The following is a 57,671-nucleotide window of genomic DNA, read 5'->3' on the forward strand; positions in this document are numbered from 1 at the left end:
AATCAATTCTTTATGCTCACTAGGTTCTGTAATCGCAAAGCCACCACTATTAGGCTGCGGATTCAAACCTTCATACCCTTCCCAAACAGGATAAGTGGCGATATCAATATTATCTTTTTCCAACCAACCCCAGTTCGTTCCAGAGGGTGCCATCGCCACATTGTCTTTACCAAATTCAGCTCCCCAGTTCATTAGCAAGCTACCTGGTTCCTCAGTTGGATAATTCCCTGGAATCGAAATCGTGTCTTCAATCATTTTGAAAAAACGTTTATAGTCGTCATTCCCAGAAATATTCACTTCATCTGTATCAGGATCAACAGCTTGTGTGCTAAATTGCGTCCATGCATCATAGGGTACATCAAGATCTAAGCCACGATATTCTACACCATTTCTTTCACCTGTTAAATCTTTTGCTAGTTCGACAACCTCTTCCCATGTCATGCCATCCTCTGGGTAATTCACACCAAATGTATCAAATACATCTTTATTATAGTGTAAAGCCCATGTTGGCCGGCTGTTCGGAATAGCATAAAGGCTACCTTCATCATTCGGGTCTTGTTTACGTGTATATTCAACAATCGAAGGCTCTAATCTTGAAATGTCAAATCCGACTTTATCAACGATTTCATCATGATTATACGCTAAACCAAGCTCATCCATAAATTGTATATGCGTGGCAATACCTAGAGTGACAACATCGGGTGATTTCCCCGCAGCAATGATATTTTCTAATGTTTCGGGGTGGTCAGTTCCCGCTTCTTGGACTTCAATCGTCACATTTGGAAACTCCTCTTTTAAAAGGTCTCCATAATCCTTCAAAAATTCCTCTTCTCCCCATTGGTGTGCCCAACGAATTGTCGCTTCTTGCTCTCTTATATTCGTCTCTTCGACTTTCTCTGTGTCATCACCTTTTTTGTTATCGTTATTGTCTCCATTTACAGATTCATTCGAATTACCACATGCTGCCACAAACGCTAACATACAACCAATGACAATGAATAATACTAGTAACTTACTTTTCTCTCTCAATTTGCTTTTCCCCCTTTTTTATTTTCAATATTCCCCAGCTCGCATAAGATAAAGCCAGCTCATCCCGATAAAATCGCGACAATATATTAAATCTGTTCATATGAATTTGTTGGGAAGATCACCTCCTAAAATACCAAGCATTTGCCCTATGTATATACCAAGAGCAACCTCTTTTCTTCAAAATAATAAAGTGTCTCTTTCTCTATATTCATAATTATGAATATATTTTTCACAAACAATAAATCTCCTAAACAAAAGTTTGCCTTTCCTCCTGTTCGAATGTCTTAATTACTTGATCATTAATATGCACAGGCACCATGATTTGTTGGACCTCTTTTTCATTTTTGAATTGTGATTGCAAAATTTTGACGGCGATTTCCCCCATTTGCTCCGAGTTTTGTTTCGCTGTCAAAATTGGGTAGAGATCCAATTCACGGTCCTGATCAAAAGAGGCAATAGAAAATTCTTCTGGAATTTGCTTATCGAGTCTTTTGGCCGCTTGATAAGCAATTTTGCCAGCATAAGCATTCATAGCAAATATACCGGATATATCAGGATTTGCTTGTAAAAATCCAACAGCTTTTTCTATTACATTCTCATGAAGGATGTCAGTAAACCAAGACGAACGATCAATGGGCATTTTCGCATCTTCGAGAGCTTGCACAAATCCTTTAATTCTGTCTTCCACAGTAATCGTTGCATAATTTGGTGTAGTAAACAAACTAATTTTTTGCTGATACTCGCAAAGTCTTTTAGTCAATTGATAGGCACCTGTGACATTATCAGAATAAACCGCGGATGTTTCAATTCCTTTGAGATAACGGTCTAGTAAAACCAATGGAAACCCGTCCAATGTAAGACGAAGGATCTCTTCGTTATATACCTGATTATCTACAGGAAAAATGATTAATCCTTTTACACCTATTTTCAACATCATCTTGATCGCATTTTTTTCGACATTACTATTATGATGTGATTGTTTCAGTATTAACCCATAAGCCATTGCATTAACAGCGGTTTCAACACTAGACAAAATTTGAGCGGAATACTGTTCAACAACCTCAGGCATAATCAAACCGATAAGCGGGGTGTCGGATTTGGACTCGCTGTATGTTTCCTTTCTTGCCCATTCGTCTCTAGATGGTTCAGCGACAAAGGTTCCTTTTCCAGGAATTCTATAGACTTTTCCATCTCCTGCAAGTTTGATAAGTGCATTTTTTGACGTAATACGGCTTACATTAAACTGTTTTGCTAATTCTGCCTCTGAAGGTAGCCGGTCATGCATTTTGTATATACCCTCTTCCATTTTTCCCGTTAAAAAATTGCTGATCTGGATATACAAAGGTGTTTTATTGCTAATTCAAATCCCCCCTCCCAAATCCTGGTATATCAGGTTGTATCTAGAAATACTGGATATATTCATAATATAAGCGCTTTCTCCATCTTAGTCAAGCGCTTTCATTGAAATAAAAATGAATTTACACAAGATATCTCGGAAGCAATCGGATAAACGGTTAATTCTTGATTTCCCATCCCCCATTTTTACTTTTGAAAATGTCTCATCAAACAAAAAAAGCCCTCTCAACTAAAGAGGACTTTATTGCACAAAAGTGGGATTTTATTTTCGAGTCTTAGATAAAATCGTCATAAATACCAATTGAATCAGCGTCATGATGTAGGAATACACTAGAATCATTCCGATCACAATCGTCGGAGACCACATTATATGGATGAAAAGACTTAAGCCCGAACAGATCACATACATGACGCTAATTGTTAACATTGTCGGTACTAATGATTTAGCTAAATAGGTACGACTTAATTTAAGCGCTCCAGGAATATGAACTTTGTCTAATACAATCGTAAACTCTAGATAAATAAAGATGATTCGCAAAACAATCAAGCTGCTTAACGCAGCAAAGCCACCTATCCCAGGAAAGAAAATAACGAGAAAAGCGGTTAAACTTATTTTAAGAAAATACAGGATTATCTCTAGAATAAGAAATTGCAACCAATTTTTCTTACTCGCTTTAATAAATTCAGAAAATGAATAACTTTCGCCTTCTACTACGGTATGTAAAGATTGAATATAACCTCCTTGGAGAAATGTCCTAATAACAATTAGGATCAATACAGCCGCGCCTGAAAAAAAGGTTGTTTCAGCAGGACCGTTGAAGAAGGATAATTGATTAGCGAATAAAGGAATATTCTCGATATGACTAACAGATGGGAAGCCCATCTCTAAAATTAGTTTGACCGAAAACATTGATTGTCCGTTAAAGCCGATAAAATAAAAGCCGATCGCGAACGCAATCAAATCATAAATAATTGGATAAACAAAGATGATGCCGTTTCGATGAATCTCTCGAATGCTGTTATATAGCCTCATGAATTCCCTCCGAATTTTTGCTCTGCCCTTCTATTGCAACAAGTTGATTATCTAGCGGGATTTCGACCCAGAATATTGAGCCTTTTTCCAGCTCACTTTCTACACCGATTTGTCCCCCATGCGCATGGACAAGCGCCTTCGATATACTAAGTCCAATCCCTGATCCACCATAATCGCGGGATCGTGATTTGTCGATGCGGTAAAACCTATTAAAGACCAAGTTTAATTCATCTTCTGAAATGCCGATTCCATTATCCTGGCAATAAAATACAAAGTGATCATCCAGAATTTCGATAGTCACCCAAACATCACCGCCTGGTGGCGTATACTTCAAAGCATTCGAAAGAAGATTTGTAATTACTTGGATCATTCGATCTGGATCTATGTAAGCCGTACAAGGCATACTTGGTGAATTAAAATGCATTTTGATTTTTCTTTGTTTGGCAATAAATAGAAAGCCTTCATATACCCCTCTTACCAAATCAGTAATATAGATTTTCCTAATCTTTAACTTAAACCTAGCTCCTTCTGCCTCTGATAATTGCTGAACATTACTAACCAATCTCGAAAATCTTTCCACTTCCTCATATATATCTTGTAAATTTTTATCTGTTTTCGGATAAACACCATCGACGATTGCTTCCAAACGGGCTAACACAGACGTAAGTGGTGTTCGTAATTCATGCGTTAAATCTTCCATCATTTGTTTACGCCAGTTCTCTACATTATTAAATTCTATTAACAGATTATTAATACTATCAATTAATTGCTTAGTTTCTGTTGTCCCAACCCTTGGGACGAATTCTTCTCGGTTCCCCTTTAATATTTTCTCAGCGTATCTCGCAGAAATCTTCATTGGTTCTGCATATCTTTTGGCAATGATTAGACTAATAATCAATGCAAGCAAGCTAGCAAAGATAAGAATATAAATTCGTCTGTGTGCCAATTCTTCTTCCAACCTTAGTATGGCCGGAGAGCTTAAATCTTCCTTCATATCATAATAAGCATGTAAATATCCAAGTGTTTTTCCATCCTTTACAATCGGCAATTCAACTACATAGGGATCATTATATCTTGAATAGTCTAGCTTATTTTTAAATAAAACATGTCCGGTATCTTCTTGTACAAATTCAACAGGTGTTGCATATTCCTGGGCCATTTGCTCAAATCGTTTCCTATTCGCTGAAGCTTCAAGCGGATCCTTTAAATCTGCTCGGAAAAAAAAGCTCATCTGATAAGCTTTTTCGGAAAAATATTTTTGCTTATACTCTGTTAAAAGACGATCAGTAGAAAACCATAAAGTATAATAGATGCCAATAAGACCAAGGAGAGATAGAATAAATAGAATCATAAAAATGGAAACTTCCGTCCTTTTAAAAAATGATTTCATGAAATTCAAACTTCCTTATCTAAGAAACTATTAAATGTGTAGCCTGCACCGATCTTTGTCACAATATACTTTGGTTTTTTGGGATCTTGCTCAATCTTTTTGCGTAAATTTTTGATATGTGCATCCATCGCTCTCCCATCACCAATATATCGATAACCTTGTACTATATAAGATAAATCTTGACGACTAAAAATTTTCCTTGGTTTCTTCACTAACGCATCTAATATTTTAAACTCAGTGGAAGTTAGCTTTACGGATTTTTGATTAACTAAAACTTCTTGCGTTTCAAAGTTAATCACCAAATCATTTTGATTCAAGCGCAAGATCGGATCCTCTTGTTTTTTCAGCATATCGATTCTCCGTAATAGAGCATTAATTCTGGCCAAAACCTCTTTAATTCGAAAAGGTTTAACGATATAATCATCTGCCCCAATGTTCAAGCCATTAATCATATCATCTTCACGAGATTTAGAAGAAATAATCATAATCGGGACTTGAGATGTTTCTCTAATTCTTCTGCATACATCTTCACCAGACATTTTGGGAATCATGAGATCTAACAAAATGACATCCACTTTAAATTTCTCCACAACTTGAAGCGCTTCCATTCCGTCGCTAGCAATATAAACATGCCAGCCTTCTTTTAGAAAATAAGACTGTAAAACTTCACGGATCGATTTTTCATCTTCAACAATGAGAATATCCATATCCATTTTTTCATCCATCCTTTTTTTGTTAGTCATAAGTTGGTAAGGGCAGCTTTATTCACAAAGAAAGTAATTCTGTCATGAACATAAGCGCAAGCATCCATTTTATAGATGAACGGTCAGGTCATGACATCTCACAAGTCATTGAACACTGAAACGGCTTTCATTCTGCCTAACACGATGGTTCTAAATGCAAATCTTCGAAGTTACTTAAACTTCAACCTATTCTATAAACTACCATCTGTTTACAATCTTGTCAATTTCATTTCAGAAAGAACAAAAGTGCAAGCGCCTTGAACTAGGAAGAAAGGCTAAATTCGCGCCCTCCTACGCACGATTTTTCTCCATTTTGACTTAATTTTTGGTCTGTAGAACTCTCTACGTACCACTTTTCTTCGTTTTGACTTGATTTTTGGTGCGTAGAACTCTCTACGTACCACTTTTCTTCGTTTTGACTTGATTTTTGGTGCGTAGAACTCTCTACGCACCACTTTTCTTCGTTTTTACCTGATTTCCCAAGCACTAAAAAAAACTCGCCCCAGTGCTGAGGGCGAGTTCCATCTTTCACTTATTCTACTAAACCTGTGCGTTCTACCCCTTCCACAAAATGGCGTTGGAAGATCAAAAAGATCAATAACGGCGGAAGGATGGCGAGAAAACTGGCTGCCATTTTGACAGCTCCCGCTTCATCGGCAGACATTTGTTGGGATTCCACAAAGCTTTCGATCACCCGATCTAGCGACAACATTTCACTAGCCAGTGGTAAATACTGTGAATCTACTAAAAACATTTTTGGTAAATAAGTATCGTTCCAGGTCCAAACAAAGGAGAATAGGAACACCACTAACAGTGCAGGCTTTGCTAATGGGAGCATTACTTTCAAAAAGAAGCGAAATGCGCTGGCACCATCAATTTTTGCTGCTTCTTCCAATTCCTTTGGTTGGGTGAGAAAGAATTGCCGGAAAATAATGACAAACAGAGAACCCTTTACTCCAAACCCTAAAATCGATGGGACAATTAGCGTAAGAAAGCTGTCATTGATTCCCAATTTTGTATAACCAATAATGGTTGGAAGCACCGTGACTTGCGGTGGAATAATGAAAGCAACAATCAATAAACCAAACACAATTTTTTTGAAAGGAAACTCTAAACGGGCCAATGCATAACCAGCTAGAGCACAAGTGATACAATGAAAAACAGCTGAACTCAATGCAACGATCATACTAATGGAGAAAGCTTGCCCATAATGCAGAGCCTTCCAAGCTTGTTTGATATGCCCCATATAAATTTCAGATGGGATCCACGTAATGGTCGGGTTAATTAAATCTCTTTCACTCATCACCATATTGACAATCATTTTTAAAATTGGGTTTAAATAAATATAAGAGGTTGCGATAAATATTGTATATAGAAAGGCTTTAAAGAGCAGCCCTTCGTTAATTTCCTTACCCAGAATGACATATTTGGCGGTCGTAAGCCCTCTTTGCAAATAATGTCCTTTCTTCGGCCTTTGATACTTTTTCATCGTGCCTGTATTTGCATTCATTTCCTCGCCTCCTTAACGACTTGCTGCTCTTTGTCTTTTATTAATACGGACGAAAATAAACATGACGATCATTAGGAATATAGCGATAATCAAGAAGTAAACCCACGCGAGCGCACTACTATATCCATAATTTCCAGTACCAATTAAGTCGATAATAGGATTAAATGGGAATGTGAACATATCGACAACCGTATAAATTAAATTTAGGAAAATAAAAGGTGCCATAGCGGGTAAGGTAATTTTCCAGAAAACCTCCCATGGATTCGCTCCATCAATTCGCGCCGATTCATAAGCGGAGTTACTGATCGTTTGCCGCCCCGCTAAGAAAATCAAAATTTGTACACCGGAGTACCATAACACAAGTACAAATCGATTCAGAATAGTTTTAACTGAATTCCCCCATGTACTGTTTCCTAGAAAAGCATCCAAATATTCCCCTAGTGCAAATTTCTCTAAAAATCCTAAGCTTCCCTCTCCTTGATTGACAAATTCAGTTAAGAGATACCCGGTTGTGAAAATAACCGGGAGGAAAAAGATTGTACGAAATAGGAAACGCCCATGCAGCTTCTGATTCAGCAATATAGCAATCAGCAAGGAGAAAATGATGATGATCGGTACCATTAAGACAATCTCCTGAAAAAAGGGAATCAGCTGATCATAAAACTCAGAGCTATTTAATAAGATTTCTCGATAATATTTGATACCGTTAAACTCATATTGCATCCCAGATGGAAGGATTTTCACTTGATGAAAACTCATATACAAGGAAAATCCTAATGGAAAGGCAAGGAAAATCAAAAATCCAAGCATCCAGGGGGCAATAAATAATGACCCTTCTAAATTACGTGCGACTTTTGCGTTTATCCTCCTTTTTTTCATGTTATCTGCCTCCTTCAAGGATGATAAAATCCTCTGCCTCTATCTTAATGTCATCCTTGCTATAAGGTTTCTTATTGTAATTGACCAAAGTTCTTTTTCCATTTTCGTAGCGTGTTTCGTACACACCCTTTGCGACCATTTGATGATCAACAATAAACTGGTCTTGCACATCCGCAAGTGCTTCGTTATAACTTTGGTACTGCACTGCAATTTCATTTTCCCATTGTTTATAATTTGAACTGTAATATCTTCTTAAGGAAATAGATTCCATTAACTTCTGTGACTCTTCATACGTCAGAATAAAGGAAGGAAGTGCCCCATATTCAATGCCTTGTAATAAACGGTGATTCATGTTCCCTCCCATATTTCCATCTTGAAAAGAGTAAGAGATTAATCCATGAAGCGCGATTTGCGCAAATGGAATTTTCTTGTCTACAAACAAATCATAGGAATAATCATCATCCATATCAGCTAGGTGTTGAACATTTTGCAGACCATAGAAATTCCCCGAAGCTAAATGGACGCCTCCAAGTTCTTCTGCGGTTTTATCAATAATTCCTTCTTGCAACTCCTTCGCTTCTCTACGATTAACAAAATACTTATTATTATAATCAGTTGAAAGCAAGGAGCCAATGCCATCTCCATACAAATAACCATCTACTTCTAATTCTTTCGCTTTCTCCATATCTTGCAAGATAGTTTTTTCCATAAACTTTGGACTCACTAAGAATTTCTCTCCTCTATAAGAGCGATTCTTAATCACAGTTGAGCTTAGGTCACGGATCGCATCGCGATTGGGACGGAAACCATCTTTATTAGTATTATTATACGTATAGGAACTAGCATCTAAATAAACGGTAAATCCTTTTGAATGAACAAAGTCAACAAACTTTTTCATGTCATCATTTCCACCTAGTTTTTTCGCAACAGGGAAATGACCACCGTTTTTGTCATATCCTCCTCTTTGCCAGCCATAGTAATGAATGGACATGTCTTCAACACCAGATGTATTTAACTCTTTGACAATTTGCCCTGCTTGTTCTGCTGTCGTTAGTGGAAGAAACGAATCTCGAATAAAGCCTTTTTTCGTTCCTCCTCCAATCAGTGATAACTGTAAAGAAACATTCTTTTTAGCTTCTAATCGGTCTAATCCCTTTTCCTCCATTAAATATTCGCGATATCTTTCTGCCATATCGACATAAGTCGGATCAGAGCCATCAATCAAATAATAACGGACAGATCGATCCTCTCTCTGCATTTCTTGTGAATACGTGAAGTAACCTTCTAATTTTTTTCGATTCGTAGGCTGGAAAAATTTAAATCTAAATAAATGTTCAGCCGTTGCCCAATTATATTGGGTCAGTGTTTCGGAAGGAGCAGATACAATATTCGCATATACATCCCCTTCTTCAATCAGTCCCAAAAATGTTTGGTTTTCTGATTTTATACCAAAGGTAGGCATTTTAATCGACTGCCTTGATGAAAAATCTGCCTTAGAAGAGAATGCCCAATCATCCCCATAGACTCTTTCTGAATACAAGTTATTCGTACTGGCCCGATCTTTCTGGAAGTCAATTAAAGCCCCTGGGCCATCTGGAAGTACGATATACCCATTTTCCTTTTTAGAAGTTTCTGCTCCTAAGAATGGGAATAATCTTAAAGAAACAAGTCGGCTTTTCGGATCCTTACTATCATCATCTTCCGCAAATTCCTTTTCATCACTGATCTCGTCTCCCAAGATTCTCGTTTCAACATAATCTTTTTCAAGCTTGACTTCTATGGGAATCACAAACCCGACATTCGGCATGTCATACGTAATTTCAAAGCCATTTTCTATTTTTTTAAAGTCGGCTGTGCCTCCTTGACTTTGAAAACTGGATTCTTTTACTACATCTTTTCGAACATCAAATTCCACATATGAGAACATAAAGGGAGATTGTAAATGCACTCCCCAAGAATCCGATGTGCCCCCTTCGTTCCACCCATCTGGATTTGGAAAAGATCTTAATTTTTTTCCGTTTTTTTTATTGTCAACGATAAAATGCCCAGTTTCAGGATCCGCCTTCAAAATTAGATTGTCATTCTCTGCTACCTGTTCAAACTTACTTTCATCAGGAGGAGGGGTCTTTTCCCCATTCCCTTGACCCTCTTCTTGTTGAACATCTTCTGCCTGATCATCCGTAGCATTTTCTTCTTGATCCTGATTTTCCTCAGTGGCATCTCCTTCCTCAGCAGCCTCCGTATGGTTCACCAAGACAGTGACTGTGCTGAAGACAGTGAGGAAAGCTAAAATAATGATGATTACAGCTTTTCTCTTCACATTGTCACCTCCTGATAAAGTGTGTAGATAAAGTCGATCGTTTCCGAAGATAAACCAACGATGATAAAAATCAACACCCATAACATCACCATTGAAAATAAGGATAATAAAATGTTGACAATCGCTTCACCAACAGAATAATTCTGTAACGCTTGTACCATCCAAAAGAACAATGCTCCACACCAGATCACCATAACTGCTGTGAAAAAGTTATAGATGGAACCCTCACTCAAGGTCATGATATTGGATAACAGTGCTAAAGGCAGCCCTAGTAAAAAGACGGGGATGAGTGAATAAGCACTTCCAACAAACACATCTAGAAAACGGGCTTGACCATAGCGAATAGTTCCGATGAGATAATGACAGATCACCCATGAAACCCATATGACAGTCCCAATGAGCAAAATAGACCCTGCATTCAAACTACCTGGAGGTACAGGTTGGAAGGTAAAGCTTGTAAAATAAACTCTGGTTAACGCAACCGCAATCACTAATACAAGGATGATTAAAGCACTGAGATAGTTTCCTTTTTTGCTATAGCGAATATCTGCCATTCCATCTAAAGGATGCTTAAGGATGAAAAAAGCATGCTTTAAATTCTGCAACACTTGAATATCCTTCCATGAGCCTAAAGAAATACGTTTTTTCTTTTTAACCTTTCTTTTTTTGATTCGATAACGGGCTCCAATGATAGATCCAACACCTATGACAATAAAAGCATTTGCAAAATAGGAGAAATTCTTTTGAAACCAATTTAATCTTATTTGCCAAAAAGAATCTGAATATCCTTCTTCATCCCCTGCAAGCTTATATAATTCCAATGCCTCATTAAAATCCTCACGAGAAAAGGCAGCGCGTGCAAGCCCAGCGTAGGCTGGAGAGAACAAAGCATTTTGCCCCATAATTTCCTTCCAGTATTCTTCGCTTTCTCCGTATTTCCCTTCTTGTGTCAAAATATAAGCCGTTTGTATATCACGCCCAAAATCAGTCGGCTGTAATACTTGTACCAAATTGAGCGCATCATCCAGAATAAAAATTTTATTTTCACTATTCGTAGCTAGCGCAACTGGACTTTTCGTCACCCCTACTTGTGGAGAGCCTGACATCACCGGTGCACCCCAGAAAAACAGTAACTCACCTTCTTGGTTAAATTGAGCAATAATCGCACTAGCTTTATCAATAACAGTTACAATTCCGTTTTTATCAACCGTTACATCTGTTATTTCCGTTTTCGGTTTCCCTTCTTCCTCGTCGCTCTGTGAAGTAGATCGATCTCGTAAGAAGTTCAAATTGATATTGTCACCAAAGGAGAAATCTCTCCATTGATTTTCACCACGAATATTAATTTTCTTGATTTGTTCTATTGCGTCTCGAGAGACTGTATAAATAAATCCATTATGATCAATGTCAATATTGCGAATTGGATTTGGCAATAATCGAACCTGTCTTCTCAATTGCTCTTCGGTGTAAAAGATATTACGAATTCGATCCATAAGAGAAACCTCAGTGACATTTGTTCCATAAAATCCAAAGAATTCACCGTCAGGATCTAATTGGATAACCCCTTGATACGTTCCTCGCGATACAATAAAAACAAAGCCACGACGATCGACAATCATATTTATCGGTTCATAGACAAATTTTTCATCAATATATTTCGAATCAGGCGGGCCAAATTCTTTTATGAGATTGCCTTCAGAGTCCAACCTCACCACCCTTTTATTGCCGGTATCGGCAATATAAATATCTCCTTTATCGTCAATGAAAATTCCTGATGGTTGATTCAGCGGACTATCAGGCAAAGTTATTTCACGAAGCAATTCGCCATCCTGATCCAAATGAACAACCCGATTATTGCCAGTATCGGCAATATAAATTTCATCATTGTCATCAATAAATATATCTTGAGGTTGTTTCAATGATGAATAAACACTTTCGCCACTTTCATCCGTCACATATATATCTGTAGCCAATACTTCACTTGGTTCATAGGCGGGCTGTGTAAAGATCGTTTGCCCAAAGCCATCTACACTAAAAGTATCGTAGGGAACTTCTGCACTGGCCGTCAATGTCGATGACAGAAATAAGATTGTAAGGCTGATAGAGGCGAATAAGGTCTGCCATATTCTCCGTATTCTCTTCATTACAGTACCTCCGTTTTTCTTGCCTTATTTAATTCCAGAATGCGCCATAGTTGCAATAACCTTCTTTTGGAAAAATAGAAAGATAATCAACTGTGGCAAAAACATAATCAATGCCCCGGCTGCTGCTGCCCCTTGTCTTGCAACCGTGTTTGCCAAATTAGCTGTCAAGGATTGCATATAATAAGGCAAGGTTTTCATCGATTCATCCTGCATAAACAATTGAGAAGTTTCCACATTTCCCCATGCACCTTGAAAGGATATAATCGCAATCGTTGCAATTGCTGGTGTCACAATTGGAATAACAATTTGCCAAAACATGCGAAGTTCAGAAGCCCCATCAATTTTAGCGGCCTCCATAATCTCATTCGGTACTTGATCCATAAATTGCTTCATCAAAAATACGCCAACCGGCATGGCAACCATTGGTAAGACATGGCCCCAATAGGAGTTCATGATCCCCAAACTCTGCACAACGACATAACGCGGAATTTGCAAAACCGTCGGGACGAACAAGAGAGACAACATAATCAACGAAAATACTATATTCACACCTGGAAACTTATGCTTTGATAGAGCATAGGCACATAGTGAGCTTGTAAACACCATTGCTGCAGTAGCAATTACTGTTACGATGACACTATTGAAAATATATCTTGATACTGGCACGAATGTACTCGTTGTCATCGACATTAACTCCACAAAATTTTGAAATGTGGGGTCTTGCACGATGAACGTAGGTGGAAAAAGGAACAACTCGTGCAAAGGCTTAAAAGCATGATTGAAAATATACACAATCGGCAGAAGCATGAAAACCGCTAATAATGTTAGAAAAAGCAATATGATAATCTGAGTCGCATCTAATCTTTTGATTTCTGCTCCAAAATTCTTCAAATTGATCCAAGTTTCCGAACCAAAGTTTTTGAAAAAAGTTTTCACCTTCACTTTATTCCCCCTCCTTTTCACCAAAGAGGTAAAAGAATACCCGACTTAATAAAAACATTAGTAATAACAATATGACAGATACAGCACTAGCGTAGCCTAGTTCAAAACGAATGAACCCATAATCTTCAATATGACTAATCATCACCTGACCGGCATAATTAGGTGTTGGATTCGATTCTGACAGCTGTACCCCTAATTCCCCTGATTGCAAAGTATGAACAATTGCCATAACTCCAGCAAATAGTAGTTGTGGTTTCAAGGAAGGAAGGGTGATATACCAAATTTCCTGCAAGCGGCTGGAAATCCCATCCATTTTTCCTGCATCATACAATTCTTGATCAACATTAAGTAAACCAGCTAATAGTGCTAGAAAACCAATCCCCATACTCGACCAGATTGATACGACAATCATAATGTTTAATAGCCAATTTTGGTCCTGTAGAAAAATAACCGGTTCTGTAAGAAAACCATATTTCAGCAAAAAGCTATTAATATACCCAGTCCGGTCACCCGAGAACATTACTTGCCATACAACCGTCATCGCCACTCCCGCTGCTAGAGAAGGGGCATACATCGCGAGCGCAAAAATCATTCGCAATGTATTCGGCAATTGAGAGATAAACCAAGCTAGTAAAAACCCAAGAATAAAGCCCACCGGTCCGACAAATAGCGAAAATGTAAATGTATTAGGCAAGACATTTTGTAAAAAGACAATGTCTTGAGAAAACAAGGTTTGGTAGTTTAACCACCCCGTCCATTCGGGAAATTCAATCGAGTTAAAGTACGTAAAACTCAGGCCCATCGCTGCGATCACCGGGATTACAATAAAAACAATAAATAGAATCATAAATGGGGCGATAAATAAATAAGAGAGACGAAATTTCCAGATATCAGCCATTAATTTTGTCATTCTATTTTTAAATTTAGAGGTGAGTGGGTTTGACGTCTGTTGCTTGGCATGCCCCATCCCCACATTCTTCGTTTGTACATCACTATTCAACTTGCTTCACTCCTTCCCATGGCTCTGTCACGTCAAGATAATCCAACGGGTGCAAAACGTCTCCATTTTCATCAATGATGTTAAATTCAATTTGCTTTCTTTTTAATTCACGATTGATTTCTTTTATCGCTTTCTCTAATTCAATTCTTGGATTTCCATTTTCCAAAACGGTCTGATTCCAAGAAAAATCCAATTGTCTTGTGGTCATATAACTTCCTGGTACATTCGGAAGGTCCCTGACCCATTTCCATTGCTCCAATATCGCGTCTAAATCATTTTTTCTCCATGGCATTTTGCTAAACGCTTCAATATTGGCAGAGTTCCATCTGAATGTTTCGCCTCTAAATTGCTCAAGATTGAGCCCATACTCTGTTTGAACTTCAGATGAGGTATACCATTTTACGAACTCCCATGCGAGATCCTGTTTTTCCTCGGGCGTATCATTGAACAGCATCATACTTGTTGTATCCATTCCTGTTCCTCCTGCCCAGCGGATAATCTCCCCTTCATCGTTTACATGCCCAGGAACCGGCGCAATTCCCCAGGAATCCAAAATTTCTGGTGCGGCCACGAGTAATTCCATGTATTGATTAAAGTCAGCGATTCCAATTGGCATAGTGCCCTTTCTAAATTGCTGATAGAAACTTTGCACTTGGTTGTCCAATCCATGTAAATTAAATAGATCTGTCCATTCTTTAAATCCTTGATATGCCACTGTTTGATCTAAACCAGTAGATAGCCCATCAGGAGTATAAAGTTCTGCTCCATTTTGATAGAGCATATAAGAAAAGTCTTTAGGGTCTGCAAAAAAGTTATATTGACTTTGCAGCAATGTAGGAATCATGTCATACACATCATCCCATGTTTCTGGAACCTCAAGACCAAGCTGTTCCAAGATGTCTTTGCGATAAAATAATACTTTAAAATTAATTGTTTCAGGAATTCCGTAATAACTTCCATCATAATAATATGGAAGCATGGCACCAGGAGCATATTGCTCTATTACTTCCTCTGCCCCAGGTAAAGTTGATATATCCTTTGCCGCTCCACGAAGGGCCATTTCAAATGGCATAGAGCTTGGAACACCTAAAGCGACATCCGGCATAATCCCTGCTGCTTTGGCTAGAACTAACAAATTTTGATCTTGAATCAAATTCACATTCACCTTTACACCGTGTTCAGGTGTAAAATATTGATTAGCTAATTGTTGTAACTCCTCTGCATAATCCCTTCCCCACATCATCCAAACATTGAGCTCTTCTGCTTTTTGCTCTCCCAATTGATGTTGATCAGAAAAAGAGTAGACCAAAGAATTAAACGTCCCTTGAACTTTCTCAATCGCATTAGCCGTCATACGTGGAAATTCGCCTTTTTCTGGTACTAGATAAAGTTTATCGATCTCCAATGGGCTATCCATTAACTCTTGTCTTTGCTGATCTACTTTCTCTTGCATCGTTCCAATGACCATTTGCTTATTAGGAATTTCATTAGGCTTTTCCAACAATTTAGCTAAATCTTGGACGGTGGATTCGAACGCTTGAGAAACATTATTCCTCCCCCCATTAATTTCGATTGTTGTCTTTGCCATTTCAGCTAGTTGGTCATGCATACCTTCTAACTGTTCAATTAAGCCTGGCATCTCTTTCTCTACATTCCAAACTCTGAATTCGTCGACAACCGCCTTCCCTTTTACCATTCTGCCTCCAGAGGCAAGGCGTAGTTCTTGTGAAACGGACTTAATCTGATCAGATACTTCTTCAATTTGAGAAATTATTGACATAAACGGTTCATATGTGGCCTCAAAGGTAAGTGTATGTTTGCCTTTTTCTAAGTAAATTTGATAGGCTGAATCCTTTTCATCTTGAAGAATCACTTCTTGCCATTTTGAAGCATAAGGAATTTTGAAATGTTCCATTTCTGAAAAAGGGATTTCCCCATCAATATAAATACTTCTAAAGGAGGCCAAGCTTTTTCGATAGTTTTGTAAACCACGGAAACCTAATTTATACACTCCCGTTTCCGGCACTTCAAATTCCCATGTAACGGCTTGTCCGCCATTTTTCCAACTATCTCCACCTAACGTATTAAATTTCACTTTTTTTAATGATTTAGGTGTTGTAAGAGGGTCTCTGTTGTATTGTACTTGAATCGATGTTGAGTTTTTTGATATAAATTCTTCTGCTTCCAGCTCAATAGGCTCATCTGTTTTAGCTTCACTTTTTGGATATTCCGCTTCCACCTTTTCATAAGTCGGATAGCTTGTGGGTGGCTGAATGGTAAAGGATTCTATAGCGGCAACTTCTCTTTGCGGCTGAATCCGGATAGTGTTTTTCCCCTTTTTCAAATGAAATTGAAGCGGTTTCACATTTGCGCCAGGATCACGAAAATAGTCTGTTTCCCAATCGGAAATTTCTTCTACCAAGGATCTTATTTGATTGTCTTCTTCATCATACTGTGGTTCTCTATCTTTATACTGTCTTCTAAATTCTATAGAACGTGCTTCTTTAAAAGGAATCGAATCATTAATTGAGATACTAAAAATCAGTGATTGTCGGCTTCCGCCACTTTCCTGAGACAGAGGGATGTAGTCCATAGCTATCTCATATAAACCTTCATTTTCTATATCGACTTCATACTCTATCCAACCAGCAGCTTCCTTCCATAAAACGATTTCATCTTTGCCAGCATACGAATCAATTGTAAACGAAGACTCTTCTGACTTTTTGGCAAAATCCTTCGCTTTTATGTCTATCTGATCTGTCCCTGATTGAATCCCTTCTTCATTCCAGCCTTCTAAAACATCATAATAAAAGGGTTCTACATATGCAGATAAGTCTACCTCAGCATTTTCTTCTGCCGCTGAAGCGACATTAGATGTTGGTAATAACGCACTAAAAATCATCATAACTACAACAAAGGAACAAGACCATTTGCTCGATACTTTAAATGGGTGTTTCATTGTATCCCTCCATTCAATCCGTCAATAATTCTCCACTATTCCGATCAAAAAATAATGCTTTCCCCATATCAACGGCGACTTTTACTTTATCCCCTTCATCGTATCTAAATCGTGGATGTGCTCTTACTGTAAACGATTCCTTTCCATAGGAATCTAAATGATAGTAATGGTCAGACCCGATAAATTCATTGAATTGCAAGAGTCCTTCGATGACAGCATTTGGATATGAGTCAAACAACTCTCGCTCAAATCCCATATGTTCTGGTCTAATTCCCATCACAACTTCATAATTGTGGAGTCGCTTGTTTCTCATCATATTCGCTTGCTCTTCGGTTAAATGTAGATTAAATGCACTTGTAAAAAATCGGACTTCATCGTCTACTTCTCGAATCGTTCCTTGGAATAAATTCATTGGTTGGTTCCCGATGAATTTTGCCACGAAAATATTTTGTGGTCGATTATAAATATTTTCAGGTGTATCTACTTGCTGGATCAAGCCATTATTCATTACCACAATTCGATCGCCCATTGTCATTGCTTCAATTTGGTCATGTGTGACATAAATGGTTGTAACACCCATTGTTTTATGAAGTCGAATAATCTCTGCTCTCATTTGCACACGTAATTTTGCATCAAGGTTGGACAATGGTTCATCCATTAAAAATGCTTGTGGCTGACGAACAATCGCCCTTCCTAAGGCAACCCTTTGTCTTTGTCCACCACTCAGTTCTCTAGGTTTTCGATCAAGAAAACTACCAATTTCCAAGACACGTGCAGCTTGTTTTACAGCATCCTCAATTTCAAACTTAGGGACTTTTTTAATTCGCAGGCCAAATGCGATATTTTCATAAACACTTAAATTTGGATATAACGCATAGTTCTGGAATACCATGGATATATCACGATCTTTCGGGGGTATATCATTGACAAGTGTATCGCCAATATAAACATCACCACTCGAAATATCCTCTAATCCCGCAATCATTCTAAGTGTTGTGGATTTTCCACAACCAGATGGACCTAGGAATACTAGAAACTCTTGGTCATCAATATCCAAATTAAAGTCTTTTACCGCAAATTCTTTGAATTTACCATATTGCTTCGAAACATCATTTAATAAAATCCTCGCCATTTAGATCCCCTCCTAAGTCAAAAAATACGAAATTTACTATATTTTAAATAAAATTATATTCTATATTTTGTGAATTTCGTGTGAAGATTCTTCATTTTCATTTTTCAAGGGAAAGCCCTTTCAATATATGTCGAAAATTCTTTAATTCTATCATTATTTCGTTCATTTTAGTATTATCCCTTCTCTTCATCGACCATTAGAAGATCGCTCTGGTTCTTTAAACAACTCTGAAGTCAGCTCAACCATAGCTTTATGGAATTTTATAGTGATAATTACCATTATTCATAGTTCTGGCATAATTATTTCCTCTTGACTTTTAGGTGGAAATTTAATGCAACGCTAATGATAGTTTAACAATAAAAAAGCCCAAATCCTCAACATTAAAATTGAGAATTTGGAGCCTTATCGTTACTTCCGGAAATGCACCTTTTTACGGAAATATTGATCTTATTATTCCATATATACATTACTTGCTTTTTTTGTATTCATATGGTTTTTCTGTCCAATCCAAAAATATGATAACTAAAGTAATTCCGATGGACAACCCTATGTTTTCTAACCAATGAAATTCAGAACTAAATAACCATTTTAACATCGTTAGTAATACAAAGAATATCACACCAAACTTTACATATTTTTTAATCAAAATTAACCCCCATAATAAATCAAGCATTTGCTAACACCTACAATCAAATGGCTATTTGTAGCACTCCCGCCAAGTCTTTGTTATTGCGATTAATTAGCCCTTTTGAGACCCTCAAAATACACTTCTAATATTCGCATTGCTTCATCGAGTGAATCACTGGAGCCTTGCTCGGCGATCCATAATGCACTTTCGTTCATTGCACCTGATAATGAATGTGTCAATGATTCTACTGACAGAGACAAAAAGCAACCGTTCTTTTGCATCTGTTCAAGTTGACTGTAAAGAAGTTTCATTGAGTGGTTGGCATCTAATTGACGCCAACTATTCCAACCGATAATCGCGGGACCGTCAATAAGAATAATCTGTTTATGGTCAGGCTCAATGGCTGATGTTATAAATGCTCGACAGCCCAACGACAATTGTTCCCATTGATTTGAACTCGTACTTGCCTGCTGCACGATATTGTCAGCTATTTTCTTTTGAATAGATTCAATGATGGCGTAAAAGAGGCCTTTTTTATTCTTAAAGTGATGGTACAACGCTCCACGCGTTAGACCTGACTCGTTAACAATATCTTCTAGTGCCGATTTCGCGTATCCATGCTTTGCAAAATGGCGTTTTCCCGTACGGAGGAGCAATTGTATCGTTTCCTCTGTTTCAGATTTTGTCTTCTTCATGTGTTATCCACCAATCCTACTCATAAACTCTAGAGCATCTGGATCATTGACTTTTATCGATGATCGTAGTCCATGCTTTAATGTCCAATTGATTTTGTTCCCATACAGCATATGCATACTCTTTATCCATTCAATTGTCTCCTCTTTATACATTTTTGACAAGTCATTGAGGTGGTTTCCAACGGATCTTTGTACATACTTGGAATCATCGGTGATCAACGGCTCGAGCAAAGATAGATTCTTATACGGATCGCCACTTAACACGTCTATTCGCTTCGCCCAAGGTAAACGAGGGCGAGCTCCCTCACTAACGAGGCGACGTACATGTGAGTTCTCATCTACAGCCCATTCTTGAAATTTCTCTAATACTTGGCTTTCATAACGCAGTAAATAGGGGCGAATTGCAAATTCGGACGTATGACGCTTCGTAATTCTGTACAAGGCATCCATCGACACTTCAAATTCATTGAGCCCATACACCTCCACATAATGAGCGATTGGCATTAGAAAATACCCATTTGTAAACATTCCTTGTTCAGTCTCGTTTTCAGGCCCAAGAATTTGCTTCAAAATCCCTATCGCATCCACGTAAGGCAAAGCGAGCGCTTTGTGCAATTCTTTAGAAATGACCGCTACCCTGTCTTTCAACTCTAATCCTTCGACTGAGCCACTCACTCCTTCAATAAAGGAATCGCTAGGAAAATCTGAATAGAGAGGGGATATGTGATTCGCAAGAAATTGAGCTAATTCAGCATCAAAATAATTTTTTAAAGGAATGTAACTGCTCATGACACAATATCCGTGAAATGTTTTTGGTATTCAGCGGATGGCGGTATTACCTGAATAACATCGATAAGTATTCCGTTCGGGTCAGATGTAATGAAATGTCTTTGTCCGAATTCTTCATCCCGAAGGTCAAGCACGATAGGGAGGTGATGTTTACAAATTAAACGTTCGTAAAGAGAATCAACGTCTTTCACTTCAAGATTTAGGATCAGACCCGTGGTAATTTTCTGACGAGTATCTGTTGGAACCGTATCATGACTATGGTGAAGCACCGCTAGCTCAAATGAATCAATCCGCAAGCTCACATACCAATCAATTTCAAAAACTATTTCAAACTCGAAATGACGAACAAAAAAATCTGCAGTTCTAGAAACATCATCAGTAAGAATTACAGGATAAAACCCAGTCACTACCATTACACTACACTCCTTTTATATAGTTATTAAGTTGATTTTAACATACATACAGTATGTATGTAAAGATTGTAAACACATATGCATAGCCATTTTCTTTTCTTTCTCCATCCAGATTTAGGTTCTATCCGTTCTGTAGAATCCATCTCTATTTGACCTTTTTCACATAAAAGTTTAATTATAGCGTCGGGATTGGCTCTTATATATATTGTTCATGTAAAAAGTTCACCGTGAGTAGAAAGCGGTGGACGTCTTATTATTTAGCCAAGTTATTTCATATTTACAGGAGACACTCTTGATATTCCGATTAGCCCCCCTTTTTGTGAATTTCGTGTGAAGATATCTTATTTGGGTATGACAGTTCAATAATGCTAATAAAGCAAAACTAATAGAGGAAAAACACAATTGATTACGCTCTAGGCGACGCTTTCCAGGTTAGGATCTCAACTGCCATCTTCATGCCACCTCCCACTCCAATCACAAGTCTATGCATTCACCTCTATAGAACTTCACTAAACATTCTTGTTTTCCTTAAACACCGGGCACTTATCGCTAAAATTCATGTTGAATAATTTCCAAAAACCTCTTGACAATTCAACAATTAATGTCTACCATGTAAAGACAATTGTTTTTATAGAAAAGACAGCTAAGGAGTGAACAAATTTGAAAAAGAGTGTTTCTATCGGTCTATTTGGTTTAGGCACAGTTGGATCTGGAGTGATTCAATTGATTCATAACCACCAAGAAGAACTGTTCCATCAAGTCGGCTGTGATGTAAAGGTGAAAACTGTTTTGGTTCGTAATATAGAAAAGGATCGTGATATTCAAATTGGAGTTACAGAGTTAACGACAGATCCAAATAAAATTTTGCATGATCCTGAAATTGATATTATCATTGAAGTAATGGGCGGAGTCGAAGAAGCCCGTGAACATATTATCGAAGCTTTGAAGGCCAAAAAACATGTAGCAACAGCCAATAAAGACCTAATTGCTTTGTATGGTCCCGAACTCCAAGAAATAGCTACAGAGAATAATTGCGACCTGTTCTATGAAGCTAGTGTTGCAGGCGGTGTTCCCATTTTAAGAGGATTATCAGACGGACTTGTTTCAGACAGGATCCAGAAACTTATGGGAATTGTTAATGGAACAACAAACTATATCCTCACAAAAATGGATGAAGATGGCTTTTCTTATGAGCAAGCTTTAAAAGAAGCACAGGAGCTTGGTTTTGCTGAAGCTGATCCAACGGCAGATGTGGAAGGCTTAGATGCGGCGAGAAAAATGGCGATTTTAGCAAGGCTTGCTTTTTTCACCAATGTTGCACTTGATGATGTTGAAGTGGACGGGATTAGCCAAGTATCTGTAGAAGACTTAAATTACGGTAAAAAACTTGGGTTAACAATGAAATTAATCGGTCTTGCCCATTTTGAAAATCAACAATTGGAAGTAAGCGTACAACCAACATTCTTAGCTAAAAGCCATCCATTAGGTGCTGTTAAAAATGAATATAATGCGATCTATGTAAATGGTGAAGCAGTTGGGGAAACAATGTTTTATGGCCCAGGAGCAGGGAGCTTGCCGACTGCTACAGCGGTAATGTCTGATGTAGTTGCGATTATTAAAAACATGCGCCTCGGTGTGAATGGTCATAGCTTTGTCGGACCAAGATTTGAGGGTCAACTCAAAACATCTGATCAACGTTTTAGCCAATATTACTTCCGTCTACATTTAAAGGACGAAGTCGGTGCCTTTTCAAAAATCACCTCTTTATTCAATGAGCTTGGCATTAGCTTCGAACAAATTTTACAAACACCTTTAAGTAAGGATGAGCTTGCGGAAATTATTATTGTAACGCATACGGTTTCGCTAGAAAATTTCCAAACAGCTTTAATGAAGTTAAGAGATTTACCTGTAGTTGATGATGTAATTAGTTATTATCGTGTTGAAGGAGATGGAAAGTAATGAAATGGCCGGGATTATTAGCAAGATATAAAGAATACTTACCAGTTACAGATGAAACGCCGGCGCTTACCCTGCAAGAGGGGAACACTCCCCTTGTTCATCTAGAAAACTTATCTAAAGAGCTTGGAATTGAATTACACGCGAAGATTGAAGGAGCAAATCCTACAGGCTCTTTTAAAGACCGAGGAATGGTCATGGCCGTAGCTAAAGCTGTGGAAGCAGGTAGTAAGTCAATCATCTGTGCCTCAACTGGAAATACTTCTGCGGCTGCGGCTGCATATGCCGCAAAAGCGGGCATTAAAGCGATTATTGTCATTCCAAAAGGAAAAGTAGCGCTTGGGAAATTAGCACAAGCAATGATGTATGGAGCCGAAATTGTTGAGATTGAAGGAAACTTCGATGAAGCCTTAAATATGGTTCGTACAATTAGTGAATCTTCTCCGGTGACACTCGTAAACTCTGTGAACCCTTATCGATTAGAAGGCCAAAAAACGGCTGCATTTGAAGTTTGTGATCAATTGGGCCAAGCACCAGATATTTTGGCGATTCCTGTTGGAAATGCCGGTAATATTAGTGCTTATTGGAAAGGATTTAAAGAATATCACGAAATGAACCAAAGCGGTCTACCGAAAATGTATGGCTTTGAAGCAGAAGGTGCAGCCGCGATTGTTCAAGGAAAACCAATTGCTGAGCCTGAAACGGTGGCAACAGCAATTCGCATTGGAAACCCTGCTAGCTGGCAGCTTGCAGAAGCAGCCCGCGATGAATCCAAAGGTATGATCCAATCTGTGTCAGATGCTGAAATCCTGGATGCATTCAAATTACTTGCCAAAACGGAAGGTGTATTTGCAGAACCTGCTTCCTGTGCTTCGATTGCCGGCGTCTTACAACAGCATAATAAAGGCAATATTCCGCAAGGAGCTAAAATCGTTGCTGTCTTGACTGGTAATGGTTTAAAAGATCCACAAACAGCTATTGGTGAAATTAATATCGATACAACAGTGCTGCCAAATGATGAAGAACAAGTGCTAAACTATATAAAAGGTATTATGTCAAATGAATAAGTGTGTCATCTCTGTTCCGGCCAGCAGTGCGAATGTTGGTCCGGGCTTTGATTCAGTCGGAATTGCGGTGAATAAATATTTAACTTTGACCATTGAAGAGGCTGATCAGTGGGAATTTGAGCATCATTCAGTTCATTTACCACCTGTTACAGATCCGCATGAACATTTAATCTATCAATCTGCTTCACAAGCAGCTGAAGCCTATCATGCTTCTTTACCAGCTTGTAAAGTTCTGGTAGAAAGTGACATTCCACTGGCTCGCGGACTTGGAAGCAGCGCTTCTGCCATTGTGGCTGGGATTGAATTGGCTAACCAAAGATGCTGCCTCTCTTTATCTGACCAGGAAAAATTAGCTATTGCTACAGAGATCGAAGGTCATCCAGACAATGTGGCCGCATCTTTGTTAGGTGGATTCGTCATCGCCTCAAAACTACCAAATGGAGAGTTAGAATGGTTTCAAAAAATCGATGATCAGTTGGAATTTGTTGTTTCCATTCCCGAATTCGAATTAAAAACGGATGATGCCCGGCAGGTTTTACCAGAGCAATTCACTCGTAATGAAGCCGCTGCAGCTAGTTCCATTGCTAATATTGTTTTCGCCGCCTTCATTTCTGGTGATTATGAACGTGTCGGCAGACTGATGGAGCAAGATTTATTTCATGAGCCTTATCGATCCGAGCTTATTCCTAACTATGAGCAAATTCGCTTTGAAGCAAAATCAGCAGGTGCCTATGGTACAGTCATTAGTGGAGCCGGCCCAACTACTATCTCACTTGTTGAAAAAGGAAAAGGAGATAAAGTGGCCTCTCACTTAAAAAGTAAATTCCCTAAATATACAGTGGATTGCTTAAACATGACATCTGTCGGAGTACAGGTTCATCCCGCTTTCTCTTCCACAACGTAAAGATAAGAGCAGAAAGAACACTCAGATTGAGTGTTCTTTCTGCTTTTATCCTATGAAGGAATTATAGCCTTTTGGTAAGTTGATAATACTGTTTTTTCTCTTGATTAAATTGAGTTGTATATTGATTGAATTGATTTTCTTGTTGCTGCAGTTTTTTATAGAGTTGATTAATTTCTTTAATTTGGTCATCTAATTCTTTTTCGTTAAATTTTTGTTTTTCGATTTGTTGATATAATTTTCTATTTAATGTAATGACGGTATGATAATCTTCCGTATAGGTTAAGTATAGCTGATACCGCTCCTCATTAAGCTTTTCAATGGATGATATAGTCTTGGCTTGCTGAGCGTTCTTCACTTTCTGGCTAATTGGCTGGATGGTTGCCATAATCGTATAAGCCTTACTAAAGTTTTCTTTACTTTCCTCTAAATATTGCTGTTGTTTTTCAACCGAATGAAGCGCAGCGTTTACCACATTTTTTATTTTCTCATCATGATCCACTTGATAAGACATCAATTGATCGTAAAATTTTATTTCATCTATACCCGCAGTGCTTAATTCTTGTTGATTATTCGCAAATATCTTTTCAAGTTGAGCCGATTCCTCCAATGCTTGCGTGATTTCATCGATTCGCTTCTGGTCTTTATATTGATTGAATAAGGATCCGATAAAAAATGTCGCAACCAACACTAATCCGATTGCACCTATTCTTTTAAACCACTTCATTGTTTTTTGATCCCCTTTATCTCGAATTAACTGGCAGTAAGGTCCTCATTCAAGAATTTGAGGAAAAGAAAAATGATAAATGGGGGATCCACTGCCAGTAAATCCCCGATCCGCTCAACTAACATTCAGTGAGGGAAGGAAAACCCCCACTGAATGAAGTTTCTCTTTATGGCTAATTAATGGAGTAGCAACGACCATTACATTGAAATGTATAAGGCGCTTGATCGTTGGTTAACACCCTGGTTTGATAGTGATTTTTTTGTAGATATTGAAGAATTTGTGGAAGATGCTGAATTGTTTCAGGTTTATCGTGTAGTAAAATGATGGGCGCCTCTCCTGCCTTGCTTACATTAGCTGTTGCTTGAATCACTTTGTTAACAAAACGTTTATCCTTTAATGCCCAGTCCTCACTATCTATGTTCCAATCCCAAATTTTAAATCCCTGTTGCTCTAAATGAACCCTCATATCCATCGTTAAATAAGGAATACTACCATATGGTAAGCGAATTAAACTAGAATGGATACCTGTCAAATCTTCAAGGATTTTTTGGCTCTCTAACATTTCCTTTAAAGGAGCTTTGGGAGACTGATAGATTTGCTCTGCTTCATGGGTAATGCCGTGCATTCCTACGGCAAAGTCTTCATCCACCATCCTTTGCACAGCAGCTGGATAACTCTTCATCTCCGGACCTAACATGAAAAAAGTCGCTTTCATCTGATATTGATTTAAAAGATCAAGGAGCTGATCTGTATAAGGAGAAGGACCATCATCAAATGTTAAGTATACAATCTTAGCCTCACTGTCCTTATGCAATTGTTTCAGTGCCTCTACTTGTTGTTGCTTCTCTAGTTCAACTTCTTTTTTTATCCGGATTGATTCATTAAGTTTTGATGAGGAGAAATCATGTTTTTCCCCTGAAGTTTCTTGAATGGGTTGGGCCATTGTCATGGAAGGATTTGCCCCATGGCCCTCTGCTGATTTTACCTTGATTAACATCCCCCCTAGAAAAAGACAGAGTATAACTAGAGTGGTAAATATATAAAAGAAAAATTTCTTATTTTGTGGATATTTCGTTTCTTTCATGCCAGGACAAACCTTTCTAATCATCATATCTATTTGGTAAATTATGTAGGTAGTTGTTCCTTTATTTTTACAAGATATCTATTCGATGATTTCGCGACAAAAATCTACTATAATCTTCTTATTTATTGTATCAAATTATGTTACATAAAAGTTACATTCGTCGAATTTTGTTTATATGAAATTTACTGTCCCTTAATTAACTATAGTAAGAATATCCTATCATTGTGACGAGTTTTAAAAATGTGCAGACACAATAAAACATCCAGCTTCATGTTATCTTCATAACGGAGCTGGATGTTGGAATTAAACATATGCAACTTCTAGACTTTCGCCATTCACAATCGCTTGAACTTCTTCACCATCGAGGGTTTCCTTTTTTAATAACACTTCTACTAAATACTCATATTCATCTCTGTGAGCTTTTAGCATTAGCTCTGTATTCTCCAAAGCCTTGCTATATAATTCTTGCATTTTAGCATCTTTATCTTGTTGATCAAAGGTTAAAGTGAAACCATCCTCAAGCATACCTGTTTCAACCATATCTTCTAACAGTTTTTTCGCTTGTTGAACATCACCACTAACGCCTACACTATGTTCCCCCAAGTATAGTCGTTCAGCGACACCACCTGCCAGGATCATACTGACTTGGTCAAGTAATTCACTTGTGGTGGATAGATGCATTTCCTTTTGAATAGGTGCTACATAGCCTAGTGCTTGCCCTCGTGGAATAATTGTAGCTTTACGAACTGTGTTTGGTTTGGTTAAAGCTTGAATAAGCGCATGGCCTCCTTCATGAATGGCCACTCTCCGCTTTGTATCAGGGTCGTTTAATGCCCGTGAAGTGGAACCGAGGATCGTACGGTCAATCGCATAATCAAGATCAGCCATTCCAACTAATTCTCGCCCTTCCCTCACAGCTTTTCTACTAGCTGATTCAAATAATGAACTAATTTCAGCGCCTGAAAAGCCTGAGGTGCTATCTGCTAGGAGATCCAATGAAGCAACGACTTCTTCACTAAGCTGCTTTCCTTTCGTATGGATATCGATAATTTCCTTTCTCCCCTTCATATCAGGCAATGGCACATGGAAACTAAAGTCAATACGACCAGGACGTAAAAAGGCGTCATCTAGCATATCCTTGCGATTCGTCGCAGCAATGAATAAAATGCCTTCATTGGCATGTCCTCCATCAAGCTGAACAAGCAATTCTGTTAGTGTTTTTTCTGCTTCCTCTCCACCATGCTGTTTTCTTTTTCCAGCAAGAGCATCCACTTCATCAATGAAAATGACAGCGGATGTAGATTTGCGCGCATTTTCGAACAATCCCCTAATCCGCGATGCTCCAACTCCGACAAATAATTCTGTAAAAGCAGATCCACTTGCTGTAAAAAAGCTAGCTCCCAATTCATGAGCCATCGCTTGAGCGAGAAGCGTTTTTCCTGTTCCTGGAGGGCCATATAATAGAATTCCTTTTGGCGCCTTAATCCCTACTTTTTTGGAACGATCAGGTTCTTTGACGATCTCCAAAGTCTGATGGATCTCATCCTTCATTTCTTCAGGTAATCCTCCGATATCTTTCAGTGTAATGGAAGGAAGGGGCGTAGGTTTTGCTGTGCCATGCTTTATTTTCGTGCCAGCAAAACCACCTTTTTTCTGGATAAACAAACCAGCTCCAATCAATACAATCAATAAACCACCCAAAATCCAATTTCCCGCCCGAGAACCACTCGAATATTTATATTGCACATTATACTTCTCTACTAATTCTTCCACCTTCGGGCTATTCGGCCGAAAATGGGAAATGTATTTTCCTGCTGGTGTTTTTATATAAATGGTGCCATCTGCCATTTCCGTAAGTGAAACGACCTCACCATTTTGTGCTTGAATCACTTTTTCCATTGAGGAAAATGGAATAACATCCCCTTTATTTATCGAAAAAACGGACCAAAACGTAAGTCCTGCAATTAAAATTAAACCAATGACTAGAGGGATTAGCTTTGTTGTAAGTTTAGAATTTGATTTCAACCTTCCATCTCCTCCGAATTAAAATGTCTAGTCCCAGTATATCACGTTAAAAGATGGTCGTCATTGGCTACTATTGACAGTTTCTAATCAAGAAAAGCGCAAGGCGCCCGTTTAGCGACGTACAAACTTTTTAAGCTTCTGACGAGATAAAGGATACACGGCGAAGAATAAGCCGATGTTGACTTATCGTAGGAAGAAGCTGAACAGCTAAAAACGCGACGTCCTGTCGCTTCGTCTGCACTAGTACATCCTGTACGTCGCAACGCCGATGGACTCCCTCCTGCGAGCCTCGAGCCGATGGCGCCTGGAGCTAGACATCAACCGCAACGTAAGTAAGTTACACAAGCGGCAATTTTATAGTTTCCAGATAAAAAAAGATCCGACCGATAATATTTCGGCCGAATCTCAATTAATATGTGATTTTGATTAGCATCTTAAATAAAATAATGTTTAGCGCCAATCGATAAATCCTTGATCTACTCCACGAATCAACACTTCAGCAGTACCCATATTGGTTGCAAGTGGGACGCCATACACATCACAAAGACGCATCAGCGCTGAAACATCGGGTTCATGTGGTTGTGCAGTTAAGGGATCACGTAAAAAGATAATGACATCCATTTTGTTTTCAGCTATACAAGCCCCTATTTGTTGATCCCCACCAAGTGGCCCTGATTGAAATCGATTCACGGACAAACCTGTTGCTTCCATGATTTTTGAGCCTGTTGTCCCTGTCGCATATAATTCATGTTTTTCAAGAATCAGTTTATAGGCTGTTGTAAAACGGATCATATCTTCTTTCTTTTTATCATGTGCTATAAGTGCAATTCTCATTCTATTCCTCCTTGTCGCCTTGTAGTGTTTGGCTTTTTTCAAATTCTAATTGTTGCGAATTCCCATCATTTAACCACTTGTATTGATTCAATTGTAATTGAAAAAGCTTTAAAGGTCCTAAAAATAAGTCTGGATTGCGTTTGAATTTTTCCAATTTCATTTGATTTTCTTGAATTGTTGCTTCAATTTCTATTACACGATCTTCTAATATATTCAGTGGATCACGGAAGAAAAGTTGGACATCCCGTCCAATACTTTTCTCAAATAATTGAAATGAATAAAAGAATTTCGTTGCAATGGATTCACTAACCTCTTCATAATTTTCATTTTCAATGAAATTGCGATATGAATTGGCTAAAACCGTGTTGTTTTTAGTCAGTCCACCAAATAATTTTCCTGCGCCTTTTAATAAGATTTGAGAAGGTGTTCTGCGCAAAAGAATATTTTCATTCTCAATTTGAATCGGAATGGTCATCCGTTCGGCGTCTCGCTGCCAATCTGCGATGACTTGGAAATCGCAATTAAGCTCAAGTGGCTGCTCTTCTAGATATTCGTTGAAGCCTCTTTCCCATTCTTTTAAATGTGATTGTGATTCTTCTAACTTTTGCTTTGCATATTGAATCCAATCCTCTAGCGATGAAGCGTAAATTGGCATAATAGTGTCCTGAATATATTCATTTATCCGCTGATTCATTTTCTTATTTAATTCAAGATGAATGGTACGAAATTCCGTATCATCCTTAATGGAACCAGCCAATTCCCTGATCATATCAGGGATCGCCATTTTCATTTTTCCTTTAATTTTCTCTTCAATTGCTAAAAAGGCTTGGCGGATATCAGCCGCTTTTTCCTCTTCTATATCTTTCAATTGATTGGTTGAACCATGCAAACGATCACTGATGTCTTTCTCTCTTTCAATCAATTCAGTGATGTTTATCTTCAATACTTCCAACTGTTTGATAAAGTAGTCAATCCACTTTTTCCCATAAACAAACCACTGAGCCGAATCAGTTTTTTCTTGAGGATGTGCATCCCATTCTTCAAACTCTATTTCGTTCCTTCTTGCCCAGTTTTTTACATCATCTATTAAAACTTCAATGGCATCATTTACATTAATCTCAGTTCTAGTTTTTCGAAGTGTTGCTTGCGATCGATCAACGATACCTTGATTAATATTTCCAGGAAAATGATCGTTCCATGTTAGAATAGCGGAATATACAAAGCCGGCATCGGATGCTCTTTCCAATTTTAACCAAGCTTCCAAATATGTCGGCATCAATTTTTCTACATTCTGAAGGGAAAATGAACCACTCATCAACTTATGGTATGTTTCCTTAAATACAGCTGATAAATTCCCCCATCTATGTTCCTCTGACAGATCTAAGCTAAGCACTAATGTATTAAAATCATTTAACCAATCAAATAAGACATCCTGTTCTTCAAACCTATTCCATAATGATTGACTCAAATCATCAAAAAGTTTGAAATCGACCGAAGACGCTTTTTCAAGAACAGGAACAAAATATGGTGGTTCAAAACTGACATGCCCATTCTCCACATAAGACAGAAGCACATGAAACCATGCTATCTCTTTTGTTCTAATCGACTCATTGACAGCTAATTCAACAGCATTTGCCCAGTCCTCCTGTTCCTCAAAAAAGGCCCGCGCCAATTTTGTCACATTCGGATAATCTGGATTAAGCAAAACAGCATTTAAAATCATCTGCTTGGCCTCATCATGATTCCTTTGAAGAACATATAAACCAAATAACTGAAGCGCGATTTCTGTATTTAAAAGAAGCGAATCCGTCTTAATTGATTGGTAGATTTCTTCTGCGGTATCATGCAGCTCTAATTCAAAGTAGGCATCTGCCATGTTCTTCCGCGCCCATGGCTGCCATTCATTTTGGATGTTTTCCCATTTAAAAATTGCAGTTTCATAATCTTGGGCATGAAAATAGATTTCACCTTGCGCAAAGCGAACCTCTGTCAAATCCGCTTGGTTTTTCTTTTGTTCCTGAAAAAAATGTTCCCCTAATACCGTAACAGGAGACTCATGAGGCTTGTTTTGCAAAAATTGTTCAAAAAAACATTTTTGAATGAACATTTCTTCCCTATTCATCCTTATCACCGACTTTCTTTAAATAGATGAATCATGCTGCTTGTCTGCTGGGTAAATAAGTCCTATTTGTTTTCTAGCTTCTGCCATTATTCGTGCCGTGATCATCGAATGATCATGAGAGTTAATCTTAGATTCTAACTCTCCTTTTTGAATCAATTGAATAAATTCTTCAACCTCATAATACATGGAAGGCAAGGTAGACGCATGGCTAATCGTTTCTTCGCGTCCGTCACGATAGTGAATGCATACCTGTTGTGGGGTTGAGATTTCATCAATGATGATCGTTCCTTCTTCCCCTTGGATTTCCGAGGAGCGATAAGCATTGATGATTTTCGAATGTGTCACAACAGCTTCGAAATCATCGTATTGCAAAAGCAAGCTTCCAGATCCATCTACTCCTGATTCTAGCATTACAGCATTCGCTTTGACTGATTTAGGTTCTCCAAATAATACAACCATCGGATATAAACAATACACCCCTAGATCCATTAACGATCCATTTGAAAATATAGGATTAAAGGCGTTTAGAACACTCCCCTCCCTGTAACGATCATATCTTGAAGAATACTTACAAAAACTTGCATCATATCTTCTTATTTGACCAATTTTATGTATATTTTCCTGGATTGCTTGGAAATTCGGTAATAAAGTTGTTTTCAATGCCTCCATTAAAACAACCTGGTTTTTCCGGGCTGCTTCAATCAAAACTTCCAGTTCCGTCGGATTGGAAGTCATTGGCTTTTCACATAAAACATGCTTCCCTCGGTTTAAAAAGGACAAAGATTGTTTTGCGTGAAATGAATTCGGACTTGCAATATATACAGCATCAAGCGCATCACTTGCAGCCATTTCCTCTATATCTGTAAAAATGAATGAGATTCCATGCTTCTCTGCAAATTCTTTTGCCCGTTCCTCTGTTCGAGAATAAATGGCTGTTAATTGAAATCCTTCTGCTTGTAAAGCTGCTTCAACCATGGAATCTGTAATCCAATTTGTTCCAATAATACCAAACCGTACCATTGTCATGTCTCCTTCCTAATGATCCTTATCTATACTATATTGCATTTGTCGTATTCTTGCATTAATCCATGCCGAAATTTATCGAAAAAAACAAAGTTTGTAAAAAGACTCTTGAAACATTTTGTTTCTATGGTAAAATACTTTGTATATTTATTCAAAATATTTTTAAAGAGGAACTTCAAAAAGACGATGAAAAATCTCCCTGATATATACTCGTCCCTTTGACAGCTTTCTTTACATATCAACAGTGAAGACGAAGACGGCTTGAAGAAAAATTCCTTCAGAGAATCGATGGTTGGTGAAAATCGATGATTTTTTCTCAGAATAGCCCAGCACTTCTGAACTGGCAGTTGCCCGGTCTTAAACCGTTATCTTTCTCGAGGCTGTATGGAAGAGCGGAAGCGCCTGTTTACACAGGAGTTAGCTCTATGTTGTTCCATACAGTAAACGAGGGTGGCACCACGATCTTACGTCCCTCATAACAAGGCGCACGCGTCTGTTATGGGGACGTTTTCATTTTGGAAGATTAATAATACAAAGTAGGAGGAATAGAGAATATGTATAAAGTTTTAGTATCAGATACAATTAGTGACACAGGCTTAACCGCTCTATATGAACATTCTAATTTTACTGTGGATAAGAAACCTGGCCTTTCTCCCAAGGAACTAAAAGGGATTATTGGCGAGTATGATGCCCTAATTGTTCGCAGCCAAACCCAAGTGACAGAAGACATTCTAGAAAATGGCGATAGCCTACGAGTGATAGCCCGTGCAGGTGTCGGCGTTGATAATATCGATATCCAAGCAGCTACAAAAAAAGGAATTATCGTTATTAACGCTCCAGGGGCAAATACAATCTCTGCAGCTGAGCTGACAATGGCGATGATGCTATCTCTTGCGCGTAATATTCCTGCTGCCCATGCTTCTACAACTGAAGGAAAATGGGAAAGAAATAAGTTTAAAGGCGTTGAAATGTATGAAAAAACACTTGGTGTCATTGGCATGGGGAAAATTGGTACAGAAGTAGCCAACCGCGCTCTAAGCTTTGGCATGAATATTCTCGGATATGATCCTTATTTAACGGAAGATCGTGCACATCAAATGGGAATCACGAAAGCATCTTTAGATGAAATTGCACAAGAAGCCGATTTTATCACCGTCCACACCCCTTTAATTAAAGAAACAAAAGGCCTTATTAATGATGACTATTTAGCAAAAACAAAGCCGGGTGTTCGCATTATTAACTGTGCCCGTGGCGGAATTATTGATGAGAATGCCCTTGTTCGCGCACTGAATTCTGGTCAAGTTGCCGGGGCAGCGATTGATGTATTTGAAACAGAGCCAGCTTCAAATACCGAATTACTCCAGCATCCAAACGTAGTTGTCACACCGCATTTAGGCGCCTCTACAGTAGAAGCACAAGAAAAAGTGGCACATGAGGTAAGTGAAGAAATGATTGATATTTTTGAGACTCAATCGATTCGCCATGCGGTCAACATGCCACAGATATCTGGAGAAACGCAGAAGAAACTGCAACCTTACATTACATTGGCTGAGCAATTGGGCACATTAGCCATTCAACTATTAAAAGAAGCGCCAGATCAAGTAGATATATCATATGCAGGAGAACTGGCAGTGGAGAGTACAGATCTTTTAACACGTAATATTTTAAAAGGTATTTTAACCCATCACTTAGGTGATACCGTGAATCTAATCAATGCTCATCATCTATTAAAAGATCAAGGCGTTGCGTCCAATGTATTAAAAAATCCAAAAAGTAAAGGATTCGCTTCTTATATTGAAGTCACCCTTCACCGTGGAGAAAATAAAGCTAATATTGGTGCCACCATCTTAAATGGCTACGGATCTCGAATTGTTAAGATGAATGATTATCGAGTAGACGTTCGACCAGAACCAAATCTATTATATATTAAACATCTTGACATCCCAGGTATGATTGGTCGTGTTGGTTCCACACTTGGTGATTATGATATTAATATTGGCACTATGCAAGTGGGACGTGCTGATGTTGGCGGCCAAGCCATCATGGTTCTTACCCTTGATAAAAAAGCAGAAGGCGATGTGCTTGTTGGCCTGAAAGCTTTAAAAGGACTTGAAGATGCCCAGTATTTAGAACTCTCAATTGAAAAAGTAGCCGTTCCGAATTAATACATGAAGCAAATTCAAATTTGAGTAATCGTAGGAAAGAAGCTGGGACAATAGTGTTTTCACCAAAGAAAAAACGAACTAGTATGGTGTATTTACTCGCTTCGGAAATATACTTCGCTTTCCGCGGGCGAGTGGCAGGTCTCCTCGGGCTTCGCCTTCCGGGGTCTTGCCGAACTCTCACTTCCCGCAGGAGTCTACGTATATTTCCTCCGCTAAGGTAATACATTGTTCGTCTTTAGGGCTTAACATTTTAGTTATGTCCCAGCCTCTTTGTTATTCTGATTGCTTTAAAAATTGCAAGACGCCCGCAAATCGGCGACATGCAAATGATCTGATCCAAAGAAAGGCATCCTTTACTTTCTTTGAATCAGATCATCAACGCCTCGGCGTTATTTAAAGCGCGTAGCATCTCTCCTATGTGCTTCTTTTCTTTGCCTTTACCTTTAGCTCATTTCAGGTGCATAAAACCTTCTACGTACCAATTTTCTTTGACTCTAGCTCTTTTCGGGTGTGTAGCCTCCCTAACCTCTCTTTTGTATCGCGAATAAATTCTGATCTTAAGTTCAGGTTATTATTAATTCAACGTTGTTTCAGGTTAGTCTTATTAAAACCATTGAAATTGCATAGATACGATCGTCATCAAGTCTACAGCCAATTTATTTCTTAGCAAGTGATAGCACGAGTTCTTTCACACCTAGTACATTGTCGAGAATATAATCGGCTTGATATTCCTCAAATTGCTTTCTTGCCTTCTCCCCTGATAGACCGGTTAATACAGCGGCAAAGCGACAGCCCATTGTCCTGGCGGCTATTAAATCAGCTAAAGAATCCCCTACAATCAATGTCTCTTTTCCATTGTCAATTGGAAAAACGGTCTCAAGACACTCGGAAATCGATTTTTGTTTATTGGATAATGCCCACACATATGTAAATGGATGTGGCTTAGATAACCCTGCGTGTTTCTGACACACTTTTTCGGCTGTTAATACATCATCTGCTGTTACAATATTGTTTGGATCAAAATGCTCAAGCCAGCCTAAATGCTGAAAGGGCTCTACGGTTTCCAACTTCGGACGCCCGGTACCAATTCCAATCCGGATACCAGCTTCTTTAAGAGTTCCAAATAAATCTGCAATGGCCTCTGGTTCAGCCAATACCTTTTCGTCACTTAAAAAGCCTTTTTTCCCCAGTTGCACAGAAGGACGTCCTGTTGATTGAAGAACGTATGGATCGCCCACATACCATTCCTGCGAAATAAGCTCACAGGTTGACCACAATTCACCCTGCTCGCCAAAAACCGTATGACCAACTCCTAGTTTTTCCTGAGCAACCTGGTCCAAATGAGTAAATAAACCCGCTTTAGAAGCTTCGGTGCCTTGGAAATCATGGAGAAAACTATCAAAATCGAAAGAGTATTTGGTTTCAGCAAAGACATCTTTCATTTCTAATAAAATCTCACGATTGATCTCATGAGTTACCCAATGAGTGATTCGTTCTTTCTCTGTAGCTTTTAGTTGTTCTAATAGATGAATAATTTGATAAGCTGCAGTTAAGTAAATCATATCCCAGTTCGCATTTAACCCACATGATTTTAAAAACTTCAGCACTTGATCTTGAACAAAAACTCGAGCGCGCATTTCATCGATTTCATTATCGGTATATTGAGTTTTAAATTCGTTTGGACATAAACCTAAATAATGCTCACTACATAAAACCTCCCAAACGGTTAATGCCGATGCATCAAAATAACGTTCCTCACTTAACAAAACACCATCTACATCAAATAAGACTGTTTTAATCATATCGCCTCTCCTTAACACATACTTTCCCATTACTATTTTTTAATTTAATCTTCGTCTTTCGCATCCCAGTCTTCTGGAATCGGTTCTGCTAACCATTCTGCCAGCATTTCCTTATACCTTTCCATTTGCTCTAAATGGCTATCAAATTGATTTTTGTAAATTAAATATTGTTCTCCATCATGTAATGCCCGTATCTTTTGATTGAGAATTAATTTCTCAATTATATCTGGGCTAAGTTGTAAATAATCAGCTGTCTCTGCTATTGTCATATACAAAATAAACCGCACTCCCTATTAAAAAATATTCTATGGTGGATAAAGCGAGAGCCAGTCCCCTTATTGGAAACTGGCCATGCTAGCTTATTAATTTTTTTCGATAGGTGGAATTTCCTTGTTTAAGACCTCAAAGAATTTTTGCACTAAAAAATAAGTGGCTCCTAGATCTCCCAATCCATCGTAGGCTGATACAATATCCACACTGCAACGTAACGGTTCTACTTGTACAATTGTGATAACGATTTGATTACGACGTAACCCTCTTTTTTCGATAAGCATTTCACCACGATCGTAATCAAAATGGGTCACGTTCCAACCCGTCATTTTATTGTTGACAACGGATGTAATCGTTTCAGATAGTTTACGTTTTCCAATCTTATAATAACGTGTTTTCAACTTAGGATCTTTTGCCCTGTCACTAGTTTCCGTAGTGTTTCGCCAAATTCCGGTAATGACGCGCATCACTGACACAGTAATCCCCCCCTTATATTCTATTCAAATATATGTATACATAAGTCTATTATATGTCTTTTCCCCACTGTATGTCCATTATAGAGGATGTTCAAAAAGTCCGGTAAAAATGACGCTGCGAATTTCTTCGTTGGCTTGTTTCTCCGCTGCTCATGTATCTAAATGCATAGATCCGCTGCTCGGAACTTCGCCCCCTCGAACTTTCGACGTACAGGATGTACTAGTGTCGGTGTTGCTGACAGGACGTCAGCGCCTTTAGCCGACTTGATCCTTTTTATCTTCCTTTTTGAACACGCACTTATAGCAAAATAATTCTGTAAAAATCATTATCTCTATAAGAAATGGGTATTTATTCTTGGCATGAATAAATACCCATTTGTAACATCTATGTTTGGTAAGCTAACTTAGCTATTAATCAAAATAGATTTCTTTGCCCTTTTCGGCGGATTCGTAAATACCGCTAAGAATTTTTGTCATTTCGACTCCATCTTCCACTGGGCTAAGCGTTTCTTTTTCTCCTAAGCAAACATCGACAAAATGATCGATTTCCGCTTGGAAGGCTTGGCCAAAGTTGAATGTTTTGCTATCCACTTGTGGCTCAAGATTTAACATTGTATCATATTTCTCTGTCACAATAGCTAGGCTCGGTTCTACTTCCGCGCCACCTTTTGTACCATATAATTTAACGGAGATTTCATCTTGCTTCGCATGTAAGGTAAAGCTGACATCAACAAGTAAAGAAGCACCATTTTCAAAGCGAATCAATGCATTGGCCATATCTTCTACTGTGTTTTTATTTGGATCGTAATCAGCTGCTTTATAGAAAGATAGATTTTTGATATTCTTTCTATTCCCTAATTTATTATAGGTATTTCCAGAAATCGATTTTACTTTTGGACAACCCATTAAATACCAAAGAACGTCGATCACGTGGACACCAATGTCAATTAGAGGCCCGCCGCCAGATCGTTCGACATCTGAGAACCATCCTCCTGGATTTCCAAGTCGACGAATACATGTCGCTTTTGCATAGTAAATTTCCCCAAGATCATCTTCGTCAATAAAATTTTTCAAAACTTGTGTGTTACCAGCATAACGACGTACAAAGCCAACTTGTAGCTTTTTCCCAGTCTTCTTCACTGTTTCTGCCATTTCCTGAGCTTTTTCCATGCTTGTGGTCATTGGCTTTTCAACCATAACGTTTTTCCCACTATTAAGTGCTGCAATCGCAATGTCAGCATGGGAATTGTTCCATGTACAAATGCTAACTGCTTCAATCTCTTGATCATTCATCAGATCATGGTAATCGACATATGTTTTACTTGCTCCATATTTCTCTGCTTTTGCTTTTGCTCTTTCTTCATTCAAATCACAAATCGCATACAACTCTACCTTATCATTGTTAGCATATGCATTTAAATGGGCTTCAGAAATAGACCCCGCACCAATTACACCAATTTTCATTTTACTCATTATCTTTTCTCCTCCTATGCCTCTTCTAAAAACCGTCGAACATTGTCCATGCCGATTTTCGAGCCTTTTTTGCAATCTTCCATTCCTTCAAATTCAACAGAAATATAACCATCATAGCCAGATTCTTTAATGACCTTAGCTACTTCTCGCATATCAATATCCCCATGCCCAACAATGGCTCCCCTTAAATAATTGCCATTCGAGGTTTGAAACCAGCCTTCCCCAGGGGCCTGATAGGACGGACGCCAATAAAAATCTTTAAAGTGAACAAATGAAGCATATGGTAGGTTCTTCTTCACAGCTGCTACAGAATTTTCATCTACACACATAAAGTTGCCAACATCGACCGTTGTTTTGAAATTATCACGATTGACTGCTGTAATTAGACGTTGAACACGGTCACTTCCTTGCACGTAAAGCCCATGATTTTCAATACTCGTAGTAATTCCAAATGGTTTCGCATAATCCGCAATTTCTTGACATGCTTCCACTAAGATTGGTAAATCTTTTTCAAGTTGTACAATTGTCGCATCTTCTCCAGAACGCCAGGCAACATCATGACGCATTAGCTTCACGCCTAATTGATTAGCAATATCCACATGCTGCTTCACTCTTGCGACTTCTGCTTCAAACTCTTCACGACTTTCCGTGATGAAATTCGCCCCGATCAGATAATGTGATATTTCAATTCCTACATCATTTGCTTTGTCTTTGATTTGTTCAATGAGCTCAGGCTTGCTTAGTAAGTCTAAATCCCCCATAGGGACAATTTCAATATGCTCGCCACCTTGATCTGCAACCCATTGAATGGCTTCTAAAATGGTCATTTCTCCAGCATTCATTGCTTGAAATAAGCTGTATGAACTTAATCCGATTTTCATTGAAAACACCTCTTCTTGATCAGATCCAGCAAATAGAAGGATCGACTCTATTAAATATATACCGCTTTATCTTATGCTTAGACTATTATCTTTTAACTAAAACTGTTTCGCCTTTTTCCTGTGACTGATAAGCCGCTTTGACTACTTCTAATGTACGCAATCCATCTACCCCAGTAATGAATGGTGCTCTTCCTTCTTTCACACTTGCGATAAAGTCATTGACCAATCCATCATCCATATCTTCTGCATATGGGAGTTGAGTAATAGCGCTTGCTTCGTCATTATAATACAAAGCAAACTGCTTAAAGGCGTCGACTTCAAGATTACCTTTTGTTCCTACAAATTTAATAATCGCATCTCCCCATGTTGGGAATGTTTGTGGCCTTGACCAACTATGGTCAATGGACACAATGACTCCTGACTCCAGTTCTATACTGACGAGTCCACAATCTTCTACATCAATATCATGGAAGCGAGTGTCCATTTCCGCATAAATACTTTTTACTTCTTCTCCCATCATCCAGCGAATGATATCCATAATATGAACGATATGGTCGGTTGCAGCCCCACCCCCTGACAGTTCTTTTTCAATAAACCATCCACCTGGCATTTTTCCATGGTTCATGCCTGTAATGGCAACTACCTCTCCAATGGCGCCCTGTTGAATTACTTCTTTTGCCTGTTTAAAGCCTGGTGCAAAACGGACTGGATACGCAATTTCAAAAATGACGTCGGCTTCTTCACAAGCTGCAATCATTGCTTTTGCATCTGCCACCTCGGTGGCAATTGGTTTTTCACAAAGAATATGCTTTTTCGCGTTTGCAGCTTTGATCACGTGTTCTTTATGATTGGCATTCTCAGAACAAATGACAACCGCTTCAATATCTGTTTCCAAAAAGTCATCCAAGTTAGAGTAATAATCACAATTGAATTTTTCGCTCATTTTTTTCCCGCGCGCTTCATCCTTATCCCAAATACAAGCCAATTCTGCCTCAGGATGCTTAATAATATAATTGGCGTAGCTTCCGGCATGCATATGAGCGAAACTTATAATCCCAATTTTCATGTTAACGTCCCCCTTCCGCTAAAGTAACAGGTTGACCTGTTGCACTAGATTGAACAGCAGCTTCCGCTAGTTCAATGGCTTTCGCTGCATCTACTGCCGTTACGATTGGTTCAGCTTTCCCAGTAATACAATCCCTAAAATGCTCAAATTGGCGTTGATAAGGATCCTTATGCATCAAGCTTTTAGGCAATTGTACAGAAGGTTCTGATGAGCGCAGATCTAAGGTAACTGGAACGGTTGCATTGTGATCGTATGTAAGCATCCCTTTATCACCTGCTAATTCATAGGTTGCCTGAAATTGAGTTTCTGCCCATGATAGCTCTACATAAGCAATCGTTCCATCTGCCATCCTCACCGTAACAAACCCATACTCCAGTTGTTCACGTTTTATATGTTTGGCCATCACTCTTGTGACATCACCAAATGTCCACTGCAACCAATCAAATTCGTGTGAACCTAAATCTAAGAATAAGCCCCCACTTTGTTCCTCATCTGCATACCATTCTCTTCCTGAAGGAAAAGGTACGCCTCTTGTAAGGCGAATAACACCCGGTTGTCCAATTTTCCCATTTTTTACTTGCTCTCTAGCATTCGCATATTCCGGGAAGAAACGGAGTGTGTGACCTACTAGTAAGTGAACTTGATTTTCTTCACATGCTTGAATCATAGCAGTCGCTTCTTTACTCGTTAACGCCAATGGCTTTTCACAAATTACATGCTTCTTTGCCTGTGCCGCCTGTTTAACAAATTCACCATGTGTAGCGGTCGGTGTACACACATCAACAACATCTACATTTACTTGATTTAGCAACTCTTCCAGACTAGTAAATGGCTTCACATCATATTTTTCAGCAATTACTTGGAGTTTCTCTTGATTTCTAGCAACAATTCCAACCACTTCAACATCTGCTATTTCTTTCCATTTGTCTAAATGCCTTTGTCCCAGCTTCCCTATACCAACTACCGCAATTTTCATCATCATACCACCTCACCAGGGTTCTTTTTGATCATTTCTCTTTCTTTACCTGCTTTATATGAAAATAGCATTACTTAAATCCCTTTTTATCTCGTATGAATTGAGAGCTTTCCTTATCAATCCATATTGGCATTGCCATTATTTTCTTAGAACAGAATATCTAACGAATAGTAGAATGGAATAAATCATCCAATAAAATGGATGCTGCCCCAATAACCTCTGAATCATCGCCAAAAGAACTTGGCAGGATTGCAAATTCCTTCGTATGCGTTTCCAACGAATGGCTTAAAACAAATTCATTTAACCTTCGAATAAAATAAGGGATATTGTTAGCCAGTTCTCCACCTACGATGATTTTTTCCGGATTAAATAGGTTGATGATGCTTACAAGTCCTATTCCAAGGTAGAAAGCCACATCATCCAAGATCGATAGTGCCAATGGATCTTCTTGTAAAACAGCTTGTTGAAATTTTTCGATCGTGAGCTGCTCATTCTCTTTTAACCATTCCGACATTATCGATTTTCTTCCATGCCCAAGCTCCTCTTCAATTCGAGAGTGAATCGTCTGCCAGCTTACATAGTTTTCCAAGCAACCAATATTTCCGCATTCACAGACCGGCCCATTAAAATTGATTGTTGTATGCCCAAATTCTCCAGCACCACCAAGATGTCCTCGATAAATCGCATCATTGACCAGAATACTTGCCCCAACCCCATCACCAATCGTCACATAAATTAGATTTTTCGCCTGTTGATAATGACCATACCCTTTTTCTGCTAAAAGGCTTCCATTTGTATCGTTATCTATGTAGGTCGGGATGTGCAAAGCATCTTCAATTTTGTCTTTCAATGAAACGTTTAACATGTTTAATTTAGGATTATACACAACAACCCCTTTATCAGCATCTACAATTCCTTGAAAGGTAATCGATATCCCTAAACAATTCTCCTTTTGATCAAAGTCTTCTAAAAATTCTTGAAGAAGGTTAATCATAAAGTCACTAATATCTGAATAGGTCTCGTTTAGTAATGAATGGCTGATCTTTTTTTGAACATTGGCGTATAAATTGAATGCTGCAATCGTGATTTTTGATGCATTCACTGCCACGCCAATAAGAAAGCGGTCATTCGGATTTAATTGGACAAGAATGGGTTTTCTCCCACCACTCGAAACTCCTGTTCCACTTTCCATGACAAGCGAATCTTTCATTAAAGCATTAATACAAGAAGCCACCGTCGTTGGACTAATCTTAACGACTTTGGAGATTTCTGCACGGGAGATGGGACCTTGTTTCCGAATGATATCCAGAATAATCGATGTATTTAATTCTCGTATTAACTTGGCATCGCCTGTTCTTACCAATGTCATCTCCACTCTTTCCCTTTCTCCAACAACTTTATTAAGTCTAGAATAGCATACACGATAGGCGGTTTCAATGTTTTATTCAATATTTACTATCTTATTTTTTATCTGGTGCAAGCGTCCGCAAAACCCCTACTTTTAAAACTACAAAACACAAAGAAGTCTAGCAGGCGCTAACACTATATCCAGCTTTTACTTCGCCATCATATATCATCCACAACGATATAAGCGGCTTTTACAGGGCCGTGAACCCCCACTACTAAATCCATTTCAATGTCGGCAGAATTACTTGGTCCTGTTATAAAATTTATACAGGAGGCTAGATGCTCTCCATTTTTCGTTTTTTCTCTTATCATTCGTGCCGCTTGTGTCATCCGCGGAACGATCGAGCTTTTTGGAACAATCATAATCGATTTTAGTGGCAAAAAGCTGACTGATCTGCCACGATCTTTATGACTAAATTGCACGACTGTGCCCGATTCAGCAAGCGTTATATCACTAATTGTAATCCCAATATTGCAAGCCTCCGCAATATCAATATTGGCTCTTCCTTTTAGGTAATCCCATTCATGAACCTCAATCTTTTTTTGGGGCCATTTTTCTTTTAGTAATGAGGATAAGCCGTATGCTGTAAAACGAGAGTCTTTCCAAGTAATGATTGGCCCACCCCCATACTCCTCTACAAGCCGTTTTAAGGTTTCTTCCAAATCCGCCTGTGTGGTTTTGATAAAATCTGTATGGATATGGAGACATTGGTCTTTTAAAACTTCGACTAACTCATCTGCGCTTTTTCCTTGGAGTACAGTCGCTTGAGGTTGATGCTTCCATTTTGGCACTTCTGGTTTGTCAAGCACTGCCTCACGTCCAAGCTGATTCGCAATCTTTTGCAGAAAGTGATCCCGATTTTGAATGGTTCCACTCATGATCGATCTCCTCCCTTTTTATGCTCTTTAAACCAATCTCTAAATCGATGTTTACCTGGAGCAGGAAAATCGCGGATTTCTGTCCAAGCTTTTAAAGGCCCAACACCTTTTGAGATTTTCCCATCTTTGGTAAGAGGATTTAGAGCTGTTGGAGCCATTTTCGATCCCATTTTGTATAAAGTTGGAGAAGCCGCCCCTAGACCAAAAGCCTTCATCAATAATTTTTCAGAGACTGGAGCCCTTCCTTCATTTTCTACAATCACCTGTCGATGTTTGTGCAATAAGTCATGGAGCGGGATTTTGACTGGGCAAGCTTCTGTACAAGCTCCACATAAAGTAGAGGCATACGGAAGTTCCTTGTAGTCATCATATCCACCTAGTAAAGGCGATAATACTGCTCCAACGGGACCTGAATAGATAGATCCATAGGAATGCCCACCAACATGACGATAGACAGGACAAACATTGACACAGGCAGCGCAACGTATACATTGAAGAATCGACTGAAATTCTCCTCCTAAAATATCGGCACGACCATTATCGACTATAACGAGATGAAATTCATCCGGACCATCGACATCTCCCTCATCCTTCGTACCTGTTAATGTTGTAATATAGCTTGTTAATTTTTGGCCAACAGCACTTCTGGTTAATAAGCTCACCAATACTTCCAATTCTTCAAAAGAAGGAACCAATCTTTCCATACCCATGACTGTAATTTGTGTTTTCGGTAACGCAGCTACAAGATCGGCATTCCCTTCATTCGTCACAAGACAGATGGACCCGGTCTCCGCCACTGCGAAGTTGCAGCCAGTGATGCCTATATCAGCCGTCATATATTCATGTCGCAGCATTTCACGAGCATGTGTGGCCAATTCCTCTGGTTTTTCGGTATTTTGGTAATCGAGCTTTTCTGTGAATACATCGCGAATTTGCTCCTTGTTTTTATGTAACGCAGGTGCCACAATATGGGATGGTGGATCATGATCATCCACTTGTAGGATATATTCTCCAAGATCAGTTTCAATTACTTCACAACCCGCCTCTTCCAGGCAAGCATTCATATTAATTTCTTCTGTTACCATTGATTTTGACTTAACGATTTTTCGAGCGTTTTTCTTTTGTGCTACTTCTTTTATATATTGATTTGCTTCCTCTGGGGTTTGTGCAAAATAAACATGACCACCCCTTCCGGAAACCTTTTCGCTTAATTGATATAAATAATAATCAAGGTTCTCTAAGACATGCTGGCGTATCTCTTCTCCATGTGACCGCCAGTCTTCCCAGTTCCCCAATTCTTCTGCTGCATCCAATCTTCTTGTCCGCAATCTTTCTTGGGCTCCAGATACGGCATTTCTCATGAATGAATCATGAATACCCTTATCAATGCGTTGGGTAAAGTCCTCTGTTCCTATTTTCATCGGCATCAATTCTCACGCTCCTTGCCTGCTGTTTAAGATTTCGGCAATATGCAGAACCTTTATCGGTTTTTCTTTTCTATCAATCCGACCACCTATATTCATTAAGCAGCCGCAATCAGCTCCAATCAACACATCAGCTTCCGTTTCCTCGACATGCTGTACCTTCTCATCGACCATTTGCTCTGAAATCGTTGTCATCTTAACAGAAAAAGTGCCACCAAATCCACAGCAATTATGTTTTCCCGGCAGTTCTGTAAACTGAAGACCTTTCACATGATTTAGTAGTTTCAAAGGAGCCTCCTTGACCCCAAGTAATCTCGTCATATGACATGATGTATGGAGGGTCACTTTCCCATCAAATGTGGCTCCTACATCCTCTATTTTTAAAACATCAACGATAAATTGTGTTAATTCATAGGTTTTACCTGCCAATTCCTTTGCTTTCGGCCCCCACTTTGGATCATCTTTAAAAAGATTTTGGTATTCATGAAACATATACGCACAGGATCCAGAAGGACAAACAACATATTCAGCATCTGAAAAAGCAGCAATCATTTTTTTCATCGCTTCTTTCGATTCCTTCACATACCCACTATTATAAGCTGGCTGTCCACAGCAAACCTGCGACTCCGGAAACTCCACTTCACAACCTAAATGCTCAAGTAGTTCAACCGTCGCTTTTCCTACATTGCTGTTAAACATATCTACGAGACATGTGACAAAAAGTGTCACCTTCATGCTTTTCATCCCTTTCTTAAAAGCTCTTACTCTATTTTACCTTATGAAGCAATACATTCCAACAGAATGAATATTTTTAATGGCAGCAAATCATTTTTTATAACGATACAGCTATCATTGTATTTAAATAGGCGCTAGATGGTTACACCCTGACACAATGGCTATTTTTTAGGAAGTTAGTATATAGACTAAAATAACCTGATCGGGTGAAATAACCCAATCAGGTATATATCTTAACCAGCAAAATTTATTATTTTGTTAAGAAAAGCGCAAGCGCCTTGCTCAGCCCCGACAAACAAATGTTCTGAGACAAGAAAAGTCCGGTTTTGACTTTTATTGGCTCAGGTTATTAAGCGGAACATCGGCTAAGTTCGCGACGTCCTGGTGCTTCGTCTGCACTAGTATATCCTGTACGTCGCAACGCCGATGGACTTGCTCCTGCGACTCTCGAGCAGATGACGCCTGAAGCTGGACAACAACTGCCCAGCCTTGAGCAATCTTAAGAAAAACTTTATACTTTCTTATCTGTTAAAAACAGTCCCTTTGGTACCTCAGCTTCAAATGACTCAGGTGGTTCTATTCTTAATGCATAGAGGACAATGGCAGCCGTATTCATAATTGGAAAACCTGTTTTTAATTCTACTTCTGTATTAATTCCTGGGCCATGGCAACCCCAGAAAACCGTTTTGTCTTGGGGGTGATCACTTCCATGTGAATAAGGATCATCTCCTCCACCTCCGTGATCGGCCGTCACAATCACCAAACTACTGTCTACTAACTTGGCTTTTTGTAAAGCATTAAGGATCGTCCCTACATGTTTATCCGCTTCTGTAATACTTTTAAGATATGACTTTGTCCCATATCCATACTGATGCCCCGCTGCATCTGGGCCGTCTAACTGAACATAAATTAAGTTTACATCTTTGTTTTCCAAAATATATGTTGCGACGGAATCCGCCAATTCTGCGTCAGGTTGAGAGACGGAATGATCTTGAGAGGATTGTTCAATAATACCATGATTGATCGGCTCCCACGCGCTAAAGGCTGCTAATTTACTAGCAGGGTCTGCTTGTTTGATGATTTTAAAAATAGATGGGTACTGGGAATCCTCTGGGTATGTTTTCGTGGCAACAATATCATTATTCAATCCATGTACATCTGGTGACACACCATGTAATAAGGAACCCCAACATTCTGCACTAATTGTTGGTGAATTTGCTTGAGCAGAATAGGTAAGTACTCCTTTTTCTAACAAACCATCAATATTCGGTGTTTCTGTTTCTTTAATAAAGTTTCCGGCACCGTCTAAGCCAATAATCATGACTCTCTCAATCTTATTCGCCATTTTCTTCGTTCCCTCCTTCTACTACCTTCTCTAACATTATACTAATTTTACCAATTGATGAGTATAAATGGTACTATCTAGAGAATATCTATCAGGTTCCTTGGCTTGTATACGGGTATGCGCGATCACAAAAAAGTAACTTCCCCTTTGTGCGTCTTCTGTTACTTGTAATACGCCATCCTTAGAAATGGTTATTCCGTTAATCCTTGTAATATCTTTCAGTGTGGTCCCTTCCGCAATGACCCATTCAATCGGTTGGCCCCCTACTTTGTCTCCATATTGATCCAATAAGTGAGCGTAGAATGTTTGATTTTGAGTTTTCTCGTACTCCGGAATGTTTATCTCCACTACTTTTTGCTGAGGGGCGATTTGCATTTGCAATGGCTGTGGAGCCTTAGTTGACACCTTGATATGAAATGTCTTTTTCACCTTTGGATTCGATTTTACTTTGGCTGTTACAAATAAATCAGCGTTCTCGGAAATATTTTGCGTGAGGGCAATCTCTCCAGTTTTAGTATCCATCCTTGCCCCGCGAATATTTTTTGCACAATCTCCCGAAATCGTTTCGGAAAATTGCCATATAAGAGGAGTATCCGCGTAGGGTTCATCAAATTGATCTAGAACAGTTGCTTGCAATTTAAATGAAACAGATTCCTGTCCTTCTGGTCGTTTAATACAGTATCGTAGTCCCGCTCTCTCAAAGCGAATATCATTTGCTCTCAAAGGCTCATCTTTTTTATACACTCGAAAATAATCAATAATAAACTCTTTTGGAAAAATCCGGTTCGCTTTACCCATTCCACCTTGAGGGTATAAGCCTAAAAAAGTCATCATCCGATAATCGAATGTTCGGTCCGTTGTTTGTACAAGTTGATTATCCACATAATATTTTGTACCGTTTTCATCCCATTCAAAACCGTAAATATGAAACTCGTTCCCCGGGTCAAAATCAAACCAGGTTTCCGGTACATGTAAATACTTAAGGCTTGTACTGTTGTTCGGATGCATGACTGGACGCCAAGATGATAATTGATCCAATCCGATTTCGATAATATCGACTTCACCTGTTTCATTCGATGTTCGTTTATCTGTGATGGTTGGATCCGTTATTTCTGCGTATAGATTTTGATCATCTTGTACTCCAATCATCCACCACGCTACATGACTTCCATCCCCTGTGTTTGGCAATTTTGCGCGAATTTCAAAATAGCCATATTTGGTCGCAAAGCCATCAAACTCCGGTATCATCCTACTATCTTCATACTTATTATTTCCAAATCTATGAAGATATGTCTTCTCAAATGAAGTAATACTCGAATTTTCGGCTCTATCATAAGGGCTCCATGGTGCAGAATCAATATCAGCCCTTACGACAATCGCCCCATCCTCCAACTTATAATTTGTTTTCGATTTTATATCATCAGACCAATTTCTTAAATATTGGTTTGTCCATATTGAGCGATCTAAATATTCCTCATCGAATTCATCATGGCGATAAAGGTGCCAACCTGGTTTTTCAAGTGGATTGGGTGGCATATCTTTCCCAGCATTTTTTTCGATTTTCACCATTTGCTTCGCTACGAACTCGGGGTCATCTATAAAACTGGCCATCACTTCGATTGTCCCTGGCTTTGCTTTTGGCTGAATAACAAGCAATCCTTCTTGATCAATAGATAGGCCATGTACCGAGGGGGTAATCGACCAAGTTACATCATGTAAATCGATCATTCTGTCCTCGCTAATCCTACTCCTTATTCTAAATCTCCGTCGCGTATACCCAGAATGAGGGATCTTTAGTTCGAGCAACGGAGGCATATTCTGATCACGGTCTACAATTTCGATTTTATTCATCTTATATCCTCTCATTTCTCCCTAACTAATCGAGCTAATAGATTTCCAAAGAACAATGCTTTACTTTTTTCTATACCAAGGTAATCTAGATAACGGGGCACGAACAGTCGTTGTACATGGGCCTACTACGATACTTTCATCATCCCCATGCCATGTTCCTTCTGGAAATTGAATTACCCTCTCACGCTCACCTTTTTTCACTACTGGAGCGACAAGTACATTATCCCCAAGCATAAATTGATCCTTAATCTCGGCAAATCCTTGGTTGGGAAAGACATACTCCATATGCCTTATGATCGGTTCTCCTGTTTTGCTGGCATGCTTTACTAGTGCTATAATTTCTTCGCCAAACTTCGCATGCAATTGAGCAGCTTCATAACAATATTGGTTATTTTCTTCCGTTAAAAACCGCCAAGGTGCGGCTGAAAATTGCATCATTGGAAACAAGGCAGAACATTGAGCATAACGTACGACTAATTCTTGATCCAAATTTTTCGAATTTTGCAGGAAATTTTGGTATTCTCCTCCACCAATCATATCAGGACAAGTAAATGCGTATCCCATTAAACCTTGGGCGATTCCATTTGGAATCAAGGATCCTAATCCAGCTTGATCCCAGCTATGTAATTTATCGCATAATCTTTGTCCAATCGGCTCTCCCGCCATTTTCCAGCAAGCACGAAATTCATTTAATGAATACTTTCGTCCCAATCTTGCAAACCATTCCGCCTGCTCGTTTGCATGAATGGACTTTGCACATTGATCATCATTTCGATAATAAATAGGGTCACCAGCATCAAATTTAAAGCCATCAATTTTGTATTCTTCGATTAAAAAATCTAATTGTTTTTGATACCAAGCAATCGCTTGCTCATTCGTCAGATCCAAAATCGCACTGTAGCCATTCCACCACTCACGAATCGCCGGTGAACCATCATGGTTTTTCACAAGCAAATCTTTTGCTCTTAGTTCCCGATAAGTCGCACTATCAGGACTGACAAATGGACACGTCCATAGCATGACCTTAAAACCGAGATCGTGGAGTTTCTGAACCATGGCTTTAGGATTTTGAAAGCGTTCGGGATGAAAACGCCAAACACCATAATCTTCTTGCCAATTATCGTCAATCATAAAAACCCCAGCAGGCATATCATTGGCCATAATTTGCTCAGCATATTGCAATATTTTCTGCTCTTCTTGATCATACATGAGCTCAATCCATGTATTATACTGTGGAGTGGAAAACAAAGCTAAATCAGGGTGCTCACCAGTAGGTGGGAAAAACTTTTCTTGCACTGCTTTATAAGCTTCTCGTAAATCGCCATTTCTTTCTTCCCATTTGATTTCTCCAACAGCATTATCAATATGCAAACAATCATCGATCCATTTAAAATCAAATGGCTTCTCAGACCATACATACCTTCCTTTGTTTGAAATCAAAACAGGATTCGCTTGATTAGGAGAAGACAAAGGATTTAATTTTCGTTTGAACCTCTCTTTCCCATAGGGCATCGAGATACCGTCTGATACTGCCCCTCCCCACCAATACTCATCTTTCAAAAGTTTCAATGTTAACTGAGTCATCTCCGCATACCTCTCTTCTGATTACAAGGCTAATAAAACTAGCTGTGATTCATCTCCTCAGTCTATTCTTTTACACTGCCAATTGTAATTCCTTTAATAAAAAATCTCTGTAAGAAGGGATACACTAATAGAACTGGGAGGATCCCCATAAATATTTGCGCTGTCCTTAATGTCTTTGAACCCATTTCTTGTAACTTGCTCAAGTCTTCTACCGAAATTGCTTGAACATTAAGTGATGTAATTAGTGTTGAAAGGTACGATTGTAACGGATAGTTGTCTGGCCGATTCATATAGAGAATACCATCGAACCAAGAATTCCAATGCCCTACAATCGTAAACAATAAGATTGTGGCCAAAGAAGGTAAGGAAATAGGCAAAAATATTTTAAATAATAAAGTCCAATGCCCAGCACCATCTACAACCGCAGCCTCCTCAAGATCTTTAGGAATATTGCGAAAGAAGTTTAACAGCATCACCATATAAAAAACGTTTAAGGCGCCAGGTAAAATCAAAGCCCAAATACTATCTAGAATGCCTGTTTCCTTCACAACCATATAGGTAGGAATTAACCCACCACCGAAAAACATGGTGATAACAAAGAACCATACATATAAAGTTCTTGCTCGAAAATTTTTATTGCTTCTAGAAAGTGGGTAAGCTGTCATCACAACTAATAGCATGTTAATAATAGTCCCAATTACAACCCTTTTTACCGTTACCCATAGTGCAAGGAAAAACGCCGAGTTTTCCGCTAAATATTGATAGGATACTGTAGTAAATTCTACAGGAAGGAAAAACACTTTACCAGCAACTGCCGCACTATTGGAACTTAAGGAAACAGCTAGTAAATGAACAAAAGGCAAAATGCCTAATAACGTAACCAGAGTTAAGAAGATCATATTAAAAATATTAAACGTTCTTTGACCCAATGATTCTTTATAAAACATCCAACCACCCCAATCTATTTTAAAAAATGCGGTAATTCGTAAATCGATAGGCTAAATAATATGAAAATCCGACTAAGCCTAGTGAAATCACCGACTTAAACAAGCCAACTGCTGCTGCAGGCGCATATTGCTGATCAAACAACCCTAAGCGATACACAAATGTATCAATAACATCTGCTCCTTCATACACCGTTGGATTATACAAAATTAAAATTTGATCAAATCCCGCATTTAAAATATTCCCAATGCTTAATGTCGCTAGTAAAATCACGATTGGTAATATGCCTGGGAGCGTAATATGCCACATTTGCTTCCATCTAGTAGCGCCGTCAACTTCTGCCGCTTCATATAAGCTCGGATTGATTCCAACGATGGCAGCCAAAAAGATGATCATATTATAGCCCATTCCCTTCCACACATCGGAGCCGATAATAATGGAACGGAACCAACCATTGCTTCCCATAAACATAATCGGGTCGATGTGGAAAAACTCTAATAAAGCATTGACAGGTCCATTTAAGGAAAAGATTTCGAAGATAACGCCTCCTAAAACGGCCCATGACAAGAAATAGGGCAGGAAGACACTTGTTTGAATAATCCGTGAGAATAATACTTTTCTAACTTCGTTCAACAATAATGCTAGAATTAATGGAACTAAGAGTCCTAAAATAACCTTTGAGATTGCAATAAACAACGTATTATAAAAGATTTGTCCAAAATCAGGTAAATGAAATATATATTCAAAGTTTTCCCAGCCCACCCATGGAGATTTAAAAAATCCCAAATAGGGTTGGAAGTCCTGAAATGCCATAATAATCCCGAACATAGGTCCATAAGCATAGATCAAACATAGAACGACAGCCGGAATGAGCATGATATGCATCGGTAATTCTTTTTTAAAGTTATTTTTAAAAGAAGAGCTCTGTTTCAACCTAATCCCTCATTTCTTTGAAGTAGCAATCAATAATGAAGAAAGGGGAAGCCCCCTTCCTGTATTATTGATTTTCTTCATACCATTCGTTCACTTCGCCTGTTATGGTATCTCCACCTAATTTTTTCCAATCTTTCACATACTGATCAAATTTATCAATTGATTCTGAGCCCATAATGATTTTTGTAAAGGTTTCATCTGTCATCTTCCCTAATGAACTCCCTTTTGAGACCATCGTTTTTGTTGTTCCACCACTGAATTCATCATAGACCACATTGCCTTTTTCTCTAATTTTCTCGACAGTTGCCCAGCCACCATCTTTTGCAGCTCGACTATAATAGATTCCCCACATAGACTCATCACCATCAAGGTATTTTTTGCTCGCATCAAAAACACTTAAGGTCGTGGAATTAGTAGAGTCTACCTTGTCTGCCTCTTGATCAAGGGCTTCGTTCACCTCTTTAAAGGCTGTTTGAAAATCATCTGGTTTGTAAATTCGCGGCTGGAACCAGTTATACACATAGCCATTTTCCGGTTTTACTTCCTCATCATATTCTGGTTTTTCCAACTCTTGGTAAAAATTAATCATTTTAATAGCTGCTTCTGGATGTTCAAAGTCTTTGTTTACAACGACGACATTATTTAATCTTGACGCAGGAACTAAAGTTTTTGATTCTTCCCCTTTATAAGTTGGAAGTTCTAATGGAATCCAATTTGCATTCGGATCTTCTTCTTTTGAAACATTAAATACGACACTTGGGTACCACCATTCACCAAAGGAAATGCCCACTTTTCCTGCCGCAAAGTCTTCAACGACTTTGTCCATATCTTTAAAAGCAAACTCTTTGTCAATAATGCCTGACGAATACCAATTATTCATTAACGACAAAGCCTCTTTCGTCTCAGGTTGTATTTCACCTGGAATCAGCTTTCCGTCTTCATCCTTAACCCAAGCCTTTGGATAAGCACCCATCGTATAGAATAGCCCTCTAGCATCATATCCCCATGAAATTAATTCTTTATTTAAAGCAATTCCATACGTATCATCTGTTCCATTTCCATCTGGATCCTTGTCAACAAAAGCCTGTGCAACTTCTTCTAATTCTTCTAGACTTTCTGGAACATCCAACTTCAAGTTATCTAACCAATCTTTACGGATCCAAAGAAATTGAGCAGACATATATGGGTCTTCATAGCTCGGAATTCCCAGAATTTTCCCATCTTCTGTAAATAAATCGAGTGTTTTCCCCCCGTCAAAGTCCATGAAAGACCGTAATTCATCTGAAGCGTAATCATTATAAGCATCTGTTAAATCTGCTAGAATTCCTTGTTGCTTAAACTTTTCAAACTGATTCATATCAATCTGCATAATATCGGGAAAATCACCAGAAGCAATCGCTAATGAAAATTTCTGTTCAAATTGCTCATTCGGTACTTCCCAATCATATTTCAAATCAATATTAAGCATTTCTTTTAATTTGGAAACATAGGCGTTTGTTTGGGGTGTAACACCCTTCTTTGTTTTAGGGTCTTCTGGATTTCCATAACCCGCTACCTCTCGGACTGTCACAGTATTTTCATATTTTCCAAGTGGATCTTTATCCCCAGTAACTTCATTTGAATTGCTAGCTTCTCCTGATTCTTTTGACTGACATGCCATTAATACGGTACTTACGATTAAAAGCATAATTACAAATAACAACGAATATTTCCTCATCATCTGTTTAACCCCCATTTTCTTATTTAAGTAATCCCTTACATTCATTGTAGTTTCAGAGGGGAAACGTTTACAATTATAAAATATTTACTTTGTTACACTCTCTTTACTGCTTTGTTCTTATCCCTGTATTCTTGTGGAGATTGCAAAGTGTTTTTTTTGAAATACAGAGTGAAATAGGAGGGAGAATTAAATCCTAAACGATCGGCAATTTCATGTATAGCCATTTGCGTTTCACTTAAATAATATTTGGCTTTTTTCATTCTTACTCCATTAATCACATCAGACAAATTTCGTCCCGTTATTTCTTTATAAAAACGCGATAAATAGGATGGGTTAAAATGAATAAAATCCGCGATGGCTGTAAGAGAAAGATCTCCAGCGATGTGATCTTGGATGTATTGATTGACTGTCAAGATTACTTTATTCTTCCCTGCTTCCCTTGCTATTGCTTGATATTGACAGATCGCTTTCACTAAGTGGAGTACTGTTTCCTTCGAATCAAAAAGCACAGGAAGCTGTTGTAATTTTTTTTGCACATCCTCTTCACTTTGTTCGATAATATGTTGATATAAATCATTATTGCGCAAAAATTCCAGAATCAATTGAGAAATCGATAGAAGGAAATCTGTAATATCTATATTGGAATATTTGTTATGAAGCATTTGATCAAATAATCCTTCTATTATGTTGATTGCTTTTTGTTCTTCTCCTTCTGATATGGCGCTTTCCAAAACGATTAATTTCTTCTTCCATAGCTGTGGCTCATGTATTTCGTTCCCTAAAAAGGAGAATGGATTGACTTTCCCTTGATCTACAATAATCATCTCTTCAGAGAAGGAAGAAATAAATTGACAATAATCACAAATCTGCTGAAAATCCTCGGTAATTAGTTGGAGGTCAACCGACCTTTTCCCAATAACAAAATTCGCTTTTATATTTTTTTTCGGCATATAATTTTCTTGTGTACTCTCTAAAAATCGTTTGCTATACTCTTTTAATGCTTTCCACTTTACTTTCTCATTTTCATAGAATATCCCCTGTTTTTTTTGAGGCTGTACGAACCAAATGGCTAAATCGCGTTTATACATAAAAAACTCAAGCTTTACATCAGGATGAATTTCTCTTTTCATTTGTTTATTAAGAAGGAGTAAGTTTTGAAAATCTGCGGACAGATCATCTGTGATTTGCCCTGCTATAATGAACCATTGTTCATCTAATTGAATCTCCAATGAATTTCCAACGATTGAAAAGCGATGTGCAGCATACTCTAGCTTGTTCGTGTTTAAAAGAGAGTCTAAAAAGTCTTTTTTGAGAAGCGGGATAATTTCTTTCATTTGCTTTTCACTTGTTTCAAGCTTAGTCTGTATCGACCTTTCCTGTTCCATTTTCTCAATAGACTTCTGAACTGCCGCAATTAAGACCTCATCATCTTCAGTTTTCAGGACATAACTATCGATATTCCGTTTAACAGCATCATACACATATTCAAATTGATCATATCCAGACAAAAAGATAATTCGGCATTTTGGCCAAAGTAATTGCAATTCATCTACAAATTGTAATCCGCTTTTTTCAGGCATTCTCATATCTGTGATAATAATATCTATCTTAACTTTTAGAGCACAATCCAGTGCTTCTGTAACTGAATAGGCGGAATAGAGTTCAAGCTCGAGATCAATTTCCGAAAATAATTGAAGCAATCCATCGACAATAATCGGTTCATCATCTACTATAAGCAGTCTATACATGTTTGATTATCCTTCCTTAGCCCATATTCTCATTTCTATTTTTAAACCTCCCAAGCTACTTCTGCTAGCGAACAACCCACTCTCTTTTCCATATTTTATTTTTAGGCGAGTATTCACATTGTATACTCCAGTGGTTTCACCTACTTGTTCAGGATGTTGTAATTTTTGTTGCAAAATGAGTAGCTGTTCATCTGTTAGTGATTCACCGTTATCCTCTATCGTTACTACCAAAATTGGTTGTTGATAGGTAACCGTTATCCGTAATATCCCATTGTGACTATTTTCAAAGGCGTGTTCAAACACATTTTCAATAATCGGTTGTAAAATTAATCGTGGGAGAATAATCGATTTTACGTCATCATTTAATGCTGACGCTTGAAAGTCGATCCGATTAGAAAATCTAATTTTTTGAATATCGCAATAATCTAAAGCATGCTTGTATTCTTTGGCAAATTCCACTTCATCCTGACTATTTTTTGTAATAAATTGATAATAACTGGCTAGCTTTTGTGAAAGATTAGCTACTTGTTGGACATCCTCCATTTTACTTAAGCGATAAATACTGTAGAAACCGTTATATAGAAAATGGGGGTTAATTTGTGATTGTAATTGTTTTAATTCCGACTTTTGCACCGCTAATTTCTGTTGATAGTTCTCTTTAATTGATTGATCTAATCGCTCCGCCATATCGTTAAAACTAGAATATAAATAAGAAAATTCCCCTTCTCGCTTTGTATCTAAGGGGGTCTTTTGGCTGTTTTCCTGATACGTTTTGAATAAAGAAACCAGTTTATTAAGTGGTTGATGAATCATTCGATTAATTGACCAAGAAAATAAAATGGCGATAATTAAAAAAACGACGGTCAATAGAAGAAAGCCAGCACTTAAATGAGACATCTCTTCCGTTAGCTCTTTTCTGTTTATATATGTGTATAGGGTCATACCTAAATCGTTAATTTCATTGCTTGTGACTTGATAGGAAGCATGACCGTTCTTCACAATAAAGGTTTCCGGCTTTTGCTCTTCCTCGTCGCTAGGATCTCTTTTGATAATTTCTTGGATCAGTTCTTGATGCTTCTCCTGGTTGACTAAGAGGTGATTCGAGGATTGGTCAGCTAAAAAAATTCCGGCATCTTTTTTGTCTTCAATAATATGAGACAAATCTGCTAATAAACGAGATTTAGATAATTCGATAAAGGACAAAATACTTTCACTTTTATCTAAAGCAATAAAGTAAAATTTCCCTTGGTAGTCCGTTAAAATATTATTACTATTTTGACCAATCTCTTT

General features: G+C 38.4%; 45 protein-coding genes (2 of these 45 cut by a window edge). 4 read left to right on the forward strand and 41 right to left on the reverse strand.

What is annotated here, in order from left to right; all coding sequences use genetic code 11:
* From IPU53_RS10770 to IPU53_RS10845, 16 genes are all read right to left on the reverse strand, one after another.
* Positions 1-1,029: the 5' portion of an ABC transporter substrate-binding protein gene (locus tag IPU53_RS10770; RefSeq protein WP_207450606.1), read on the reverse strand. 315 nt of this gene lie to the left of the window's left edge; 1,029 of the gene's 1,344 nt are visible here — the first part of the coding sequence; its start codon is at positions 1,027-1,029; its stop codon lies beyond the left edge, outside the window.
* Between the two features lie 247 nt (positions 1,030-1,276).
* Entirely contained in the window at positions 1,277-2,371 is a 1,095-nt protein-coding gene (locus tag IPU53_RS10775) for a GntR family transcriptional regulator (RefSeq protein ID WP_278253270.1), read from the reverse strand.
* 276 nt (positions 2,372-2,647) lie between these two features.
* Complete coding sequence (locus IPU53_RS10780) at positions 2,648-3,418, reverse strand: hypothetical protein (protein ID WP_207450609.1); 771 nt, start codon at positions 3,416-3,418, stop codon at positions 2,648-2,650.
* Positions 3,405-4,808, reverse strand: a complete 1,404-nt coding sequence (locus tag IPU53_RS10785; RefSeq protein ID WP_207450610.1) for a sensor histidine kinase — start codon at positions 4,806-4,808, stop codon at positions 3,405-3,407. The genes IPU53_RS10780 and IPU53_RS10785 overlap by 14 nt, the downstream gene beginning before the upstream one ends.
* Positions 4,809-4,813: 5 nt before the next feature.
* Positions 4,814-5,521, reverse strand: a complete 708-nt coding sequence (locus IPU53_RS10790; RefSeq protein WP_242698224.1) for a response regulator transcription factor — start codon at positions 5,519-5,521, stop codon at positions 4,814-4,816.
* Positions 5,522-6,083: 562 nt separating this feature from the next.
* Positions 6,084-7,061, reverse strand: coding sequence for a carbohydrate ABC transporter permease (locus IPU53_RS10795; protein ID WP_242698225.1), 978 nt, complete (start codon positions 7,059-7,061; stop codon positions 6,084-6,086).
* A gap of 12 nt (positions 7,062-7,073) precedes the next feature.
* The gene (locus tag IPU53_RS10800; RefSeq protein WP_207450611.1) at positions 7,074-7,940 is read right to left on the reverse strand and encodes a carbohydrate ABC transporter permease; all 867 of its coding nucleotides are present in this window, start codon (positions 7,938-7,940) and stop codon (positions 7,074-7,076) included.
* Position 7,941: 1 nt separating this feature from the next.
* Entirely contained in the window at positions 7,942-10,260 is a 2,319-nt protein-coding gene (locus tag IPU53_RS10805; protein ID WP_207450612.1) for a DUF5696 domain-containing protein, read from the reverse strand.
* Positions 10,257-12,404 (reverse strand): YIP1 family protein, encoded by a 2,148-nt coding sequence (locus tag IPU53_RS10810; RefSeq protein WP_207450613.1) that lies wholly within the window; start codon positions 12,402-12,404, stop codon positions 10,257-10,259. The genes IPU53_RS10805 and IPU53_RS10810 overlap by 4 nt, the downstream gene beginning before the upstream one ends.
* 24 nt (positions 12,405-12,428) lie before the next feature.
* Positions 12,429-13,340, reverse strand: coding sequence for a carbohydrate ABC transporter permease (locus tag IPU53_RS10815; protein WP_313886475.1), 912 nt, complete (start codon positions 13,338-13,340; stop codon positions 12,429-12,431).
* A gap of 7 nt (positions 13,341-13,347) precedes the next feature.
* Entirely contained in the window at positions 13,348-14,313 is a 966-nt protein-coding gene (locus tag IPU53_RS10820) for a carbohydrate ABC transporter permease (RefSeq protein ID WP_396019943.1), read from the reverse strand.
* Between the two features lie 25 nt (positions 14,314-14,338).
* Positions 14,339-17,305 (reverse strand): extracellular solute-binding protein, encoded by a 2,967-nt coding sequence (locus tag IPU53_RS10825; RefSeq protein ID WP_207450615.1) that lies wholly within the window; start codon positions 17,303-17,305, stop codon positions 14,339-14,341.
* Positions 17,306-17,318: 13 nt separating this feature from the next.
* On the reverse strand, positions 17,319-18,437 hold the full coding sequence (locus IPU53_RS10830; RefSeq protein WP_207450617.1) for an ABC transporter ATP-binding protein: 1,119 nt from the start codon (positions 18,435-18,437) through the stop codon (positions 17,319-17,321).
* Between the two features lie 735 nt (positions 18,438-19,172).
* Positions 19,173-19,760 (reverse strand): TetR/AcrR family transcriptional regulator, encoded by a 588-nt coding sequence (locus IPU53_RS10835; RefSeq protein WP_207450619.1) that lies wholly within the window; start codon positions 19,758-19,760, stop codon positions 19,173-19,175.
* A 3-nt stretch (positions 19,761-19,763) separates the two neighbouring features.
* Entirely contained in the window at positions 19,764-20,549 is a 786-nt protein-coding gene (locus IPU53_RS10840) for a DNA alkylation repair protein (RefSeq protein ID WP_207450621.1), read from the reverse strand.
* The gene (locus IPU53_RS10845; protein ID WP_207450623.1) at positions 20,546-20,962 is read right to left on the reverse strand and encodes a VOC family protein; all 417 of its coding nucleotides are present in this window, start codon (positions 20,960-20,962) and stop codon (positions 20,546-20,548) included. The genes IPU53_RS10840 and IPU53_RS10845 overlap by 4 nt, the downstream gene beginning before the upstream one ends.
* A gap of 660 nt (positions 20,963-21,622) precedes the next feature.
* Here IPU53_RS10845 and IPU53_RS10850 point away from each other — a divergent pair.
* The 3 genes from IPU53_RS10850 to thrB are packed head-to-tail and all read left to right on the forward strand — an operon-like array spanning position 21,623 to position 24,889.
* Positions 21,623-22,921 carry a homoserine dehydrogenase gene (locus IPU53_RS10850; RefSeq protein ID WP_207450626.1) on the forward strand — a complete coding sequence of 433 codons (1,299 nt, stop codon included), beginning with the start codon at positions 21,623-21,625 and terminating at the stop codon, positions 22,919-22,921.
* Positions 22,921-23,985 (forward strand): threonine synthase, encoded by a 1,065-nt coding sequence (gene thrC / locus IPU53_RS10855; RefSeq protein ID WP_207450628.1) that lies wholly within the window; start codon positions 22,921-22,923, stop codon positions 23,983-23,985. The genes IPU53_RS10850 and thrC overlap by 1 nt, the downstream gene beginning before the upstream one ends.
* The gene (gene thrB, locus IPU53_RS10860; RefSeq protein WP_207450629.1) at positions 23,978-24,889 is read left to right on the forward strand and encodes a homoserine kinase; all 912 of its coding nucleotides are present in this window, start codon (positions 23,978-23,980) and stop codon (positions 24,887-24,889) included. The genes thrC and thrB overlap by 8 nt, the downstream gene beginning before the upstream one ends.
* Before the next feature lie 61 nt (positions 24,890-24,950).
* Here thrB and IPU53_RS10865 read toward each other — a convergent pair whose 3' ends face one another.
* The 6 genes from IPU53_RS10865 to IPU53_RS10890 all read right to left on the reverse strand — a co-directional run bounded on the left by IPU53_RS10865 (position 24,951) and on the right by IPU53_RS10890 (position 32,698).
* Positions 24,951-25,613, reverse strand: a complete 663-nt coding sequence (locus IPU53_RS10865; RefSeq protein ID WP_207450630.1) for a YkyA family protein — start codon at positions 25,611-25,613, stop codon at positions 24,951-24,953.
* 172 nt (positions 25,614-25,785) lie between these two features.
* Positions 25,786-26,610 (reverse strand): polysaccharide deacetylase family protein, encoded by an 825-nt coding sequence (locus tag IPU53_RS10870; RefSeq protein ID WP_207450631.1) that lies wholly within the window; start codon positions 26,608-26,610, stop codon positions 25,786-25,788.
* 390 nt (positions 26,611-27,000) lie between these two features.
* Positions 27,001-28,722, reverse strand: coding sequence for an AAA family ATPase (locus IPU53_RS10875; RefSeq protein WP_207450632.1), 1,722 nt, complete (start codon positions 28,720-28,722; stop codon positions 27,001-27,003).
* A gap of 450 nt (positions 28,723-29,172) precedes the next feature.
* The gene (gene mgsA, locus IPU53_RS10880; protein ID WP_207450633.1) at positions 29,173-29,556 is read right to left on the reverse strand and encodes a methylglyoxal synthase; all 384 of its coding nucleotides are present in this window, start codon (positions 29,554-29,556) and stop codon (positions 29,173-29,175) included.
* Position 29,557: 1 nt separating this feature from the next.
* Positions 29,558-31,663: a tetratricopeptide repeat protein gene (locus tag IPU53_RS10885; protein ID WP_207450634.1), complete on the reverse strand. Its 2,106-nt coding sequence runs from the start codon at positions 31,661-31,663 to the stop codon at positions 29,558-29,560.
* A gap of 33 nt (positions 31,664-31,696) precedes the next feature.
* Positions 31,697-32,698 carry a Gfo/Idh/MocA family protein gene (locus IPU53_RS10890; protein WP_207450635.1) on the reverse strand — a complete coding sequence of 334 codons (1,002 nt, stop codon included), beginning with the start codon at positions 32,696-32,698 and terminating at the stop codon, positions 31,697-31,699.
* Between the two features lie 557 nt (positions 32,699-33,255).
* Between IPU53_RS10890 and serA the strand changes: the two genes are divergently transcribed.
* Positions 33,256-34,866 (forward strand): phosphoglycerate dehydrogenase, encoded by a 1,611-nt coding sequence (gene serA / locus IPU53_RS10895; protein ID WP_207450636.1) that lies wholly within the window; start codon positions 33,256-33,258, stop codon positions 34,864-34,866.
* A 656-nt stretch (positions 34,867-35,522) separates the two neighbouring features.
* Here serA and IPU53_RS10900 read toward each other — a convergent pair.
* The 19 genes from IPU53_RS10900 to IPU53_RS10990 all read right to left on the reverse strand — a co-directional run.
* Positions 35,523-36,668 carry an HAD family hydrolase gene (locus tag IPU53_RS10900; protein ID WP_207450637.1) on the reverse strand — a complete coding sequence of 382 codons (1,146 nt, stop codon included), beginning with the start codon at positions 36,666-36,668 and terminating at the stop codon, positions 35,523-35,525.
* A 44-nt stretch (positions 36,669-36,712) separates the two neighbouring features.
* A complete protein-coding gene (locus IPU53_RS10905; protein ID WP_207450638.1) occupies positions 36,713-36,943 on the reverse strand; it encodes an excisionase family DNA-binding protein in 231 nt (76 codons plus the stop codon).
* An 87-nt stretch (positions 36,944-37,030) separates the two neighbouring features.
* Positions 37,031-37,414 (reverse strand): hypothetical protein, encoded by a 384-nt coding sequence (locus IPU53_RS10910; protein ID WP_207450639.1) that lies wholly within the window; start codon positions 37,412-37,414, stop codon positions 37,031-37,033.
* A gap of 411 nt (positions 37,415-37,825) precedes the next feature.
* Positions 37,826-38,887 carry a Gfo/Idh/MocA family protein gene (locus IPU53_RS10915; RefSeq protein ID WP_207450640.1) on the reverse strand — a complete coding sequence of 354 codons (1,062 nt, stop codon included), beginning with the start codon at positions 38,885-38,887 and terminating at the stop codon, positions 37,826-37,828.
* A 14-nt stretch (positions 38,888-38,901) separates the two neighbouring features.
* Positions 38,902-39,768: a sugar phosphate isomerase/epimerase family protein gene (locus IPU53_RS10920; RefSeq protein WP_207450641.1), complete on the reverse strand. Its 867-nt coding sequence runs from the start codon at positions 39,766-39,768 to the stop codon at positions 38,902-38,904.
* Positions 39,769-39,853: 85 nt separating this feature from the next.
* Complete coding sequence (locus IPU53_RS10925) at positions 39,854-40,834, reverse strand: Gfo/Idh/MocA family protein (protein WP_207450642.1); 981 nt, start codon at positions 40,832-40,834, stop codon at positions 39,854-39,856.
* Between the two features lies 1 nt (position 40,835).
* Positions 40,836-41,810: a Gfo/Idh/MocA family protein gene (locus tag IPU53_RS10930; RefSeq protein WP_207450643.1), complete on the reverse strand. Its 975-nt coding sequence runs from the start codon at positions 41,808-41,810 to the stop codon at positions 40,836-40,838.
* Between the two features lie 160 nt (positions 41,811-41,970).
* The gene (locus tag IPU53_RS10935; RefSeq protein WP_242698234.1) at positions 41,971-43,179 is read right to left on the reverse strand and encodes an ROK family transcriptional regulator; all 1,209 of its coding nucleotides are present in this window, start codon (positions 43,177-43,179) and stop codon (positions 41,971-41,973) included.
* Between the two features lie 197 nt (positions 43,180-43,376).
* Positions 43,377-44,096, reverse strand: coding sequence for a LutC/YkgG family protein (locus IPU53_RS10940; protein WP_242698226.1), 720 nt, complete (start codon positions 44,094-44,096; stop codon positions 43,377-43,379).
* Complete coding sequence (locus IPU53_RS10945) at positions 44,093-45,523, reverse strand: LutB/LldF family L-lactate oxidation iron-sulfur protein (RefSeq protein ID WP_207450680.1); 1,431 nt, start codon at positions 45,521-45,523, stop codon at positions 44,093-44,095. The genes IPU53_RS10940 and IPU53_RS10945 overlap by 4 nt, the downstream gene beginning before the upstream one ends.
* A gap of 6 nt (positions 45,524-45,529) precedes the next feature.
* Complete coding sequence (locus IPU53_RS10950) at positions 45,530-46,255, reverse strand: (Fe-S)-binding protein (RefSeq protein WP_207450645.1); 726 nt, start codon at positions 46,253-46,255, stop codon at positions 45,530-45,532.
* Positions 46,256-46,766: 511 nt separating this feature from the next.
* Entirely contained in the window at positions 46,767-47,600 is an 834-nt protein-coding gene (locus tag IPU53_RS10955; RefSeq protein ID WP_207450647.1) for an alkaline phosphatase family protein, read from the reverse strand.
* Positions 47,601-47,636: 36 nt separating this feature from the next.
* Positions 47,637-49,451, reverse strand: a complete 1,815-nt coding sequence (locus IPU53_RS10960; protein WP_207450649.1) for a glycoside hydrolase family 16 protein — start codon at positions 49,449-49,451, stop codon at positions 47,637-47,639.
* Positions 49,452-49,511: 60 nt separating this feature from the next.
* The gene (locus tag IPU53_RS10965; protein ID WP_207450651.1) at positions 49,512-51,035 is read right to left on the reverse strand and encodes a glycoside hydrolase family 31 protein; all 1,524 of its coding nucleotides are present in this window, start codon (positions 51,033-51,035) and stop codon (positions 49,512-49,514) included.
* Between the two features lie 62 nt (positions 51,036-51,097).
* Complete coding sequence (locus IPU53_RS10970) at positions 51,098-51,982, reverse strand: carbohydrate ABC transporter permease (RefSeq protein ID WP_207450653.1); 885 nt, start codon at positions 51,980-51,982, stop codon at positions 51,098-51,100.
* Positions 51,983-52,001: 19 nt separating this feature from the next.
* Positions 52,002-52,865 (reverse strand): ABC transporter permease, encoded by an 864-nt coding sequence (locus IPU53_RS10975; RefSeq protein ID WP_207450683.1) that lies wholly within the window; start codon positions 52,863-52,865, stop codon positions 52,002-52,004.
* Between the two features lie 112 nt (positions 52,866-52,977).
* Positions 52,978-54,633 carry an extracellular solute-binding protein gene (locus tag IPU53_RS10980; RefSeq protein WP_207450655.1) on the reverse strand — a complete coding sequence of 552 codons (1,656 nt, stop codon included), beginning with the start codon at positions 54,631-54,633 and terminating at the stop codon, positions 52,978-52,980.
* 92 nt (positions 54,634-54,725) lie between these two features.
* Positions 54,726-56,381 carry a response regulator transcription factor gene (locus IPU53_RS10985; RefSeq protein ID WP_207450657.1) on the reverse strand — a complete coding sequence of 552 codons (1,656 nt, stop codon included), beginning with the start codon at positions 56,379-56,381 and terminating at the stop codon, positions 54,726-54,728.
* A 6-nt stretch (positions 56,382-56,387) separates the two neighbouring features.
* A protein-coding gene (locus IPU53_RS10990; protein ID WP_242698235.1) for a sensor histidine kinase crosses the window boundary here: on the reverse strand, positions 56,388-57,671 show its 3' portion. Its footprint extends 441 nt past the window's final position; only the last 1,284 of its 1,725 coding nucleotides appear in the window; its start codon lies off the right edge, out of view — the gene reads right to left on this strand; the stop codon is at positions 56,388-56,390.

Origin of the sequence: Bacillus sp. SD088 (genome assembly GCF_017355205.1) — a bacterium.
Classification (GTDB): domain Bacteria; phylum Bacillota; class Bacilli; order Bacillales; family Bacillaceae_C; genus Lederbergia.

Bases quoted from the DNA above. Each gene is read 5' to 3' on its own strand.
- IPU53_RS10780 (WP_207450609.1), bottom strand. From the start codon at position 3,418: ATGAGGCTATATAACAGCATTCGAGAGATTCATCGAAACGGCATCATC.
- IPU53_RS10785 (WP_207450610.1), bottom strand. From the start codon at position 4,808: ATGAAATCATTTTTTAAAAGGACGGAAGTTTCCATTTTTATGATTCTA.
- IPU53_RS10790 (WP_242698224.1), bottom strand. From the start codon at position 5,521: ATGGATATGGATATTCTCATTGTTGAAGATGAAAAATCGATCCGTGAA.
- IPU53_RS10795 (WP_242698225.1), bottom strand. From the start codon at position 7,061: ATGAATGCAAATACAGGCACGATGAAAAAGTATCAAAGGCCGAAGAAA.
- IPU53_RS10800 (WP_207450611.1), bottom strand. From the start codon at position 7,940: ATGAAAAAAAGGAGGATAAACGCAAAAGTCGCACGTAATTTAGAAGGG.
- IPU53_RS10810 (WP_207450613.1), bottom strand. From the start codon at position 12,404: ATGAAGAGAATACGGAGAATATGGCAGACCTTATTCGCCTCTATCAGC.
- IPU53_RS10820 (WP_396019943.1), bottom strand. From the start codon at position 14,313: ATGGGGCATGCCAAGCAACAGACGTCAAACCCACTCACCTCTAAATTT.
- IPU53_RS10825 (WP_207450615.1), bottom strand. From the start codon at position 17,305: ATGAAACACCCATTTAAAGTATCGAGCAAATGGTCTTGTTCCTTTGTT.
- IPU53_RS10830 (WP_207450617.1), bottom strand. From the start codon at position 18,437: ATGGCGAGGATTTTATTAAATGATGTTTCGAAGCAATATGGTAAATTC.
- IPU53_RS10835 (WP_207450619.1), bottom strand. From the start codon at position 19,760: ATGAAGAAGACAAAATCTGAAACAGAGGAAACGATACAATTGCTCCTC.
- IPU53_RS10840 (WP_207450621.1), bottom strand. From the start codon at position 20,549: ATGAGCAGTTACATTCCTTTAAAAAATTATTTTGATGCTGAATTAGCT.
- IPU53_RS10845 (WP_207450623.1), bottom strand. From the start codon at position 20,962: ATGGTAGTGACTGGGTTTTATCCTGTAATTCTTACTGATGATGTTTCT.
- thrC (WP_207450628.1), top strand. From the start codon at position 22,921: ATGAAATGGCCGGGATTATTAGCAAGATATAAAGAATACTTACCAGTT.
- thrB (WP_207450629.1), top strand. From the start codon at position 23,978: ATGAATAAGTGTGTCATCTCTGTTCCGGCCAGCAGTGCGAATGTTGGT.
- IPU53_RS10865 (WP_207450630.1), bottom strand. From the start codon at position 25,613: ATGAAGTGGTTTAAAAGAATAGGTGCAATCGGATTAGTGTTGGTTGCG.
- IPU53_RS10870 (WP_207450631.1), bottom strand. From the start codon at position 26,610: ATGTTAATCAAGGTAAAATCAGCAGAGGGCCATGGGGCAAATCCTTCC.
- mgsA (WP_207450633.1), bottom strand. From the start codon at position 29,556: ATGAGAATTGCACTTATAGCACATGATAAAAAGAAAGAAGATATGATC.
- IPU53_RS10885 (WP_207450634.1), bottom strand. From the start codon at position 31,663: ATGTTCATTCAAAAATGTTTTTTTGAACAATTTTTGCAAAACAAGCCT.
- IPU53_RS10890 (WP_207450635.1), bottom strand. From the start codon at position 32,698: ATGGTACGGTTTGGTATTATTGGAACAAATTGGATTACAGATTCCATG.
- serA (WP_207450636.1), top strand. From the start codon at position 33,256: ATGTATAAAGTTTTAGTATCAGATACAATTAGTGACACAGGCTTAACC.
- IPU53_RS10900 (WP_207450637.1), bottom strand. From the start codon at position 36,668: ATGATTAAAACAGTCTTATTTGATGTAGATGGTGTTTTGTTAAGTGAG.
- IPU53_RS10915 (WP_207450640.1), bottom strand. From the start codon at position 38,887: ATGAGTAAAATGAAAATTGGTGTAATTGGTGCGGGGTCTATTTCTGAA.
- IPU53_RS10920 (WP_207450641.1), bottom strand. From the start codon at position 39,768: ATGAAAATCGGATTAAGTTCATACAGCTTATTTCAAGCAATGAATGCT.
- IPU53_RS10925 (WP_207450642.1), bottom strand. From the start codon at position 40,834: ATGAAAATTGGGATTATAAGTTTCGCTCATATGCATGCCGGAAGCTAC.
- IPU53_RS10930 (WP_207450643.1), bottom strand. From the start codon at position 41,810: ATGAAAATTGCGGTAGTTGGTATAGGGAAGCTGGGACAAAGGCATTTA.
- IPU53_RS10935 (WP_242698234.1), bottom strand. From the start codon at position 43,179: ATGACATTGGTAAGAACAGGCGATGCCAAGTTAATACGAGAATTAAAT.
- IPU53_RS10940 (WP_242698226.1), bottom strand. From the start codon at position 44,096: ATGAGTGGAACCATTCAAAATCGGGATCACTTTCTGCAAAAGATTGCG.
- IPU53_RS10945 (WP_207450680.1), bottom strand. From the start codon at position 45,523: ATGCCGATGAAAATAGGAACAGAGGACTTTACCCAACGCATTGATAAG.
- IPU53_RS10950 (WP_207450645.1), bottom strand. From the start codon at position 46,255: ATGAAGGTGACACTTTTTGTCACATGTCTCGTAGATATGTTTAACAGC.
- IPU53_RS10955 (WP_207450647.1), bottom strand. From the start codon at position 47,600: ATGGCGAATAAGATTGAGAGAGTCATGATTATTGGCTTAGACGGTGCC.
- IPU53_RS10960 (WP_207450649.1), bottom strand. From the start codon at position 49,451: ATGAATAAAATCGAAATTGTAGACCGTGATCAGAATATGCCTCCGTTG.
- IPU53_RS10965 (WP_207450651.1), bottom strand. From the start codon at position 51,035: ATGACTCAGTTAACATTGAAACTTTTGAAAGATGAGTATTGGTGGGGA.
- IPU53_RS10970 (WP_207450653.1), bottom strand. From the start codon at position 51,982: ATGTTTTATAAAGAATCATTGGGTCAAAGAACGTTTAATATTTTTAAT.
- IPU53_RS10975 (WP_207450683.1), bottom strand. From the start codon at position 52,865: ATGCATATCATGCTCATTCCGGCTGTCGTTCTATGTTTGATCTATGCT.
- IPU53_RS10980 (WP_207450655.1), bottom strand. From the start codon at position 54,633: ATGATGAGGAAATATTCGTTGTTATTTGTAATTATGCTTTTAATCGTA.
- IPU53_RS10985 (WP_207450657.1), bottom strand. From the start codon at position 56,381: ATGTATAGACTGCTTATAGTAGATGATGAACCGATTATTGTCGATGGA.